General features: G+C 58.8%; 47 protein-coding genes and 1 pseudogene (2 of these 48 only partly in view). 16 read left to right on the top strand and 32 right to left on the bottom strand.

The features are described from left to right. A protein-coding gene (locus tag ACM6IN_RS08535; protein ID WP_414915786.1) for a phosphoethanolamine transferase crosses the window boundary here: on the top strand, positions 1-5 show its end. 1654 nt of this gene lie to the left of the window's left edge; only the last 5 of its 1659 coding nucleotides appear in the window; its start codon lies beyond the left edge, outside the window; its stop codon occupies positions 3-5. Between the two features lie 123 nt (positions 6-128). Here the strand turns inward: ACM6IN_RS08535 and ACM6IN_RS08530 are convergent, their stop codons facing one another. From ACM6IN_RS08530 to ACM6IN_RS08480, 11 genes are all read right to left on the bottom strand, one after another. Continuing rightward, the gene (locus tag ACM6IN_RS08530; protein WP_414915785.1) at positions 129-407 is read right to left on the bottom strand and encodes a DUF971 domain-containing protein; all 279 of its coding nucleotides are present in this window, start codon (positions 405-407) and stop codon (positions 129-131) included. Continuing rightward, positions 404-1366 (bottom strand): HEAT repeat domain-containing protein, encoded by a 963-nt coding sequence (locus ACM6IN_RS08525; protein WP_414915784.1) that lies wholly within the window; start codon positions 1364-1366, stop codon positions 404-406. The genes ACM6IN_RS08530 and ACM6IN_RS08525 overlap by 4 nt, the downstream gene beginning before the upstream one ends. Beyond that, positions 1363-2211, bottom strand: a complete 849-nt coding sequence (locus ACM6IN_RS08520) for an ABC transporter ATP-binding protein (protein ID WP_007912497.1) — start codon at positions 2209-2211, stop codon at positions 1363-1365. The genes ACM6IN_RS08525 and ACM6IN_RS08520 overlap by 4 nt, the downstream gene beginning before the upstream one ends. After that, positions 2211-2990, bottom strand: coding sequence for an ABC transporter permease (locus ACM6IN_RS08515; RefSeq protein ID WP_095113405.1), 780 nt, complete (start codon positions 2988-2990; stop codon positions 2211-2213). Before ACM6IN_RS08515 ends, ACM6IN_RS08520 begins: the two co-directional genes overlap by 1 nt. A gap of 222 nt (positions 2991-3212) precedes the next feature. Continuing rightward, a complete protein-coding gene (locus ACM6IN_RS08510) occupies positions 3213-4637 on the bottom strand; it encodes an ABC transporter substrate-binding protein (protein ID WP_414915783.1) in 1425 nt (474 codons plus the stop codon). A 217-nt stretch (positions 4638-4854) separates the two neighbouring features. Continuing rightward, positions 4855-5100, bottom strand: coding sequence for a ferredoxin family protein (locus tag ACM6IN_RS08505; RefSeq protein ID WP_003225615.1), 246 nt, complete (start codon positions 5098-5100; stop codon positions 4855-4857). A gap of 27 nt (positions 5101-5127) precedes the next feature. Further along, entirely contained in the window at positions 5128-6858 is a 1731-nt protein-coding gene (locus ACM6IN_RS08500) for a fumarate reductase/succinate dehydrogenase flavoprotein subunit (RefSeq protein ID WP_414915782.1), read from the bottom strand. Next, positions 6855-7622, bottom strand: a complete 768-nt coding sequence (locus tag ACM6IN_RS08495) for a GntR family transcriptional regulator (RefSeq protein WP_007918183.1) — start codon at positions 7620-7622, stop codon at positions 6855-6857. Before ACM6IN_RS08495 ends, ACM6IN_RS08500 begins: the two co-directional genes overlap by 4 nt. A gap of 183 nt (positions 7623-7805) precedes the next feature. Then, positions 7806-8771, bottom strand: a complete 966-nt coding sequence (locus ACM6IN_RS08490) for a Gfo/Idh/MocA family protein (protein ID WP_414915781.1) — start codon at positions 8769-8771, stop codon at positions 7806-7808. Between the two features lie 10 nt (positions 8772-8781). Further along, on the bottom strand, positions 8782-9669 hold the full coding sequence (locus ACM6IN_RS08485; RefSeq protein ID WP_095113410.1) for a Dyp-type peroxidase: 888 nt from the start codon (positions 9667-9669) through the stop codon (positions 8782-8784). A gap of 580 nt (positions 9670-10249) precedes the next feature. Further along, entirely contained in the window at positions 10250-11347 is a 1098-nt protein-coding gene (locus ACM6IN_RS08480) for an AraC family transcriptional regulator (protein WP_414915780.1), read from the bottom strand. Between the two features lie 211 nt (positions 11348-11558). Here ACM6IN_RS08480 and ACM6IN_RS08475 point away from each other — a divergent pair, with 211 nt between their 5' ends. The 3 genes and pseudogenes from ACM6IN_RS08475 to ACM6IN_RS08465 all read left to right on the top strand — a co-directional run bounded on the left by ACM6IN_RS08475 (position 11559) and on the right by ACM6IN_RS08465 (position 13219). Beyond that, positions 11559-12506, top strand: coding sequence for a transporter (locus ACM6IN_RS08475; protein ID WP_414915779.1), 948 nt, complete (start codon positions 11559-11561; stop codon positions 12504-12506). 255 nt (positions 12507-12761) lie between these two features. Further along, on the top strand, positions 12762-12944 hold the full coding sequence (locus ACM6IN_RS08470) for a stability determinant (RefSeq protein ID WP_414915778.1): 183 nt from the start codon (positions 12762-12764) through the stop codon (positions 12942-12944). Then, positions 12889-13219: pseudogene (locus ACM6IN_RS08465) on the top strand (type II toxin-antitoxin system RelE/ParE family toxin). The gene ACM6IN_RS08470 and the pseudogene ACM6IN_RS08465 overlap by 56 nt, the downstream one beginning before the upstream one ends. Before the next feature lie 47 nt (positions 13220-13266). Here ACM6IN_RS08465 and ACM6IN_RS08460 read toward each other — a convergent pair. From ACM6IN_RS08460 to gspG, 9 genes are all read right to left on the bottom strand, one after another. Next, positions 13267-25779, bottom strand: a complete 12513-nt coding sequence (locus ACM6IN_RS08460; RefSeq protein ID WP_414915777.1) for a filamentous haemagglutinin family protein — start codon at positions 25777-25779, stop codon at positions 13267-13269. Positions 25780-25968: 189 nt separating this feature from the next. After that, positions 25969-27078, bottom strand: a complete 1110-nt coding sequence (locus ACM6IN_RS08455) for a substrate-binding domain-containing protein (RefSeq protein WP_007918196.1) — start codon at positions 27076-27078, stop codon at positions 25969-25971. Between the two features lie 611 nt (positions 27079-27689). Continuing rightward, positions 27690-28901 (bottom strand): type II secretion system inner membrane protein GspF, encoded by a 1212-nt coding sequence (gspF, locus tag ACM6IN_RS08450; protein WP_007918198.1) that lies wholly within the window; start codon positions 28899-28901, stop codon positions 27690-27692. Next, positions 28901-30307 carry a type II secretion system ATPase GspE gene (gspE, locus tag ACM6IN_RS08445; RefSeq protein WP_414915776.1) on the bottom strand — a complete coding sequence of 469 codons (1407 nt, stop codon included), beginning with the start codon at positions 30305-30307 and terminating at the stop codon, positions 28901-28903. Before gspE ends, gspF begins: the two co-directional genes overlap by 1 nt. 151 nt (positions 30308-30458) lie before the next feature. Beyond that, a complete protein-coding gene (gspD, locus tag ACM6IN_RS08440; RefSeq protein ID WP_414915775.1) occupies positions 30459-32825 on the bottom strand; it encodes a type II secretion system secretin GspD in 2367 nt (788 codons plus the stop codon). Next, positions 32822-33367 carry a type II secretion system protein GspM gene (gspM, locus tag ACM6IN_RS08435; RefSeq protein ID WP_414915774.1) on the bottom strand — a complete coding sequence of 182 codons (546 nt, stop codon included), beginning with the start codon at positions 33365-33367 and terminating at the stop codon, positions 32822-32824. Before gspM ends, gspD begins: the two co-directional genes overlap by 4 nt. Further along, the gene (gene gspL / locus ACM6IN_RS08430; protein ID WP_414915773.1) at positions 33360-34538 is read right to left on the bottom strand and encodes a type II secretion system protein GspL; all 1179 of its coding nucleotides are present in this window, start codon (positions 34536-34538) and stop codon (positions 33360-33362) included. The genes gspM and gspL overlap by 8 nt, the downstream gene beginning before the upstream one ends. Beyond that, on the bottom strand, positions 34535-35503 hold the full coding sequence (gene gspK, locus ACM6IN_RS08425; protein WP_414915772.1) for a type II secretion system minor pseudopilin GspK: 969 nt from the start codon (positions 35501-35503) through the stop codon (positions 34535-34537). The genes gspL and gspK overlap by 4 nt, the downstream gene beginning before the upstream one ends. Positions 35504-35511: 8 nt before the next feature. After that, positions 35512-35970 (bottom strand): type II secretion system major pseudopilin GspG, encoded by a 459-nt coding sequence (gene gspG / locus ACM6IN_RS08420; protein WP_038368790.1) that lies wholly within the window; start codon positions 35968-35970, stop codon positions 35512-35514. Positions 35971-36117: 147 nt separating this feature from the next. Between gspG and gspI the strand changes: the two genes are divergently transcribed. Continuing rightward, a complete protein-coding gene (gene gspI / locus ACM6IN_RS08415; RefSeq protein WP_414915771.1) occupies positions 36118-36504 on the top strand; it encodes a type II secretion system minor pseudopilin GspI in 387 nt (128 codons plus the stop codon). 506 nt (positions 36505-37010) lie between these two features. Here gspI and ACM6IN_RS08410 read toward each other — a convergent pair. From ACM6IN_RS08410 to ACM6IN_RS08400, 3 genes are read right to left on the bottom strand one after another with little or no spacing between them, the layout of a single operon-like run. Continuing rightward, positions 37011-38225 carry an MFS transporter gene (locus tag ACM6IN_RS08410; protein WP_007919039.1) on the bottom strand — a complete coding sequence of 405 codons (1215 nt, stop codon included), beginning with the start codon at positions 38223-38225 and terminating at the stop codon, positions 37011-37013. A 19-nt stretch (positions 38226-38244) separates the two neighbouring features. Next, entirely contained in the window at positions 38245-39204 is a 960-nt protein-coding gene (locus ACM6IN_RS08405) for a diiron oxygenase (protein ID WP_414915770.1), read from the bottom strand. Continuing rightward, positions 39197-40294: a SagB/ThcOx family dehydrogenase gene (locus ACM6IN_RS08400; RefSeq protein WP_414915769.1), complete on the bottom strand. Its 1098-nt coding sequence runs from the start codon at positions 40292-40294 to the stop codon at positions 39197-39199. The genes ACM6IN_RS08405 and ACM6IN_RS08400 overlap by 8 nt, the downstream gene beginning before the upstream one ends. A gap of 758 nt (positions 40295-41052) precedes the next feature. Here ACM6IN_RS08400 and ACM6IN_RS08395 point away from each other — a divergent pair. Then, complete coding sequence (locus ACM6IN_RS08395; protein ID WP_095111423.1) at positions 41053-42162, top strand: hypothetical protein; 1110 nt, start codon at positions 41053-41055, stop codon at positions 42160-42162. Positions 42163-42165: 3 nt separating this feature from the next. Further along, a complete protein-coding gene (locus tag ACM6IN_RS08390; RefSeq protein ID WP_414915768.1) occupies positions 42166-42735 on the top strand; it encodes a LemA family protein in 570 nt (189 codons plus the stop codon). A gap of 112 nt (positions 42736-42847) precedes the next feature. Here ACM6IN_RS08390 and ACM6IN_RS08385 read toward each other — a convergent pair whose 3' ends face one another. Continuing rightward, complete coding sequence (locus ACM6IN_RS08385; protein ID WP_414915767.1) at positions 42848-43306, bottom strand: winged helix-turn-helix transcriptional regulator; 459 nt, start codon at positions 43304-43306, stop codon at positions 42848-42850. 96 nt (positions 43307-43402) lie between these two features. Between ACM6IN_RS08385 and ACM6IN_RS08380 the strand changes: the two genes are divergently transcribed. Then, positions 43403-44344: an aromatic alcohol reductase gene (locus ACM6IN_RS08380; protein WP_414915766.1), complete on the top strand. Its 942-nt coding sequence runs from the start codon at positions 43403-43405 to the stop codon at positions 44342-44344. Between the two features lie 177 nt (positions 44345-44521). Here the strand turns inward: ACM6IN_RS08380 and ACM6IN_RS08375 are convergent, their stop codons facing one another. Next, the gene (locus ACM6IN_RS08375) at positions 44522-44881 is read right to left on the bottom strand and encodes a DUF6124 family protein (RefSeq protein WP_141128567.1); all 360 of its coding nucleotides are present in this window, start codon (positions 44879-44881) and stop codon (positions 44522-44524) included. Positions 44882-45535: 654 nt separating this feature from the next. Between ACM6IN_RS08375 and ACM6IN_RS08370 the strand changes: the two genes are divergently transcribed. Together ACM6IN_RS08370 and ACM6IN_RS08365 are read left to right on the top strand one after the other, a co-directional pair. Continuing rightward, positions 45536-46009, top strand: coding sequence for a hypothetical protein (locus ACM6IN_RS08370; RefSeq protein WP_414915765.1), 474 nt, complete (start codon positions 45536-45538; stop codon positions 46007-46009). A gap of 170 nt (positions 46010-46179) precedes the next feature. Beyond that, the gene (locus ACM6IN_RS08365; protein ID WP_414915764.1) at positions 46180-46569 is read left to right on the top strand and encodes a hypothetical protein; all 390 of its coding nucleotides are present in this window, start codon (positions 46180-46182) and stop codon (positions 46567-46569) included. A gap of 154 nt (positions 46570-46723) precedes the next feature. Here the strand turns inward: ACM6IN_RS08365 and ACM6IN_RS08360 are convergent, their stop codons facing one another. Next, a complete protein-coding gene (locus tag ACM6IN_RS08360; RefSeq protein ID WP_414915763.1) occupies positions 46724-47083 on the bottom strand; it encodes a DUF6124 family protein in 360 nt (119 codons plus the stop codon). Between the two features lie 474 nt (positions 47084-47557). Continuing rightward, positions 47558-47845, bottom strand: a complete 288-nt coding sequence (locus tag ACM6IN_RS08355; protein WP_137218214.1) for a hypothetical protein — start codon at positions 47843-47845, stop codon at positions 47558-47560. Between the two features lie 475 nt (positions 47846-48320). On the opposite strand from ACM6IN_RS08355, the gene ACM6IN_RS08350 reads away from it, so the two are divergent. From ACM6IN_RS08350 to ACM6IN_RS08340, 3 genes are all read left to right on the top strand, one after another. Then, entirely contained in the window at positions 48321-48911 is a 591-nt protein-coding gene (locus tag ACM6IN_RS08350; protein WP_414915762.1) for a hypothetical protein, read from the top strand. 258 nt (positions 48912-49169) lie between these two features. Further along, positions 49170-49910, top strand: a complete 741-nt coding sequence (locus tag ACM6IN_RS08345) for a hypothetical protein (protein ID WP_414915761.1) — start codon at positions 49170-49172, stop codon at positions 49908-49910. A gap of 111 nt (positions 49911-50021) precedes the next feature. Next, positions 50022-50696, top strand: a complete 675-nt coding sequence (locus tag ACM6IN_RS08340; protein ID WP_414915760.1) for a hypothetical protein — start codon at positions 50022-50024, stop codon at positions 50694-50696. 145 nt (positions 50697-50841) lie between these two features. On the opposite strand, the gene ACM6IN_RS08335 is transcribed toward ACM6IN_RS08340, so the two are convergent. Together ACM6IN_RS08335 and ACM6IN_RS08330 are read right to left on the bottom strand one after the other, a co-directional pair. Continuing rightward, positions 50842-52638: a reverse transcriptase domain-containing protein gene (locus ACM6IN_RS08335; RefSeq protein WP_414915759.1), complete on the bottom strand. Its 1797-nt coding sequence runs from the start codon at positions 52636-52638 to the stop codon at positions 50842-50844. 220 nt (positions 52639-52858) lie between these two features. Further along, entirely contained in the window at positions 52859-53290 is a 432-nt protein-coding gene (locus ACM6IN_RS08330) for a type II secretion system protein N (protein ID WP_414915758.1), read from the bottom strand. Between the two features lie 120 nt (positions 53291-53410). Here ACM6IN_RS08330 and gspH point away from each other — a divergent pair, with 120 nt between their 5' ends. Both gspH and ACM6IN_RS08320 read left to right on the top strand, forming a co-directional pair. Further along, entirely contained in the window at positions 53411-53857 is a 447-nt protein-coding gene (gspH, locus tag ACM6IN_RS08325) for a type II secretion system minor pseudopilin GspH (RefSeq protein ID WP_414915757.1), read from the top strand. Next, positions 53854-54462, top strand: coding sequence for a prepilin-type N-terminal cleavage/methylation domain-containing protein (locus ACM6IN_RS08320; protein WP_414915756.1), 609 nt, complete (start codon positions 53854-53856; stop codon positions 54460-54462). Before gspH ends, ACM6IN_RS08320 begins: the two co-directional genes overlap by 4 nt. 9 nt (positions 54463-54471) lie before the next feature. Here ACM6IN_RS08320 and ACM6IN_RS08315 read toward each other — a convergent pair whose 3' ends face one another. Beyond that, positions 54472-55143, bottom strand: coding sequence for a Crp/Fnr family transcriptional regulator (locus tag ACM6IN_RS08315; protein WP_414915755.1), 672 nt, complete (start codon positions 55141-55143; stop codon positions 54472-54474). Between the two features lie 93 nt (positions 55144-55236). On the opposite strand from ACM6IN_RS08315, the gene ACM6IN_RS08310 reads away from it, so the two are divergent. Then, positions 55237-55920 (top strand): hypothetical protein, encoded by a 684-nt coding sequence (locus ACM6IN_RS08310; protein WP_414915754.1) that lies wholly within the window; start codon positions 55237-55239, stop codon positions 55918-55920. Between the two features lie 746 nt (positions 55921-56666). Here ACM6IN_RS08310 and ACM6IN_RS08305 read toward each other — a convergent pair. Then, a complete protein-coding gene (locus ACM6IN_RS08305; RefSeq protein ID WP_414915753.1) occupies positions 56667-57605 on the bottom strand; it encodes a FecR family protein in 939 nt (312 codons plus the stop codon). Positions 57606-57636: 31 nt separating this feature from the next. Beyond that, a protein-coding gene (locus ACM6IN_RS08300) for an RNA polymerase sigma factor (protein ID WP_007913935.1) crosses the window boundary here: on the bottom strand, positions 57637-57671 show its end. It continues 517 nt past the right edge of the window; 35 of the gene's 552 nt are visible here — the last part of the coding sequence; its start codon lies beyond the right edge, outside the window — the gene reads right to left on this strand; it ends in the stop codon at positions 57637-57639.

Here is a 57671-nt window from a genome sequence, read left to right as displayed (position 1 = left end):
ATTAACCAAACACTGAAGATCCCTGTGGGAGCTGGCTTGCCAGCGATAAGGCCGGCACATCCGGCATCTGTGTTGACTGACAAGCCGCCATCACTGGCAAGCCAGCTCCCACAGGGTAAATGGTGCTCTCAGGAGGTGAGGTTTGCCAGATAGGCCCACGGGTAGATGCCGCGTTGGTGGCCGTCGCTGAAGATCAGTTGCACGCCGTAGCCCTGGGGGTTGAGTTCGATCAGGCGCACGCGATCATCGACCTTGGGCGTCAGGCCTTTCAGGCGAAACGCGCGGCATTGCGAGCATGGGCACTGGCGGCGCAGTTCGGCGTGGTTGAGCTGTTGTTCGCGGCCGTCCGGCCAGCTCAAGCGCAAGGTGCCTTCGCTTTGCGAATTACCGACTGACAGCGGGTTCATTGCAACTGACTCAAGGCAATGCGCACGGCTTTGCGCACTTCCGGGTCACCGTCGTCCTGCGCGGCCTGCAAGGCGGCCACGGCGCCGCGATCATTGAGTTCGCCCAAGGCCAGCGCGGCCTCTTTGCGCAGGTTGCTGATGCGATGAGCAAGGGTGTCGATCAGCGCATCCAGCGCCGGTGCGAAACGCAGACGACCGAGGCTGCGAGTAGCGCGCAGGCGCACTTGCCAGTAGTCATCGCTCAAGGCTTCGACCAGTGCAGAGCCAGCGTCAATGTGGCCGACCTTGCCCAAGGTCGTCGCGGCTTCTTCGCGCACTTGCCAGGCGTCGTCCTGCAAAGCCTGGCACAGGGCTGGCAACACTTCGGCGCTGGAGGCCAGTCCCAAAGCGCCAGTCGCAGCACGGCGCACTTCGGTGTCCGGGTCAGCGCTGGCCAATCGTGCCAGGGCGGGCAAAGCGTCGAGGTGCTTGAGCCAGCCAAGCACGCCCACGGCTTCACGACGAACGCTGGCGTCGGCATCGTTCAGCGCCGAAACCGCAGCCGGCGCGGCGTCGGCGAAACGCAACTCACGCAAGGCACGGAACGCAGCGATACGCACACTGACGTCGGCATGATCAGTCCACGGCAAAATCACCTGCCCCGCCGCTTCCGTTTTGAGCAAGCTCAGGCTCTGCGCGGCGGCCGATTGCACGGCGGGCGACGGGTCGGTCAAGGCTTCACACAAGGCTTGCACGACGGCCTCATCTTCCCAGGCTTCCAGCAAACGTGCGGCTTCGGCGCGGACTTCTTCAGCGGGATCTTGCCTCAGGCGATCAACCAGCCAAAGCAAGCCATCCGGCTCTTCCAGATCCGCCAGATCAATCAGCGCAATACGCCGCACACCAGCATCTTCAGCAGTCAGGCGCGGTCGCAGATCGAGAATGTCTTGGTTATCGGTCACAGCAAAAATAGAGGTCATAGGGCAAATCGCGGCAAAGGGTTTTCGGGAGGCAGGCCGAGCGGATTGAGGCGCGGCAGCGGTCGGTCGTTGTCGTGGCGCAGCAGGTCGAGGCAGTGGCGTTTGAGCCGGGAGAACTCGGGGCTGGTGACCAGTTCGCTGGTACGTGGTCGGGCGAAGTCCAGACGCAGGTCTTCAATGATTCGCCCCGGCCGCGCACTCATCACCAGCAAGCGGTCAGCGAGGAACAGCGCCTCGTCGATGTCGTGAGTGACGAACACCACCGTGGTGCGGATGCGCGTCCAGATGTCCAGCAGCAGTTCTTGCATGTTCAGGCGGGTCAAGGCATCCAGCGCGCCGAACGGCTCATCCATCAGCAACAGACGCGGGCGATTGACCAGCACCCGGGCGATCTCGACGCGTTGCTGCATGCCACCGGAGAGCTGATCGGGCCAGCGTTCGGCGAAACCTTCGAGGCCGACCAGTTTGAGGATTTCGTCAGCGGCGCGATGGCGCTCAGCCTTGCCGATGCCACGCATTTTCAGGCCGAAAGCCACGTTGTCACGCACCGTGCGCCACGGAAACAGCGTGTGGTGCTGAAACACCATGCCGCGCTGCGGTGACGGGCCGGACACCGCCGCGCCATCGACTTTCAGGCTCCCGGCGTGAGCGCTCAAATGCCCGGCCAGAGCGCCGAGCAAGGTCGATTTGCCGCAACCGGACGGGCCGAGAATACACACGAACTGGCCGGGTTCGATCTGGCAATCGAGTTCGCGCACCGCTTCGAACGCCTCACGCCCTGCGCCGAGAACGATGGACAACTGGCGGATGTCGATCCGCCCTTCCGGGGTTTGCATCACGCTCATCAGGCTTTTCCTCGCGGTCGATGCCAAGGCGTGAACAGCCCGCCCAGGCGTTTGATCAGCAGACTGCTGCCCATGCCCAATACGCCGATCAGCAGCATGCCGACAACGATGTCGGCGTAGTTCTGAATGGTGTAGGACTCCCAGGTGTAGTAACCGATGCCGAACTGGCCGGAGATCATTTCCGCCGTCACCAGACAGAACCACGAAGTGCCCATGCCGATCGCCAGCCCCGTGATGATGCTGGGTGCCGCGCCTGGGAGAATCACCTCCAGCAGGATCGCCCGGCGCCCTGCCCCGAGGCTTTTCGCCGAGGCGATCAGGCGTGGGTCGACGCCCTCGACGCCGTGCACGGTGTTGAGCAGGATCGGGAACAGTGCGCCGGTGAAGGTGATGAAGACCATCGACAGTTCAGACGATGGAAACATCAGGATCGCCAATGGAATCCATGCGACTGCAGGGATTGGGCGCAGGACTTCCAGTGGTGGCAGCAGCAGGTCTTCGGCCCATTTCGAGCGGCCGATGGCCAGACCGAGGGCGATGCCGATCAGCAGTGCGGCGAGGTAACCGGCGAACACGCGGCTGAGGCTGGCGATCAGGTGTTGCAGGAGCTTGCCGGAGTCGCCGAGACCCAGTGCAGCTTCGATGACGGCCAAGGGTGTTGGCACGTTGGCGAAGGTGACGAGGCCGAGGTTCCAGTGGTGGCTGGCGGCGAGTTGCCAGAACAGCAGACAGAGCAGCAAGGATGCGGCTCTTGATGTCCAGCGGATGGGTGTTTTCATGGAGCGGGTTTCCAGTTCTGGATCTGTGTTGTGGCTGAGATTTACCCCCCTCACCCCAGCCCTCTCCCCCCAAGGGGGGCGAGGGGGAAAGGGAGCCGATCTTCATGCCTTTCAAGCCTGAGTTCGGCTCGGTATTTCCGGTCGGCGTACCTCGCCCAAACACCGCGGTCAGTCCCCTCTCCCTCCGGGAGAGGGCCAGGGTGAGGGGCTCTTGATCTTGAGTCAGCGGGCAGCAACCGCCTGGGCAGTGGCATCGCTGAAATCGAGGACCTTGCCACCCTGCGCCGAGGCATATTGCTGGGCCTGACCCTTAAGCAGGAACGCGCTCAGGCGCCCCTTGGCATCACTGGCAAACCACGCCTGGTCCGCGAGCAGCTTGATCCCGCTGTCACTGGCCTGCGCATACACCGCCCGAATGTTTTTGCCTTCCTGCTTCAAAGCCGCCAGTGCAGTGAAGGCAGACTCGGCCGAGGCATAGCGGCGGACTTTGTCCTCACCGCGCACCCAGATTTCCGCAACATGGCTGAAGTCGGTGATTGCGTTACCGGTTGCGGCATCCGTAGCCTTCAGCGGCGTCTGCGCGTAGTTGGCCAACTGCGCCGTGTAATCCAGACCCGACGCCTTGAACGCCGCACGAATGTATTGATCGTCAATGAAGGTATTCAGATCGAGCCCGCGATCAGCCTTCTTCAGCAGCTTCAACGTATCGATAGCCGTGCCGACTGCCTGGCGATATTCAAGCTTCCAGCTCAGGTCGCGGGTCTGCACGCCGAGCGGACCGTGAAACAGGTAATTCACTTCGGCATCGACCCCGGTGACTTTGGCGATCAACTCGCTGTACTTCTCAGGCTCGGCGGCGAGCAATTGATTGGCCTCGATGCTCGCACGCAGATACGCGACGACAATCTCTGGATATTTTTTGGCGTAAGCCTGATCCACCAGCGCGCCATGGAATGTCGGCGCATTGGCCTGTGCGCCGTCGTAGATCTTGCGGGCGAAACCACGGCTCGGGAACAGCTCGGCGAACGGCACGAAATCGGCGTGAGCGTCGATCTTGCCGGCCTGCAACGCCGAGCCGGCGACTTCCGGCGGCTGGGCGATGATGTTCACATCCTTGAGCGGATCCCAGCCCTGCGCCGCCACCGCACGCAGCAACATGCCGTGGGCGGTGGAGGCGAACGGCACGGAAATCGTCTTGCCCTTGAGTTCGCTCAGCGCCTGCACGCCCGACGCGCTCGGCACGACGATGCCGTTGCCGCTGCCCTTGATACTGCCCGAGAGCACGCTGATGAACAGGCTGTGTTTGCCGGCGGTTTCGAACGCAACACCGTTGAACGCACCGGGGAAATCAGCCATGGCACCGAAGTCGAGTTTGCCGGCAACCATTTCGTTGGTCAGTGGCGCGCCGCTGGTGAAGTTTTTCCACTGAACGTCGTACTTGGCGTCTTTGTAGGTGCCGTCGTGGGGCAGGTATTTGTCGAGCAGGCCGAGTTCACGAATCAACAGCCCGCCAGCGGCGCAGTTGATGGTGGTGTCCTGGGTGCCGATGGCGATGCGGATGGTTTCGGCCGAGGCCGACACGGTGAACGAAGCCAGTACCAGACCGGCGATTGCTGCACGCAACATGAGTGTTTCCCCTCGAATCATTTATTTGAGTTCGTCTCCGCCACGATCAGGGCGCGGTGGGAAACGAGGGGTTTTCGGTGAATCCAGCGTCCGGGTGTTTCCGGGTAGCTTTTATGTTGTCCAGGCGGGCCTCATCGCTGGCAAGCCAGCTCCCACAGGGATTTTCAGTGGGACACAGATGTCGCTAACAACAGAGGAACCTGTGGGAGCTGGCTTGCCAGCGATGAGGCCCTTTCAATCAACGCAATAAATAGGGGATGTCGACTTTGACGGCACCCGTCGGGCAATCCTTCTCGCACGGCATGCAGTACCAGCATTCATCGAACGCCATGTAGGCCTTTTGCGTCGCCGGATTGATCGCCAGCAAGTCCATCGGGCAGACATCCACGCACACGGTGCAGCCCTTTTCGGCGATGCATTTGTCCTCGTCCACGGTGACGGGGGCGTTGGAGCGGAAGAAGATTTCCTGAGCTTGATAGGCCATGGTTCGGGCTCTCTGGTTATTGATGTATCAAGCGGCGAAAGCGCCGACCCGCAAACGGTCGTAAGCCTGCATTTCCTCGGCATCGAGCGGGATGATGTAAGGCTCGACGGCTTTCTTGAAACTGGTCATCTGGCCGTCCTCGCCCTTCTTCAGGTGGCAATGACAGAACCATTCGCTGTCGTTGCGTTGCGGGTGATCGACGCGATAGTGGTACAGGCCCCAGCGGCTTTCGGCGCGGAACAACGAGGCGCGCGCGGCCATTTCGGCGCAGTCGCGGATCACGCTGGTTTCCATCGCGCGCATCAGTTCGTGGGCGTTGCTGGCCTTCATCTGCTCGAGATCGCGTTCGATGTCGCTGAAGCGCTGCAGGCCGATCTGCATCTTTTTGGTCACTTTCGGCGGTTGCAGGTAGTCGTTGACGAAGCGCCGCAGCTTGTACTCGACCTGCGCTGGCGGCAGACCGTTTTCACGATCCAGCGGTGCGTAGACCCGAGCCTTTTCCTTTTCGATTTGCGCGGCATCCAGCGCGGAAAACTCGCGCCCGGCGACAAAGTCGGCGGCGTTGTGCCCAGCGAACCAGCCATACGTGAACGCGCCGAGCATATAGTTGTGCGGCACAGCGGCCATGTCACCCGCCGAGTACAACCCTTTCACCGAGGTCTCGGCACGCTCGTTGACCCACACCCCAGACGCCGAGTGGCCGCTGCAAAAGCCGATTTCGGAGATGTGCATTTCAACCATTTGCGTGCGGTAATCGGTGCCGCGATTGGCGTGGAACTGGCCACGGCTCGGGCGCTCGTTGCTGTGCAGGATTTCCTCGATGTTCTGGATGGTTTCTTCCGCCAGGTGATCGAGTTTGAGAAACACCGGACCGTTGCCGCTCTCCAGTTCCTGGTGGAACTCCCACATCATCTGCCCGCTCCAGTAGTCGCACTCGATGAAGCGTTCGCCCTTGTTGTTGGCGGTGTAGCCACCCAGCGGACCGGTGACGTAGGCGCAGGCCGGGCCGTTGTAATCCTTGATCAACGGGTTGATCTGGAAGCATTCGAGGTTGGCCAGTTCGGCACCCGCGTGATAGGCCATTGCGTAGCCGTCGCCAGCGTTGGTCGGGTTTTCGTAGGTGCCCATCAAGTAGCCCGACGACGGCAAGCCGAGGCGTCCGGCAGCACCGCAGGCAAGAATCACCGCTTTGGCCTTGATTACGTGGAAATCGGCAGTGCGGCAGTCGAAGCCCATCACACCATTGACGGTGCCCTCCGCGTCGGTCAGCAACCGCGTGCAAACGAGACGATTGGTGATGCTCACCCGCGCACGTTTCAATTGGCGATAGAGGACTTTTTTGATGTCGTGCCCTTCCGGCATCGGCAGCACGTAGGCGCCCATGTGGTGGACTTTTTTCACCGCGTAATCGCCGGTTTCATCCTTCTCGAACTTCACGCCCCAGCGGTCGAGTTGTTCAATGGTTTCGAAGCTGTGCGTTGCATAGGCGTACACCGCCGCCTGATTGACGATGCCGTCGTTGGCGATGGTGATTTCCTTGGTGTACTGCTCCGGTGTCGAGTGGCCGGGAATGATCGCGTTGTTCAGGCCGTCCATGCCCATGCTGATCGCGCCGCTGCGTTTGACGTTGGCCTTGTCGACCAGCAACACGCGCAGGTCGCGGTTCTTTTCCTTGGCTTTGATCGCGGCCATCGGCCCTGCGGTGCCGCCGCCGATGACGACGATGTCGTATTCCTGTTCGAGCACGTTGCGGGTCATGCCTGCTCCCCTTTTTGCCGGTCGATCCGCAGGCGGTACTGAAACGCATCGCCACGGTAATAAAGGTGTTCGAAGTCCAGCGGCTGGCCTTGCGCGTCGTGGGTCAAACGTTCGATGCGCATGATCGGCGAGCCGGCCTCGACGTTCAGCGCCTGGGTCAGGTCGCTGTCGGCCAGCACCGCGTCGATGGCCAGATCGGCGTGGCCGAGGGCAATGCCGCAGTCGTTTTCGAGAATCAGGAAGATGTCGCGGGTGACCAGATCGGCCTTCTCCAGGCGCTCGCCGACGGCTTTGGGCAGGTAGGTGATTTCCAGCGAGATCGGCTCGCGGTTGATCAGCCGTACACGTTTGATCTGCGTGACGATCTCGCCCTCGGCGACTTGCAAACGCTCGGCGACGCGCTTGTCGGCCGGGATGAATTTGAAGCTGCGCAGGCGGTTGATCACCTCGTAGCCACGCCCGGTCATCGACTCGGCGAGGCCTTGCAGGCTGCTGACGTTCTGAAAGGTTTTCGGCTTGGCGACGAAGGTGCCTTTGCCGTGGATCTTGAAGATCAGCCCTTCCTTTTGCAGATCGCCGAGCGCCTGGCGCACGGTGATGCGGCTGACTTTGAACAGCGCGCCGAGTTCGCTTTCGGAGGGCATCTGGCTGTCTTGCGGGTATTCGCCGTCGAGAATGCGCGCACGGAGAACGTCGCGCAGCTGGGTGTGCAGCGGGACACTTGATAAGGAGAGCGGGCTAAGAGAGAGAACGTTATCGGTCATCGCGGGATCACTTGTTATAACGAGTTATGACGTGATCTTAGAGTTGTTATGACAAGGTTAGAAATATTGTTTGGGCATAACCTTAGATTCGGTGTTGAAAATCAAAAGATCGCAGCCTTCGGCAGCTCCTACAGGGGATCGCGGTCTCATGTAGGAGCTGCCGAAGGCTGCGATCTTTTGATCTTAACGTTTGAGGATCTGGTCCATGACCCAGTCGGTCTTGAGCGCTTGTTCGGCGACTGCAGGGTGTTGTGAATCACCACGAATATGCGCATTCATGCCCAATACGTGATGCCACTGGATGTTTTCGTGATGAGGGATGTCCAGGCTGACGACTTCATCCGCATGCAACTGCACAGAATGCTCATCAAACACCGAAAAACCGATCCGCCCCAGGCTGCCGATGATCTCGACCCGATCCTCACGTCGATCCGCAACAAAGCTCCAGCAACCCATGCCCAGCGCCCCGGAGGCGAACCGCCAACTGGCGCTGACCGCATCCTCTGCCGCGTACAACCCGGCCTGACGCGCGGTGAATCCGGCGACCTCGACAATGTCGCCAAGCAGATACTGGAACAGGTCAAAGCCATGACTGGCCAGATCGGCAAAGTAACCGCCACCGGCCACCGCCGGATCCGTGCGCCAATTGTCGCGACCGTCCAGATCCACCGGCGAAGGTGCCTTGGTCAGCGTCCAGCTCAAGTGCCGAACCTCACCGATGCGCCCCTCCGCCAACCATTGCCGCACCTGCGCAAAACGCGGCAACGAACGGCGATAGTAGGACACAAACAAGTGCAATCCGGCCTCGGCAAACACCTGCTGCATCTCGCGACTTTGTCCGGCATTCAGCGCCATCGGTTTTTCCACGCAGCAATGTTTGCCGGCGGCGGCGACTTTCAGGCTGTAGGCGTGGTGGCTGTCGGGTGGCGTGGCGATGTACACCGCGTCCACCTCGGGATCGTTGATCAGCGCATCGACGTCGGTGTAGACCCGCGCGATGCCGTGGCGCGCGGCGTAATCGGTCACCGCTTCGAGGCGTCGGCCCATCACCGCCACCAGCGCCGAACCGGGCGCTTTGTAGAAGGCTGGCCCGCTCTTGCGTTCAGCGACGCTGCCACAACCGATCATGCCCCAGCGCACCACGTTCATGTCTATTCCTTTAGCCGATGCGCAAGGCGCGCAGATCGAGGTGACCGTCCTTCAGCGGCGGGCACCAGTAGTAGCCGCCAGTGATCGGCCGGCTGATGCGATACAGACCATCGGTGATGCCGTCTTCCAGACCACTCATACGGCGCAGTTGCGCTTCGAAGGCATCCAGCGAGAAGCCAAAAGCAAGGAACATCAGCCCGGCGCGATCACCTTCGATCCACGGCATCGAACGACGCACGACGAACGCTTCCGGGGCGAAGCTTTCCTGCGCAGTGCGTTTGACGTGGGCGGAGACCGGGGCGTCGTCGATCTCTTCGTTGTCGCTGAGGCGACGGCCCATGATGTTGTCTTTGTCGTCGGCGGACAGCTTGTGGAAACCCTTGAGGTCGTGCTGCCACTGCTGGATCGCGGCGAAGCTGCCACCGACCATACCGTCAGCGCCTGCGCTTTGCAGGGCGGCGGCGATGGCCGCTTCGTCGTGCGGGTTTTCGGTGCCGTCTTCGTAACCGGTGAGGTCGTGGCCGTCCTTGTGGCGGAAGGCTTCCTGCATCTCGACCAGACGCAGGGCCGGGGCCAGTGCGGCTTCGAGGGCGTTGCAGCGGTTGAGCAGTTCACCACGGTCGACGCCGTGCAGCCAGACCCACAGTGCGTGCTGGGTCGACGGGTTTTCGACGCCAACGCCAGTCATGGCCGGGAAGCTGCGCAGGCCGTCGATCTGCACGTTGAGGGCCTTGGCCAGGGATTCGCCGAAACCGACCACCGCCGACTGGCCGTCTACCTGATTGATCAGGTTGTCGATCGCCTGCGGCAGCGCTTCCACCGACTCAAGGGCGAAAAACAGATGACGTGCTTGCGCAGGAACTGGGGTGGCGAGAATGCCCGGCTGGTAGTAACTCATGTGAACTCCTTGGGAAAGTGCGCGGGAGTTTACCTGTGACCGGAAGGTTTGTGGGGGTTTGGACGCAAGTCAAAAGCCCCTCACCCTAGCCCTCTCCCAGAGGGAGAGGGAACTGATTCGGGGATATTAAAGATCTACACCGACTTGAACGTACATCGGTGAATCCATAATCGACACAGATCTTTCAGGTCGATGCATGTCTCAAGACACTACGGTCGGCGCCCTCTCCCTCCGGGAGAGGGCTGGGGTGAGGGAATGATCGAGGTGAGACAGCGAAATGAGCGTGCATCGGTGAATCCATAATCGACGCGATCCTTCAAGTCGATGTAACTCGCAAGACACCTCGGTCGGCTCCCTCTCCCTCCGGGAGAGGGCTGGGGTGAGGGAATGATCGAGGTGAGACACCGAAATGAGCGTGCATCGGTGAATCCATAATCGACGCGATCCTTCAGGTCGATGTAACTCGCAAGACACCTCGGTCGGCCCCCTCTCCCTCTGGGAGAGGGCTGGGGTGAGGGAATGATCGAGGTGAGACACCGAAATGAGCGCGCATCGGTGAATCCATAATCGACGCGATCCTTCAGGTCGATGTAACTCGCAAGACACCTCGGTCGGCCCCCTCTCCCTCCGGGAGAGGGCTGGGGTGAGGGTTGGCGTCATTACGCCAGGCGCTAGGGCTCAGCCCCGTCCAACGCTTGAACGCTCGGCGAAAACTGCGCACATCGCTGTAGCCCACCTCTTCGGTAATCCGCTCGATCGGCATATCAGGATTGGCCAGCAAACTCAGGGTCCGCGCCTGCCGCACCTGCTCCAGCAAAGCCTCGAACGTCAGCGCATGCTCAGTCAACCGCCGGCGCAAGGTGCGGCTGCTCATATTCAAATCACCAGCAATCTTTTCAATGTGACTGCCACTACTCAGATCCCGCGCAATCGCCCGTTCCACAGCCTGAATCAGATCAAGCTTCTGATGCACCTGCGCCGCTTCCAGCTCCAGCAATGCCACCGCCTGACGCAACGCCAGCGAATGATGATTGGGCAGATTCACATCCAGCCATTGCCCATCGATCAGCATGCGATTGTGCAGGCAACCGAAGCGCACCTCCGGCCCCAGCAGGCGGTGGTATTCGCTCAGATAATCCGGCGCGGCGTGCACGAACTCCACGGCAATCGCCTTGAACTCAGCCCCTGCCAGCGCGCGGCCGTACACCAGCAGACTGGCGAAAAACTCCTCGACTGCGAACACCTGCACATCAGCGAACGGCAAGCGGCATTCAGCATCGAGATGCACCTGGCCACCGACCACATCGACGCTCGACACCACGATGCCGCCCGAGGTGTGCTGATGCCGAATGCCCAACGCAAAAGCATCACGCAAGGTCTTGCACAGCGACAGCACATGCCCGAGCAGGCCCAACGTGCCGAGCACGTTCTGCGCCCCGACCCACAGGCCCAAGCCCTGATTAGGCAGCACTTTAAGTGCGCGCTGAATCATCGCCACGGCTTGGCGATAGGAAATCCGCTGCGCCGGATCCTGCAGGTCTTCAAGGGTAAAACCCAGCCCACGGCACAGGCTCTGGGAATCGATGCCCCTGTTCTGCACGACTTCGGCGAGGGTGTGCAGGAGGAACGGCGAGACCAGCGCCAGTTCGAAGGTCGGGTCTTGGACTTTTACGTTCATGGGGGCTGACATTCCGGATCACGCTTGATTGTTATTTTTGTAACCGGTTGTGTCGATGGAAGTTAGCACAAGGTTTACGGACTGTCCGCAGATGCCCCCCTCATTGTCCGCCAATACCCTGCCCCAACGTACGCCAAACGCTTATTTCTAGCGTACCGGCGCTGCGAGCGACCGGTACCAGGTCCCAATCACAATAATAATGAGGACAGTCATGAGCCAGAACCGTGCAACATCCTTCTTGCCGCTCGCCCTTTTCATCGCGGGTTGCACCCTGACGTTGCCCGCCCTTGCCACCGAAACCGGGGTCGACAACATCGGCACTGGCACCGACGGCTTTTTTATGCTGCCGCTGGAAGTGGATAGCCTTCCGGAGAACATGGTCGCGTTCAACCTCTACTACAACCATTACAAATCGCGAAAGCTCAACATCAGCTCGTTCGGCGGCAAGGTGCCGAATGTCGAAATCGAATCCACCGCGGTGATTCCGCGCCTCGATTATCTAAGCCCGGTGCGGATATTCGGCGGGCGCCTGGCCGGTTACATCGCCCAGCCCTGGTTGAAGCAGGAAGTCTCGGTGTTCGGTTTGAGCGACACCCGCGAAGGCATGGGCGATACCACCTTCGCACCGATCATTCTGTGGGACATGGGCAAAAACCTGACCCTCGGCGCCGCCGTGGAGATCACCGTGCCCACCGGCGAATACAGCGTCGATCGACTGGCCAACACCAGCAACAATTTCTACACCTACAAGCCGCTGTTCTCGTTCACCTGGCTGCCGACTGAACGCACCGAGGTCTCGATGAAGACCACCTACAGCTTCAACGAGAAGAACAAAGACACTGACTACAAGTCCGGGCAGATCTTCCACTTCGATTACTCGGCCAGCTACAAGATCACCGACGACCTGATGCTCGGCGTCAACGGCTACTTCCTCAAGCAAACCACCGACGACAAACAGTTCGGCCACACCGTGCAGTTTGCCGGGCAGGACGTTGATGATGGCGTACGTGGCAAGGTGTTCGCGATTGGCCCGGCGCTGCACTTCACCTTTCTCAAGTACGCCAGCGCGGAGATTCGATGGGCCAAGGAATTTGATGTGGAGAACCGGCCCGAAGGTGAAATGCTTTGGGCGAAAGTCAGCATCCCCTATGCGTTCTGAGTGCATTTGTAGGAAAACGCACCTGGATTTGTAGCCTGAGAACCTGAAAAACGCATGGGTGGAATACGCCTACAGCGGCGGTCGAGATTACAAGACAACAGGGGGAAACGTCTGGCAGATTTAAAGGGTGCGCTTGCAGATACTGGGCTCCGTTATCCCATGGTTGCTCAAGGGCTCATGGGGTGCATCGTCAGCCAGTGACGACAATGGGCCATGTCCCCCCTTAAACTGCCGAGATTGATCACGGAGATCACTATGAGCATATTACTTTCCCCGTTTTACTCTGACTTCGAATCCGAAGAAGAGGCCGAGAGCTACGATCGCTGGTTTCGTGCAGAGGTACAGCATGCACTCGATGATCCTAGTCCTGGTATTCCCCATGATGAGGCTATGGCGATGCTGGAAGAGATGCGCAGGAAGCGCCGCTCTGCTGCTTGAATGGAGCAGCAAGTCCTCGCGTCAACTGGCTGACATCTTCAAATACATCGAGCAACACAACACCAACGCTTCAATTTCGCTAAGACACAAGGTTGGTGCGGCAGCACAACAGCTTTCATCAATACCTTACGGTTACCGACCTGGCCGAGTGCCTGGTACTCGCGAGATGGTGATTCATCCGAATTATCTGCTGGTCTATCGAGTGAATGGGCGCATCAGAATACTGGGGGGTGCTTCACGCCCGGCAAAAATACCCTTCAACTTCATCGACATAAAAAAAGGGCGGCCCACCGGCCGCCCAAACGTACTACACGAGAGTCTTTTACAGCGTCAGTTGCCCACGCTCCTCTTCGGTCAACTGCTGTTTCGCCTGTTCATCCAGCGCCCCGGCGCCCAACACCTGCACCGGGCTGTTCGGGTTGTAACCCGGGGCCGGTGCACGGCTTGCGCCATCGCGAGACGGCGCGAGCTGTTCGCTGCCGAAGCTCAACACTTGCACGGTAAACACCGACGCCTGATTCTGCCGCGCCGCCGCTTGCTGCTGACGAGCGACGTCCTCCGCCGCTTGCGTCGCCGACGATGCCGCCGAACTGGCCGAAGTAATCGCCCCGGTATTCACCGCCGACACCACCGGCACACCCGTCGCCTTGCCCTGCACCGAAATGTTCGCGGCGTTGACCACCGTCAGCGCGGCGATGTTGACGTTGCCCGACACGCGGATCCCCGCTTCGCCGGCATCGATGGTGCCCAGCGGCGCGATCAGGTCGATGTCGCCCGGCGCCACTTCGGCGATCGGGTTGAGCGTGGCGATACCCGCGCCGGTGCTCGGCACCGACGGCGACAGTGTGACGTTGCCCCAAGTGTCGTAAACGCGTTTCGGCGGGGTGTAGACCACGGTGGTTTTCGAACCGCGACCGGCGTTGATGTCGCCCTCGGCCGACCAGCCGAGAATCGAGCCGCCGAACGTGGTCATGATCCGGCTCTGGCCGAGCAAAATGCTGCCCTGCGAATAGAGCTGAATGTTGCCCGAACCCTGAGTGATGATCCCTGCGGTGGACGGTGGCGCCGCGCCTTCGATACCGAACACCTGACCGCCGCCCGGGGTGAGCATCTGGATGTCGCCGCCGAACAGGGTCTTGACCCCTGCTCCGCCGTACAGCGTGATGTCGCCGTCGTAACGGATCGGATTGCCCGCCACATCAGTGGTCGGGAACAGCGCGGCAATGGCGTTGCGACCGCGTAGATAACTGCCTTTACGCGGGCCATCGACATCGTTGTACTCCAGGCCGCCGGCGCGCAGCTCGGCGAAGTACACCTGCCGCGCGAAGATCGCCTGCTCGGTGGCCGGCAACGCCGCGTAGAAGGCCTGTGCCTGTTCGTCACTGCCGTTAAATCCATAGCCGAGGGTCAGCCAGCTCTGCAGTTCGTCGAGGTAGGTCCTGGCCACTTTGCCCGGTTGCGCACTCAACGACTGGTCAGGGTTGGCGAGGTTCTGGCGATTCAGATAATGCGCGATAAAGCGTGAGTAATCAGGCCCTTGCGCGCCCACACCCGCCTGCATGACCACGCTGGCACCAGGGCGGTTGTCACCCGCCACTACCGGCCCGATGCTGGTAATACTGGCGCGGTCCTCCATCAGGATATTGCGCCCGGCATTGATGTCGAGAACGCCGGGACCGGCGATGTCGAAGCTGCTGTAGAGAATGTCGCGGCCCGCGGATACCCGCGAAATATCTCGCGGATCGTTATGCACGAACAGGTTGCCAGTCGACGCAATGCTTTCGCTACTCGGCGAGCCCATTTCGGCGTTGGGCACGATCGTTGGCTGGCCGAGGAATGTACCGGACGCAACGATGTCGCGCCCGGCCAGCATCGACACCGGGGCCGCCGCTTCGTACCAGGTGCGTCTGGACAGGTTGAACGTCAGCGTTTCACCGCTGCGCACGCCCACCAGATCACCGGTCAGGGCATAGAAACGTGCCGGTGCCTGCACATCACTCAACCCCGAGTAACTGTTGGGCCCAAAGGCAAACAGCGGATAGCGCACATTCTTGTCCGCTGAAACACCGTCACTGTTCAGATTCGTCATGATTGGCGTCGCCGACGTACTGCTGCCGTAGCCATTGAATGCGGGAGCGAACGGCGTGGCGATGGCCAGTGGACTGGCGCCCGACTGGTTGATCGCATAGCCGCCGGCATAGATCGAATCCTGCGCCAGCAACTCCAGTTGCCCTGCATTCGACGGCGCCAGCAGCAATGAATAACTCGTTGCCGGCACTACGCCGCTGCCTTGGCTGTACACCGCTGACGGCCCGGCATAGATCGAGCCTTGCGCAGCCACTGCGCGCAAGATCGACGGATAGACAAAGCGCCCGTCGGTCGGCGAGGTATTACGCGCAGTCACGGGACCTTGCCCGGTGGTTTCGCCCAGTTGGGTGCTCGGCGTCAGATTGCCGCCCGCTGAAAACAGGTCGATCGCGGTGTGATCGGTCCACAACGAGAAGCCGCTCAAGCCGCCGCCGTCGTGTACGACGCCGTCATCGGTGGTAAACGGCGTAGAGTTCTGCAAGCGTACCCGGCCCGGGTCCGCCGCCCCACCCAGCACCAGATCGCCACGGGTATTCAAGCTCATGGCCGAGTCGCCCGGGATCAACACCAGGCCGCCGGAAGCGCTGCCCAGCGTGGCCGTAAACGGATCGTACGGGCGGACTTCACGAACATCCTGAACGGGAGCGGCAGCGCCATACTGAAGATTGATACCACCCAGCGCCCCCCCGGTCAGTTGTGCGGCACCGCGCAGGTTGATCAACGCACCTTGCAGATCATGTTGCGCAACACCGACGCCATTTTGTCCCGCCCGGGCCTGCAGCGATGGGTTGACCGAGCCACCGACACGGATGTCCATGTCACCGCCGCCGGTCAATTGCAGAGTACCGTCGCTGCCCACACGTCCGGTGCTGCCGACTGCCACGATCAAGCCCTGCCCACGAGGATAAAGGTTGCTGTTGCCACTGCCGCCCATGGCCTTGAGCATGCCGGCGTCAGCACCGGCGCGCAGGCTGATGTTGCCGCCACCCAACGTCCCGAAACCGGTGAACCCCACCAGGAAGGGGCCAGTGTCGACGCTTTGATCCGGCAACGGCTGAGTCGCGTAGCTGCCGAAGTTGATCCACCACGCCGTCGGCACATCGCTGCTGCCGGTGCCCTGACGCCAGAGCCAATTGCCCACGGCCACACTCGGCACCTGTTCCGGGGTATCCATGTTTTGCGAGTACCCGCGGCGACCCAGCACATCGCCGGAAATCGAACCGCCGGCATTGATCGTCAGGTTGCCACCCATTTGCGGGTACCAGGCCTGATACAGGCTGTCATTGCCACTGACCCATTTTTCGTAATCGCTGCCGCCACTGCCCAGCACCGAGCCGTTATCCGACAGGCGTCCGCGCGGCTGGTTGTACAGCGGATCGACGTCCTGCGACTGCGTGCCGGCGGTGTACACGCCGAACGGTGAATCCATGCTCAGATCGCCCGCGGCGAGCACGTCCAGATCGCCGGTGCCGGTGCGCAACACGCTGAACATTTGCGTGCGGGTTTTGACGGTGATGCCCGGTTTGTTTTCCACGCACAGTTCCGGGAACGCACCGCACCAGGCCGCCACGTCATCGTCGCTCATCGGGGAGCCGGCAGGCATGCCCAGCCAGTTGTCCGGCGCCCACGCCCAACGCGGCGCCGGCACGCAAGAGTTCGGCGCCCAGTCACACCAGTCTTTCAGGTCGTCAGGCACTGGCTCACCGGGAGTAAAACCACCCAGGTTGCCGTCGCCCCAGACCAGCGTCGGCGGTTTTTCCGTCACCTTCAAGCCGTAGTGGGTGTCGGCCAGACGCAAGTGCCCATCGCTGGAAAGCGGCTTGATCGCGCGGCTGTCCGCCGCACTCAGATCCGCACCCGCCACCACGCGCATCGACCACGACGCACTGCCGGCCGGCAACATGCTTGCGACTGCCCAGTTGCGCCCCTGTTGCGTGCCGCTCAACGGTCGCAACTCAATGAACGCGGTGCCGTCGGCCAACACGACATCAGTCATCGACTGGATCAGCGAGCCACGCAACAGAGCAAGCGAACCGCTCAGGCGCACGCCCTTGATCGCGTTGGTGCCGGCCTCGACGTTGCCTGGCAACGGCACGCCTTTGGGCCAGCGCACGGCGCCGATCGCCGTCACGTTGTTCAAGCGGATGCCCGCGCCAAGGCGACTGCCCACCGGCAAGGTCACGCTGTCGGCAAGCAACGTACCGGCGGCGTACAACAACTGGCCCGTCGCATCGTGTACCGCAGCGGCCAGCACTGTGCCTGCGCCCAAGGTATACGGTCCGGCCAGGGTCGCCTCGGTGGGCAACAGGGTCCCGGCGGGCAGCGTCGCGGCTTGCAGCGGCACGTCGTAGTTCAACGTGACACCGGCCGGGAACAGCGTGCCTTCGGCCAGGGTCACGCCCGCCGTCGGCACGATCAGGTCGCCACCAAACGGCTGGATGCCCGGCAAGAGTTTCCAGCCGGCATCGTCGACGGTTTCCGGCGGCGGCGCGAAGCCGTCGTTGAGGCTGCCATGAATATCGAGGTTGCCGCCGGCTCGCATCACCAGACTGCCCGCCTCGCCCGAACCGTACACAGCGGTTTTCTGCGTATGCGGATTGAGGCTGGCATAGCGGTAGCCGGACAAGTCCACATCGCCCTGCACCACCAGATCGCCGTCGGCGGTTTTGCTGGCGATTTCCACGCCCGGCCGTAAATGGAACGCATCGGCGTAGGTGGCATTGTTCAGCCCCGCCAGCTTGTTCTGCAGCAGGTTGCGGTTGTCCAGCGCCGCGTCGATGAACGCACTGCTGTCAGCATGGATGCGGTCGAAGTAGGCCTGATCGATCACCTGATACGGCCGTCCGCTGGCCGCCGGGTCGACGCCGTCGGTGGCATCGGTATAACGCCGCGTGGCATTAAGGCCAATCGACCGTGCGCCCTGAATGCTCAGCGCACCGCTGGCATCTATGGCGATGTCATCGGCACCGAGGCGCGGCGCGTTCAACTCCAGCGTGCCGCGCAACAGCCCGTCGGACTGCCCGGGCAAGGTGCCGCGCACGGCGTCGGTGCCATGACGCAGATCGATCCGCGCACCGGCGCCAAGGGTCAACAGACCCGCAGCGGAATTGAGCTCAACCGTCGCCCGGTTCGGCGCGTCGATAATCTTGCCGTAGCTATCGACCCGCAGCACACGACCATGGGCGTCGAGCACGGCGTTGCCGGCCAGGGTCAGGCCGTTTTGCGCCGACAGGCGAATGTTGCCGACCCGCTCGCCGCTGGCATCGATCAAACCCGCGACGGTCAGGCTGCCGTTGTCCACTGATACGTTCACTTCGCCAGCCTTGAGTCCGTCGCCAATCAGCAGATCACCCTGCTTGAGTTGCAAGCTGCGACTGCCGAAGACCTGACCGGCATTCAAGCGCTGGTTGAGGGCGGCAAACTGCTGACTGGCATCACCGTTCAGGTGCTGGGCGCGGATGTCCACGCCGGCGGATTTGTACGGCACCCACGTGCCGCCGGCATCGTAATGGCCGCTGCTGGTTCCGAGGATCTGGCCTTGCAGATCAACCATGCCCGCATCGCTGGCCAGCGCGACGGCACTGAGGGTGCCGGCCTGATTGTTCTGCGCCGAGAGGTCGATGCGCGAACCGGCGGCCTGACGAATATTGCCGTGGCTGCTGTACAGCGCCACATCGCCGCCCCAGCTGTACTTGCTGACATCATTGAACGGCAAAGTGCGGCCGGCCATGTCCACAGACGCGCCATCGGCGAGGGTCAGATCGCCCTCGGATTTCACCAGCAGTTTGCCGCTGGCCAGGGTGATGCGGCTGTCCAGCGCGATGCTGCGGGCATCGAGCGTCAGTTCCGCGCCCAAGGCATTGGCGGCCGCTGGCGTGCCGGCGCCGGTGAGCGTCAGGTTGTTGCCGGCCTTGAGCAGGTTTATCGAAGCGGCCTCGCCCGTCAGCAGCGGCGTGCGCAGGTTGAGATTGCCGCCGCTGTAGACATAGCCCTTGAGTGGATCGTAAGCGCCCTGTTCCTGGTACACCGCCAGGCTGCCCTTGTGATTGGCGGTGATGCGCTCACTGGCGCTGAGGTTGACGTTGGCAAAACCCAGCGCCAGCCGATTGTTCTGCTCCAGACCGCTGGCCTGCGGATTGGGGCCGTAACCGAACTCGATGCGCTGCGCCTGAATATCGAGGGTGCCGCGGCCCGTGCCGGCGCCGCCAGTGATGACGGCGCCGGGATCCTGGCTGGCGCCGTTCCAGATCAGATTGGCGGTGCGAATGGACGCCACGTCAGCGCTTTCACCTAAGCCGTAAATGGCTGGCGTGGTGAATATCAGGTTCTGCAATTTACTCACGCCCGTCTGCGCGTCCAGCGTATCGAGGCTGACGTTGCCGTAAAAGTTGAACGCATCGCGGCTGGTCAGGCTCAAGGTTTCCAGCGCGGGCGCACCTAACTGCGTATCGCCGCGCAACAGGCGATCGAGCACACTCTGGTTCAGCGTCAGACCGGTCGGCACGCGGTTGCCGGCAGCGCTCAAGGCTTCGGCGCTGCCAGCGTTGACGGCGCCGACAGCCAGGGCCAGATGGCGGGTGCCGAAGCGTACCGACTCATCGAGTTCAAACTGCTTGTCGGTGGCGGCGGTAATGCTGCCGTTGGAATAGAGCAGCGTCGGGTTGGTGCAGACGGTCGTCGGGCACTTGCCAATGCGAATGTCGCCCGCACCGGAAGTACCGTCCGCTACCGCTGGCGCCAGGACGTTGGTCCAACCGTTCGACACCATCAGCAGCGCGGCCGCCCCCGGCTGGTAGATGAAACCACTGCTGGAGTCGTACGGCGCGTTGCCACGGCCCAGGGTGTTGATCCCCGAACCGGCTTCGAGGGTAATGCCACCATCGCTGCGGGCGGTGCGCAACAGCACCTCGGGCGCCGACAACATCGCCCCCTCGCGCAGGGTGATCGACGTCGTGTAGCCAGTGAACGAAATGATATTGCCCGCGCCGCTGTAATCGATCAGCGGTTGCGCGCCGAGGGTCAGGCGCCCGGCATTCAGACCGTTGAGGCTGTCGGCATACAGCGACACGCCAGTGAAACCGTCGGTGCGCGAATGCCCGGCACCGAGAATTTCAAAGTCCATTGCCCCGCGTACCGTGGCCGTTCCGACCACCCCGCCGGCGGCCGGGGCGAATAACGCGCGGCCGTTGAAATCCAGGGCAACGTCCTGCTCGGCGCCTGGCATCAAATACAGATTCAGCGATTTGCCATCCATCGGGGCCAAGGCCCGGGGCACGCCACGCCGTGTCGCGTCACTCTGGATGAACTGGCTGAAACCGGTCTCGTTGTACTGCGAATAACGGCGCAGAACATCCGCAGACGTCAGAATGACCTGGCTGGGCAGGCTGTTACGCAGCCCGGTGTTGGCAATCGACATCTGCCCCGAACGGGTCCACGAACCATTGCGCATCTGCAACGCGTCGTTGCTGACGCCTGCTGTGGCCTGACCATTGACTTCGACCCGGAACGCCCCGGGCAGCAAGGCAAAGGTCGAGGGCAGTAACGTGTAGGTGCCCGCCGCCAGACCCGGCACGCCGGCACCGAGGGTAATCTGCTGGCCGATGCGCGGATCGACCGCCCCGGCCTCGGCGAGCATCGGCGCGTAGGCACTCTGATTGCCCGGCACGATGGCGTACACCGGATTGCTGGCAAGGCCCGGCAGGCTGAAGGTGCCGTCATTGGCGTTGCGCACCAGCGGGTTGTAGCGGGCATCGGTGGAACCGCCGCGCCCGGAGACAAACCCGGCGCCGCGCAGATCACCGCCACCGGACAGATCGATCAGCGCGCCGCCCTGCACATCGACGTAGCGCGAGGTCAGCGTCACGCCGGCGGTATCCGCACTGATGCCCTTGAGCTGAACGGATTTGCCAGCGTAGCGATAGTCGATGCCGTCGGTGGTTCCGCCATACGGCATGACCAACCCCGCGGCGCTGACCGAAGTCACGCTGCCTGGCAGCAAATGCAGCTCGCGGGTATTGACCACCGTCTCACCGCCAAGGCTGATCATGCCCAGCGGTGCGCGGATCACCCCGCCTTGTTCAATGCGCCCGGCCGCCAGTGTCAGGTTGCCAAACACCGAATACGGCAACGCGGCCGGTGCGGCCCCGCTGCTGCTGATGCGCAAGGTGCGAGCCGGATCGGCACCGGGGATCACACTTTGGTAGCCCACCCGCACCTCGGCGGTGACATCGCTGGCAGGATAGATCTGCGCGGCACGCAGGTTGAGGTCGCCCGGTGTCCACAGTTCGGTTTTCTCGACATAACCGGTCGGCGCCAGAAAGCGCAGGTCACCACGACTGTGCAGGGAGACCTGATCAAAGCCACGACGCGTCACCTGCAAATCCGCACCCGTGAGCTGGACAATATTGCCCGCGGTACCGAACGACAGGCTGTTGCTCAGGTCCAGTTGATCCGCACTGGCGTTGAATTGCCCCGTCGACACACGCGTAGTCGGCGTGTTCATCACCCGTGGCCGAAGGTTGCCCGGCGCCTCAAAATACTTGCCCGTCCCCGACAGGCGCAGGTAGGGCGCAGACAGGTCGATACGCGCATTGTCTTGCGCGCCTTCGGCCAGCGAAATCGCGCCGGCATACAGGCTCAGGCTTTGCTGCATGTGCAGATTGACGTCACCGTCGAACGACAGCAGGCCGTTGCTCAGCACACTCAGATTATCGAACCCGCCAGCCATCAACTGGTCGGCACTCAGGCGGGCACGCCCGTATTGCAACGCGGGCGCCGCTTCACCCGGTTGCACATCGGCCGGCAACAGGGCGTCAGCGGTTTGCTGGCTGATGATGATTTCGCGCGGCACGCGCACCTCATTGCTGGCATCACTGCGCAGATAACTCGGCGTCTCCAGAGCGATCTCCAGGCGCCCACCCGCCGCGCCGACGCCACCGGCCGCCGCGCGCAGGTCGCCGTCGATGAACAGGCCGTTATAGGAACTCAAGGAAATTCGCCCGCCGTCCGTAGCGACCGCCGTCGGCCCCTGCCCGGCGATATCCAGCAGCGCCTGCGCACCGGAAGCGTCAAACCGCGCGCCATTGCGCACGACGACATAGGCATCGGCCGCCGTCGCGGTGGCCTTCTTCGCGTCGGTTTCACCGCCAATGATGATGCTGCCGCCCTTGCCCACCAGCCCATATACCCGGCCCAGCGCATCCACGCCCGTGGCAGCGCGCCCGGCGACATCGAGCACGGCGTGGTCGCCGATCCAGATCGAGCGGTTGTGGGCATTTTTGTCGGCGACTTGCGAGGCCTCGGCGACATTCATCGAGCCGAACTGCTGCTGGCGAATGTCGATGATGCCGCCCCAGGCGTGCAACTCACCGTCGACGGTAATCTGTCCGGCGCCGCGCACGTTGATGCTTTGCCCCGGGTCGACACTGATGCGCGAGCCCTGGCCAAGGGTCAACGCATTACGCGCAGGATCGCTCAACGCCACCTCGCTGGAACCGGCCTGCAAGCTCAGGCTGGCACCCGCGCGTTGCGTCAGTTGCGCCTTGGCCGGATTGTCCTGATAGAGCGTCGGCGTCCACAGTTCCAACGCCTGTTGCGGGGCGACACCGCTGGCCTGACTGGCTGCCGCGTCAGCAAACCGGTAAACCGGCATCAGCACGTCGATCAGCGTGTTGTCCGCAACGTCGAGGCGGTTGAGCCCGATCAGGTTGTAGGCCGAAAAGCCTTTGTCGAACAGATCCGCTTGCAGCTGCAAGGTATTGTCGGTGAGGGCTTTGTCGGTCTGGCCGATCAGCAAGTTGCCGGCCTGAATCAACAGGCTGCCGCCGCCCGTCACACCATAGCCACGCAACTGGCCAGCGAGGCGCAGATGACTGTCACCCGGCGCTGACAACGCACTGGACTCCAGCGTCATGTCGCCGCCCTTGCCCCCCCGAGTCTTGCCGTTGGCCAGGAGCGCGCCGCCGGAGGACACGTCGAGCAGGCTGCCGGTGCCGATTTCGATGTCGCCGCTGCTGCGGATCGAAATGACGCCACCGTCCAGATACGCAAGACTGCTCGCGTCATCCGGGTCAGTGCGCAAGTTGCTCCACAGCCCCCGGGTGTCCAGTTGCACCTTTTCCGCCACGCGAACACCCGTGGTCGTGCCCGCAGGCGCAACGATGCGGGTATCGGTGACACGGTCGGTATTGAGCTGGTTGAGCACGTTGCCCACATGCAGGCTGCCGCCCCGTGCAATCAGGTCGGCGTTGACCTGCACCTGCGGCGCGTAGAGGGTGATATCGCCACCGTTGCCGACCGTCACGGCGCCGTCCACGTCGATGCGCTCTTTGGCGGCGACTTTCAGTGCGCCCAGTTGCCAGTCACTCAGTTGTGCAGCATCGAGAAACAGCTTGCCATTGCGCGCCTCGGACACCGCGCCGGTCAGGCCCGCGTCATTGTCGCCGTGCGGACGCTCAATGCCGATCTGCACCTGATCGAGCAACGGATTGAGGCCATAGAGCACGCCACCCGCCGCCGCGACGTAGGCGGCATCGTAACCACCGACGATCAACTGCCCGCGCCGCGCGAGTGCGGTCTGACGCTGCGCGTAGCCATCGAGCACGGCACGCGGCGCCTGAGTCTGGCGCTCGCCCTGATAAACCTCCCCCAGCAGTTGCCCGTCGAGCCGCGCGTTACGGGTCCCGATCACCAATTGCCCGGCATCGCGACCCACGGTGTAGCCAGCCTCCAGGCGCTTGGTCGGTGCGATCAGCGGGTTGTAGTAATAGCTCGTCTGACCCCAGCGTTCGCTGCTGTCTTCATAACCGTTGTATAGACCGCTGTAGAGCAGATCGCCCGGCGCCTTGGACAATTCGTAGAGATGCCCGTCAGCCCCGCGCAACCAACTCTGGCGAATCTCGCCACTTTGCACATCGAGCGTGCCGCCAGACAGGTTGATCAACGAGCCCTTCTCGGTCACCACGTCATTGCCGGCGAAATTTACCGTCCCGCCCTGGGCCATCCATTCACCGATGCTGTGCCCTTGGGTGCCAAGGTAACCACCGACTTCGAGCAACCCCCCTGCCGTGTACCAGCGATCCGTGGCGTAACCGTTGGTGCCGGCGGGCACGTAGACCAGCTCACGCACGTCAACCCAGACGTCGTTGCTGTTCAGCGCACCTTTGTCGCGGTTGCCCGAAGCGTCGCGCTGTTCGTTGCCCTGCACATTGATCTTGATGCTGTTGGATTCCATCGCGACTTTCACGCCGATGGCGCCGGAAACGTCGATCAGCGCACCGTCGCGCACCAGGCTGCGACGCTGCGCGGCCACCGCGATTTGTCCGCCCGTGGCCAGGGTAATCGAACCGTTCTGGAACTCGACGCTGCCCCCACTCTGGATGTCGATGCGCGACTGGTCACTGCGAATCGAATTGGTCGGGGTAACGGCGGTCAATGCGGACTGATGCTGGCTGTCGAGGGCCGTGAGGTCACTGCTGTCGAGCATGATCGCCGTGGCGCTGCCCTGCCCCAGCGTCACGCTGCCTTGGGTGTCCGTCGCCGGGTTGAGCAGATGAATCGTGCCGCGCGTGGCGACCGATGTGCTGGCGAGTAATACGCCGTTTTGCACGACCTCATGGCCGGTCAGGGTGATGTCGCCGGTCGCGGCCTGAATCAGACCGTTGTTGCTGACCTTGCCGGCAACGCTGGCGGCTTCGAAGCCCGGCGTGACTTCGTTGCCGAACGTCGTGGAGAAGCCGTTGCCTTCGGTGCCCGCACCCTTGCGAATGTAAAAGCGATCCCCCGCCCCCAGCACGGTCTGGCCCTTGGCGGTGTTGATGCTGCCGTCGTTCTGCACTTCGCTGCCCAACAGCAAGGCATAACCGCCGGCGTCGGTGGACTTCGCCGGTCGTGCGGTTTCGATGGACGCCCCGCGCTCCACCAGCACTTTGCCCGCCGCGTCGGTGAACGTCGGCTGGCTGGCGCTGCTGTCGAAATACAGGCCGCGATCACGGAACTGGATATCGGTGATGTTGGCGGCGGCTGCCACCAGGTTGCGCACGTTGACCTGACTGGTGCCGCTGAAGACGATGCCGTTGCGGTTGATCAGCATCACCGTGCCGTCGCCCTTGATCTGCCCCTGAATCTGACTGGCCCGTGCACTCGGATCGTTGACCCGGTTGAGCACCGCCCAATTCGCTTGCTGGGCAAATTCAACGCTGGTGTTACGCCCGACGTTGAAGGTTTCCCAGTTGAGAATGGCTTTGTCGGCGGTCTGCTCGATCTTCACCGTGGTCTTGCCGTCGGCCTGAGTCTGTTGCGGGCCTTTGGCGTTCTGCCAGCCTTGGGTAAGGCTGTTGTCGACCTTCAGCCCCCCCTCGGCCAAACCGTCCGGAACAAACTGCACCGAACCCAATGCTGTCGCGCGTCCGGCCGCTTGCGCCGCTTGCTGTGCAGCAATCGCGGCGACGGTGTTGTTCAAGGTCTGAATCGACCGCTGCAGCTGTTGGTTGGCCTTCTGCTGTTGCGCCAGCGGCGGCGTCATCCCCGGCAAACCGCCGGTGCCGGGCCGTGCAGCGCTCGCCTGCTGCGCCGCGCCCTTGGCGGCAAACCATCCCGAACTGAAAGCAGTGGCCGCCTCGGCGCTGCCCGCCACCAGACACAAGGCAATCGCCTGCGCCAACGGCTTGAGCAGCCACAGCGCCGGATCGACGACAAGACGCTGTTGAGGCTGAACACGGGTACTGCGACGGGATGGGCGAGCGAGCATCACTACGAGATCCTTTTGAGTTGCCACACGAGGCCGCAGGTCGGGTGGACCCTGCTGTTATGACGTAGGCGGTTGGCGAAGGCCGCGACCGAACGGATGTCACACAAACTTCATGATTGAGGAGTAGATCGTCCAAAAAAAAGCAGCAGCCCGAAGGCTGCTGCGATTGCATTGCGACTGAAGCGAAGCTTACAAAGGACGACCGATAGCGTTGCAGACGCTGGCGTTGTTGATGTCCAGGTTGTTGCCCGAAGAGTTGGTGACGAAGTTGGCGGTCACAGCGGCTTTCCAGTTGGTTGGAACCGGAGTGAAGCTGTGCGCGATGGTGGCAGCGTTGTTGCCCGGGTTGCTGTAGTGAGTGGTCAGGAAGCTGCGTACATCATTGGCCACGGTTGCATCCTTGTAGCACTGACCGAAGATGAAGTTGGTGTAAGCGACGATCGGGTAGCCGCTTGCCGGGTTAGGCACAACCGGTACCCACTGCGCCGGGTTGGCAGGCGCGGCTGGCAGAGCGGCCGAACCCAATGCCAGGGAAACGTTGGCAGTGGTTGGCTGCACGCCGTTGACGCGGGCAACAACAGCGTTGCTCGCAGCGTTCACACCGTCCGGACCGACATAACCGATCGAACCGTCAACGGCGTTGACCTGGGTGGCGACGTCAGACGTACCGGCAACACCCACCCAGTTCGCTGGCAGTGCGGAGCCGGCTGGCAGGCGAGCGTTGGTGAAGGTGGAGTTGGTGGCGAACTTGGTCGGGCAGATCGAGTTCAGGTGGCGAGTGAGGATTTCCGAAGTGCCGCTGGAAACGTTGCGATAAACAACGCGAATCGGCGTGGTGTCGGCAGTACCCAACAGCGCACCCCAAGTGGTTTTGGCGCCCGAGAAGGCATCACACAGCTGAGTGCTGGTCAGGTTCAGCGCGGTCTGGCCAGACTTTTTGTACGGAATGGCAACCGAAGTGGCCACCGAAGGCAGTTGGATCAGCGGGCCGTACGAAGCGCCGTAGGTGCTGTTGTAGGTGCTGATTTCCGTAGCGCTGAGGATCGAGTCGCTACCGGCGAAGTGCACCGAACCGGTGGTGCTGAACAGCGCGGAGTTGTTGGTCAGGAAAGCCGTTTTGCCAGTGCCGCTACCGGTGCCCAGGTAGCTGAAGTTGGCTGGCAGAATGCTGTTGGCAGAACCTTTGTACAGAGCGGCAGGCAGAGTCGCGCCACCACCGGTAACGTTGGCGGCCATGGCCTGGGCGGAAGCCAGAGCGGCGACGGTCAGTGAGGCGGCGATCAGAGTGCGCTTGAACATGAAGAATCTCCTTTTCAACTGGGTTGTGAACACAGGTTTCGGGGTTGCTTGCATGACACTGGGAGGACTCACCGGGGCCCTCGCTAGCGCTGGCCTTGGTTAAGTCGCACTGAGAAATTCGCAGTTTCCGGTGACAGATAAAGGAAAAAACCTCGGGAGCTGTGAGGTGTTTCCGAAGGGATTTTCTCGGGTGTTTGTCGGGTGCTGCGCAGCGTCTGGGGCGGGGGTTTGGCTGAATCGGGCTGGAGGCGTTGGCGGGTGGTTGCAGATGACAGAAAGGAGAACCCGAGGATGGACCTTTTGAGGGTCGGGTGATGCTGAAGTCCTGGAAAAAAGATTGGATTATTTGTTGCCCTGACTGGCCCCATCGCTGGCAAGCCAGCTCCCACAAGGAGCCATGTTGTCAATGCGATCTGCGACACAACACAAGAACCTGTGGGAGCTGGCTTGCCAGCGATAAGGCCAGGTCAGACACCCTAAAAACATCTGACACACCACTACTGGATCAACTCAGTGCTCTCAATGATCGAATGCAATTGACTTCACAACACAGAACACTGTGGGAGCGAGCCTGCTCGCGAAGGGGCCCGATCAGACACCATAAAAACCGGCTACTGGACCAGTTGATTGATCTCAATGATCGGCAACAACACCGCCATCACAATCACCAGCACCACCCCGCCCATCACCACAATCATCAGCGGCTCCAGCAACGCGGTCATGCCCATTGCCCGCCGTTCGATATCACGCGACAGGGTTTGCGCCGCACGCTCAAGCATCGGTGGCAGTGAACCGGTTTTCTCGCCGCTGGCAATCAAATGAATCAGCACCGGTGGAAACACATTCTCCACGCGCAACGCTGCCGCCAGGTTCACGCCCTCACGCACCTTGGCCGTGGCCTCAGTGACGCTCAAACTCAAGCGATCATTGGACAAGGTCTGCCGCGCCGCCTCCAGTGCACGCAACAACGGCACCCCGGCGCCGCCGAGAATCGCCAGGGTCGAGGCGAAGCGCGCCGTGTTCAGGCCCAGAATAAAACGCCCGAACAGCGGCAACTTCAGCACCCGGTGATGCCAACTCAAACGTGCCGCCGGATTGCGCAGGTACAGACGCCAGCTCCAGAACGCCCCTGCGATGATCGCCGCACACAACCAGCCCCACGCCCTTATGAAATCACTGGCGTTTAGCATCGCCAACGTCAACCCAGGCAAATCCTGCCGCGCCTGGGAAAACGCACTGACCACCTGCGGCACCACATAGCTGAGCAGGAAAATCACAATGCCGATCGACACCAGTCCAACCACGCCCGGATAGATAAACGCGGTGAGAATCTTGCCGCGCAGGTTGTTGCGCTCCTCGATGTAATCGGCCAGCCGTTCCATGACCTGCGCCAGATCGCCGGACTCCTCGCCAGCCGCAATCAACGCGCGATAGATCTCAGGAAAATCCCGTGGCCGCGCCGCCAGCGACTCAGCCAGACGCATGCCACTGCGCACATCCGCACGCACAGCGCTGAGGGTGTGGGCGATGTGCTTTTTTTCGGCCTGTTCGACCGTGGCACTCAGCGCTGCTTCCAACGGCAGACTCGCGCCCAACAAGCTCGCCAATTGCCGCGTGGCCCACGCGAGGTCGTTGTCGGAAAGTTTGGCGCTGAACAGTCCACCGCCACCGTGCTGGGCGACGTTGCTTTCCTTGTGCACCGACAGCGCGGTCAAACCGCGCCCGCGTAATGTTGTGAAAGCGGCGCTTTGACTGTCCGCCTCAAGGTGCCCGGATTCGATCTTGCCAGTGGCATCAGCAGCTTCAAAACGATAGCGATTCATCAGGCGTCCCGTGTCACACGCAAGATTTCTTCAGGCGCGGTGGCGCCGCTACAGATCCAGCGCTCACCGTCCTCGCGCAGGCTGAACATCCCGGCCTTGGCGGCTGATGCGCGCAAGGCCTGCTCCCCTGCCCCTTGATGAATCAGGGTGCGGATATCGTCGTCGATGCAGAACAATTCGTGAATGCCGGTGCGGCCGCTGTAACCGGTTTGATTGCACGCCGGGCAACCGACCGGGCGCCACGTCCCCGGTGTCGCCGGGTGTTCCTGTTTGCAGTGATTGCACAGGCGCCGCACCAAGCGTTGCGCAAGCACGCCGAGCATCGACGACGCTAGCAGAAACGGCTCGACGCCCATGTCGATCAAGCGGTTGACCGCCGACACCGCGTCGTTGGTGTGCAAGGTTGCCAGCACCAAGTGACCGGTCAGCGAGGCTTGCACGGCGATTTGTGCGGTCTCCAGATCACGGATTTCACCGATCATGATGATGTCCGGGTCTTGCCGCAAAATCGCTCGCAGCGCCAGGGCGAAGGTCATGTCGATCTTGGCGTTGACCTGAATCTGGCTGATGCCCGGCAGGTCGTATTCCACTGGATCTTCGACGGTGAGGATGTTGCTGGTACTTGCATCGAGCCGCGCCAGTGCGGCGTAGAGGCTGGTGGTCTTGCCGCTGCCGGTCGGCCCGGTGACCAAAACGATGCCGTGAGGCTGACGGATCAGGTGATCGAGTTTGGCCAATACCTGCGCGTCCATGCCCAAGGTTTCCAGATGCAGACGCCCGGCCTGTTTGTCGAGCAGACGCATCACCACCCTTTCGCCATGCCCGGTCGGCACCGTTGAAACACGAATATCGATCGGCCGCCCGGCCACGCGCAAGGCGATGCGACCATCCTGCGGCAGGCGTTTTTCGGCGATGTCGAGTTGCGCCATGATCTTGATCCGCGAAACCAATGCACCGTGCAAGGCCTTGCGCGGCGAGACCACGTCGCGCAACGTGCCGTCGACGCGATAGCGCACCACGGAATGGGTTTCGAACGGTTCGATGTGAATGTCACTGGCCTCGTCGCGCGCGGCTTGGGTCAACAGTGCGTTGATCATGCGGATCACCGGCGCGCCGTCCTGGGTGTCGAGCAGGTCGGTGATTTCCGGCATGTCTTGCATCAAGCGGTCGAGATCGACTTCGTTTTCTGCTGCGCCGACCACTGCCGCCGCACTGCCGGTGTCGGCATAGGCAGCGGCGAGCAAACCGTCGAGTTCGTCATCGCGTACGCGTTGAATCGTGGTCGCACCGAACTGCCGCCGCGCCTCGCTGATCGACCAGCCCGGCGTTGACGGGCAAACGGTCAGCACGCCATCACACAACAAAATCCGCTGCGCCTTGGCCCAGGCGTAAGGCAGCGCACTCATCTCATGCCCTCCCCAATCCCTGTAGGAGCTGCCGAAGGCTGCGATCTTTTGATCTTTGGTCGTTTGGGTCCGTCGAAGAGCAGGATCAAAAGATCGCAGCCTTCGGCAGCTCCTACAAATCGGTTTTCCAGATCAAGAGGCGATGGCGGAATCATTGGATGGGCACCGCTTTGATAGTGGCGCGCGGACCCGACCCCGGTAAAACCGCCGGTACGCCCTGCGCCGCTGTCGGCAATTGCGGCGCCTGCATGTCCGGCATCGCCCAGCTGCGTTCCGGTTGCAAACCGCCCTGCGCACGGCGCATAAAGTCGTAGCGGTTGAGGGTGATGCTGCGCCCCGCTTCGCTGTCGCGAATGATGTACGGGCGCAGGAACACCATCAGGTTGGTCTTGGTAATCGCCCGGCGCTCGTTGCGAAACAGTGCGCCAATGCCCGGCAAGCTGCCCAGCCACGGCACCGCGTCGTTACTTTGGCTGTAGCCGTCCTGCAGCAACCCACCGAGGACCATGATCTGCCCGTCATCAAGCAGAATGCTGGTGTCGATCGCGCGTTTGTTGGTGACGATCCCCGCCGACGTCGAACTGGCCGAAGCCCGCTCATCAATGCTGCTGACTTCCTGATAGATATCGAGCTTCACCGTACCGCCCTCGGAAATCTGCGGGCGCACGTTGAGCTTCAAACCGACCTCTTCACGGGTCACGGTCTGGAACGGGTTATTGCTGGTGCCGCCACCGCCAGTGACGTAACTGCCGCTGACAAACGGAATGGTCTGGCCGACAAAAATACTCGCCGCTTCGTTGTCCAGGGTCAGCAGGTTCGGCGTCGACAACACGTTGGTGCCGCCCTTGCTTTTCAAGGCCCGGGCCAGCACCTTCAGGTCAAGAATCTTGCCGATGCCGGGAATGTCGACGGTGCCGTTGACGTAGCCCAGGTTCAACCCCTGCGGCAGCACATCAATGCTGGTCTTGCCGTTGGTGTTGATCCCCGAACCACCCAGATTCGCCCCGCCGATCACGCCTTTGCCGCCGAGGTTGCCGGTCTGCCATTGCACGCCGAACTCACTGGCATCGTCCTCGCCGACTTCGACGATAAGGCTTTCGATCACCACTTGCGCGCGGCGCTGGTCGAGCAGATCGATCACCTCGCGCAGGTTGCGATACAACGGCTCCGGCGCGGAAATCAGCAAGGTGTTGGTGGTGGCGTCGGCCTGAATCGTTACGCCGCCGGCACTGAAGGCGACGTTTTGTTCGCTCGCCTGATTACCGCTGCTACTGGTGCCGCCACTGCCTTGTGCGTAACTGCCACCGGCACTGCCGCTGCTATTGCTGGTCGATGTCGTGCCGCTGCTTTGCGTGCCGCTCTGGCCGTTCTGCCCAGCGCTGCCGCCAGTACTTGCACCCATCGCACTAAGCACCGAACGCGCGCTGTCACTGGTGCCGCTGTCGCTTTCGCCGGTGAGCAAACCGCGCAAGGCCTGCGCCAGTTTCGCCGCCTGCGCGTTGCGCAAATAAACCACATGCAAATTGCTCGGATTGCTCTGCGCGTTATCCAGTTTGTAGATCAGATTACGCGCCAGCTCCGTGCGCTCCGGGCTGCCGGCGCGAATGATGATGGTGTTGGAGCGCGGATCACCGATCACGGCAATTTTCTGCGTCGGATCATTGCCCGGCGCATCAAGCAAATCCGCGACCATCGGCGCGATGTCAGCGGCGATGCCGTTCTGAATCTGCACCACATCGGTGTCAATCGCGCTCGGCGAATCAATGCTCGCGATCAACTGCGCAACGCGGGTCAGGTTCTCGGCGTAATCGGTGATGACGATGGTGTTATTGCCCGGATAGGCGTTGATCGGGTTGTTCGGCGACACGATCGGCCGCAGCACCGGAATCAGGTTCACCGCGTTTTCATATTGCAGGCGAAACGTGCGCGTGAGCATGCCGTTACCGGCCGGTTTGTCAGCGCTGTAAATCGGCCCACCCAGCAGCTTGGCATCAGCCTCCGGCACCACCTGCGCGACACCGCCGACATCCACCACACTGAAACCCTGCATACGCAACGCCGCCAGCAACATGTCGTAAGCCTGCCGCGCCGGCACCTGACCTTCCGAGACCAGGGTCAACGTGCCCTTGACCCGAGGGTCGACCAAAAACTGCTGCCCGGTCGACCGCGACAACGCGCGCACCACCGCTTGAATATCAGCGTCGACAAAATTCAGCGTCACCGGTTGATCGCCCAACGGATTGCTCGGCAACGCGATACCCGACGACGCCGCACCGCTGCGCGTACTCTTGCTGATGTTGTGCAATTGCTTGGGCGCCGGTCGCGCCTGCGCCTGTGCGCGTTCGCGGTCGAGCACCGCGTCGCCGCTGCGCTGAGTATTGGCCAGCGGCCGCCCGAGTTCACTGTCGACCAGCAATGGCGGCTGGTTTTGCGGTGTGCTGGTGTTGCTGCACGCGCTCAACGCCATCAGCAACATCGGCAACGCCAGACGTGCCGGTTTGGATCCTGACCCCTTCATGAAGCTTCCTTAGCGCCCAGCGCCTGATCCATGCGAACGGTGCCTGACAAAGTGCCGGCGGTGACTTCGGTCGAGGGGTTGTCTGCGCGTTGCAAACGGGCCTCGACCACTTGCAGAGAAAGTTGTGCCGGGTTGCTCAACAGCCAGTCGAGCACGGCATCGGCCGGCGCCGCGTCGAAGGTCAACTGCCAGGCACCCTGTGCCTCCTGTAATTGGTAATGCCCCGCCAGGCCACTGGCCTGAAGGGTCTGCTCCAGAGACTGCGCCACGCTTTGCCCGTCCGGGCGCACGCTGACTTCGCGCAGCAGCACTTCCAGCGCCTCGGTCTGCGCGCGCAGCTTTGGCGTCTCGGTTTGCCAATAGGTGATTTTCCTCAGCGGCGGCTGGATCAGCGCGACCCACAGCAGCAGGCCGATCAGCGCTATGGCCATGCCGGCAACCATGCGTTTTTCACGCAACGCCAACGGCTGCCATCGGGCTTGCACCTGAGCGTTAAAGCGTTGCCATTTGGCGCGGTAGAGCGCGAGCGAGGCTTTATTCATCTTCTTCTGCTCCGCCGCTGTCATCGCTTTCACTTGGGCTGGCTTCAGTGGCCGGACGCAAGGTCCAACCCTCGTCATCGGCAGTGACGCTGATGCCGGCCTGGGCCAAGGTGCTTTGCCACTCCTGATCATTGCCGCCACGACGGGCTTCACTCAGCAGGCTCAGTTGCAAGGCACCGTCGACAAACACCAGCCGCTCGACACTGCCGGCCATCGACGGCATACCGCTACCGGCCTGCAACACCAGACGATTGAACGTCTGCGCCGGATCATCCGCCGCGCCCTTTTGCCGCGCCGCCAATTGCTGACGGGCCTGTTGCAACGGGTTGAGGATCACCGGCAACTCGGGAAAGGCCTGCTTTACCCGCAGGTTCATCTGGGCTTTCAGCTGCTGGCCCTGACTCGCCTCACGGGCGGCATACAGATTCAAACCGATCACCCAAACAGCCACGGCCAACGCTGACAGGGCGATTGCCCTGCCCCAGCCGCGATGCCCGGTTTTTTGTTGCTGGACCGCGCCATGCAGCCCCCAACCGGGCAACGGCCCAGTCCAACGCTGCGCCTCCGCCATCGGCAGTTCAGCGCCCGGCGGCGGTTGATCACCGATCCAGTGCAAAGTGATGCCCGGTTCCCACACAACACCGTCGAGTCCGTCATCGAACAACGGCTGCACCCGCGCCACTTGCACGCTATCGCGCAGCAATAAATGCCCGTCCTGCACGCACGCGACGGTGCCGGGCAGCACCGGCAAACGGTACGGCGCCGGATAGAGACCGCGCAGGTTCAGCCCAGCGCTTTTCAGCAATTGCCCAAAACTCAATAACTGCTGCCGAGGCGCCCAGGCGATCTGCACCTGCCCGGCCTCGTCCCGCGAACTGTGCGCGATGTGCATCTCACTGCTGTCGCCCAGCATCAAGGCCTGCGCCGCACACTGCACCGCCGCGACAATCTTGTTCGCCGGCAGCGGTGGCAAATCGAGACTCGCCAACAGGCTGTCAGCCGGGTGCAGAAAACACACCAGCGGCGGCAGTTTCGATTGCTGGCTCAACTGGCTCAGACTGAGGTGTTCTTCCCGCGTGACCTGGCCCTGACGATCCAGCCAGGCGCAATGCAATTGACTGTGCAGATCCAGCTCCGCCAAGGGCGGCAACGCCACTTTCAACTGGCTCATACGCCCACCCGCGACCAGATCACCTGCGGTAAGCGGTCCTGGCTGCGATGCAGCAACGCCTCAAGACTGACCCGCCGCTGATCGCGCCGCGCCTCGCCGCGCAGGCGAAACCAGTCACTGGTGATGCCGACCTTGACGCTGGTCAGCTCCAGTTGCGGCAGGCGCAAGCGGTTAACGAAATCGCCACGGTTGATAAACCAGCGCCCGGCATCACGCTCGGCAATCAGTGCATTCGCGCGCTCCAGCGACAGCCCCGGCACATACGCGGCCAACACCGGCGCGGTGGCGGTGTTGCCGTTGAGCCAAGTCGTCGCGGGGATCACCGTCAGGTACGGCGCCAGTTTGCCCATCACCGCCTCATTCACGCCGTCGACACTGCGCAGATCATCGATGCTGCGCAGCATCGGCAGCATCGGCAACGTCGGATTCTGCGGTTTGCGTGAAGCGTTTGGCGAAGTGGCGCGACCACTGTCGAAACCGTTTTTCGGCGCCTCGGCAACCTGCGCATTCAGCAGTCGCGGGTACGAAGCAATCACCCGCTGACTGATGCGTTGACTCAACCCGGCACTGACCCCGATCAACTCACACAAGCGCTGAAACGCCGCCACCTGCGCCTCATCAACCCGCTCGTTGGCCACCAGATTGCGCAGGTTGAACTTGCCCTGCTCATCCTCCAGCCGCCCTTCAAAACCTTGCGCGGAGAGCCGCTGCGCCCACGGTTGATCGAGCCGGGTCAACGGATCGCGCTGACGTGCGTCCCACAACAATTGACGGCTGATCTCCAACCCGCCCTGCACCAGCCAACGCCCCTGCACGCGCTGCTGATCCGCCTCCAGCGCCCGGGTCGACACGCTCTGGCGCGTCAACATGCCCGCCGCAATCACCGCCACCACGGCCGCAATCAACAACGCGCTGATAATCGCCATGCCCTGTTGCTTCGCCCCCTCAGGCGAGCGGCTGTTCATGGCCGGCCTTACAACTGCCAGGAACCGATATCGGCATTCACGCCGTCGCCGTCCGGCTGACCGTCGGCACCGAGGGAAAAGATGTCGATCTCGCCATTCGCGCCAGGGTTGAGGTACTGATAAGGACGCCCCCACGGATCGTTCGGCAAGCGCTCCAGGTACGAGCGCCAATTGCTGTTCTTCGCATCCGCCGGCCGCTCCACCAACACCTTCAGCCCCTGATTCATGCTCGGGTAAGTACCGTGATCGAGGCGATACAACTTCAACGCCTGCATCAACCCACCAATATCCTGCTTCGCCGCCGTCGCCCGCGCCTGATCCGGCCGATCGAGCACCTTGGGCACCACCATCGCCGCCAGAATCCCCAGAATCACCACGACCACCATGATCTCGATCAGGGTAAAACCCTGCTGCCCACGCGGCGTGCGCATCGGTTGCTGAAGCGATTTGAAAGGTGCGATATCCATCTCGACATACCCTGGCTTGATTCGATTCGACGCGCAGTGTTGCAAGAAGATATGTCAGTGATGTTGAAAATCCTCGGGTGTTTTCGTCGTCAAGCCGTCAAGCACGCGGGTTAGCGTCGAGGGCTGGGTTTTGGCTTTGGGCGGTTTATGTGTGCGCGTTCGCGGGAAGCGGGTTTCACGTTGATTGAGGTGCTGGTGGCGCTGGCGATTATTGCCGTGGCGATGTCGGCGGCTGTGCGGGTGGCGGGGTTGATGACGCAGAGTAGTGGGATTTTAAGGGATCGGTCGGTGGCGATGATTGCGGCGCAGAGTCGGATGGCGGAGTTGCGGTTGGAAGGGAAGTTGCCGATGGGGATGAAGGCGCAGGAATGTGATCAGGGGCGGTTGTTGTTGCGGTGTGAGCAGGTGATTAGCGCAGCCGAAAACGGCCGCTTACTCAAGATTGGCATCCAGGTATTCGACCGCAACCAAGATGCGCCGCCGTTGGTCAGGCTTGAGACGTTGATGTCCCGAACGGAAAGCCCCTCACCCTAGCCCTCTCCCAAGGGAGAGGGAACCGATTCGGGGATATTCGAAAGCTGCACCGACTTGAACGTCTTTCATTGAATCCAAAATGGCCAAGCTCACAAAGCCAAATCGAAGGCCCTTCACCAAACCATAATCGCCAAGGCCTTTCATCAAAGCCATAATCGCCAAGGTCTTCCAGGTCGACGTACCCCGCAAGACACCTCGGTCGGCCCCCTCTCCCTCCGGGAGAGGGCTGGGGTGAGGGCCGCTTCTACTCGCAAAATCCCAGAATCACCAAAGCCATAATCACCACGGTCTTCCAGGTCGATGCACCCCGCAACACACCTCGGTCGGCCCCCTCTCCCTCCGGGAGAGGGCTGGGGTGAGGGCCGCTTCTACTCGCAAAATCCCAGAATCACCAAAGCCATAATCACCAAGATCTTCCAGGTCGATGCACCCCGCAACACACCTCGGTCGGCCCCCTCTCCCTCCGGGAGAGGGCTGGGGTGAGGGCCAAGGTTGCCAGCTAGCGGTCACTTGGCAGCAACGCTCTCAAGCGCCGGGTCCTCAGCGACGCCCCATTTGTTGAAACCATAGCCAAGCACCGTTGCGATCAAAATGAACACGGACAGGCTCGCCAGCGGAGGAAAGGGGGCGACGGCGAGCAGCACGCTAACGACGCCAGCCGTCACGAACATGAGGGTGCCGCCCGCCGCCGACGAGGCCCCCGCTTTCTCGCTGAACATCTCCATGGCCCTGGAGGCGGCGGCGGGCCTGACCAGTGTCGTTCCTAGCGTACAGATGATCATTGGGATGGCCACTGTAGCGATAGAGAGCTGGAACTGAATCAACCCCACCATGATCAGGCCGGACAGCCCGGAGATAGCCAATCCCACCTTGATTTGAGTGTCGATCGTCAGTGTTCTGGATAACCGGGTGGCCAATAACCCGCCCACCACATAGGCGCCTCCGTAGGCCAGTAGCACAAATGAGTAACTCAACGAGGACACCCGGAGCGTTTCGAGAAAGATGATGGGAGAAATAGCAATGAATCCAAAATGACAGGAAAAGGCCATAGCCGATGTCATCCACGAATACACGAAAGGTTTATAGCTGAAGATATCCGCATAACGCTTGAGAATTTCCAGCTTTTGCGATCGCGACGTTAGCGACTGATCCGGTAATTTGGGAAAAAACCACAGTGTTTGCCCCAGCAAGATCACAGCCAGCACAGCAAACACGTAGAAACTCCCCTGCCAATTCAGGGCGTACTGCAGATACGTCCCAAACAACGGAGAAAAGGAAATACAAATCCCGCTTAACGACAGCATGTAAATGCGAATCCGCTGCCGGTCTTCAGCCGTGAAGACATCCTGAACAATCGCTTGAGCCAACACAAAACATCCGCACCCTGCGCCCTGCACGACTCGCGCCAAGGCAAACTGCAGTTGCGTGCTGGACAGCAGGCAGCCCGCAATACCCAGCAGTGACACTACCAACCCAAGTTTGAGCATGACAGGCCGGCCATACTTGTCGGACAGCGGCCCTACAACGATCTGAGAGATGGAGAACCCCACCGCAAATGTCGCCACAAAGTAGGTGACTTCATTGACCTTCATTCCAAACGCATCCGCCAGAGCCGGATAAGACGGCAGTAATACATCGAGCGGGAATACGCCAAGTGCGACCATGACCGACAGCAGGAAAAGTGCAGAGGCCTTTGAAGGCGATTTGAGTTTAACGTTCACCGTAGTCTCCCTTTGTCTGTCATTCGATAAGCCCTGCCTCGGCAAAGCGCTTCACGTTCATCGGTTCTTTGAAAAAACCACTGCGTTTCATCGCCGTTATCGTTGCGGTACATCCAGCTCTGGCCCTGGCACGATGAGGCGCGCTGCCTTGCTGCCTTTCATGGATAACCTGCGCGCTGGCGGCATCAACGCCCACCAGCTTCAAGTTCTCGTACAACCATGTTTCATGCAGCCTGAAAAATTCGAAGATGGCTTTAACGATAAAATCCGCCATGAATGTTTTCTGAGCGTCCGAAGCACCCTGCCAAACAATGGTAAAAAGATGCGAAAAATAAAGTGAGTGCTTGAGTTCATCCTCAAGATGGTCACGCAGCATCCGGTAGACGGGCGTATAAACCGTTGACTTGGAGATCTTCAGGAATTCTTTGGTAATCACGGTTTCAGAAACAAATCCAACAACAAACCAAGCCAATTCGGTATGGGCAGGCTCTACCGAGTTAACAAGCGCCCGGATGTTCTGCACGCGTTCCGAGGTAATTTCCCGATTGGCAATTCCATAAATAGCGCTGACTTGATTGGCGACATCTGCCGACATCACTGCATGGTAGGCCTCATCGGCATATAACTTGAGTCCTGTGAGTTTCAACTCTGGAGACAAACCCAAACCGATTCGATCATGAGCAATGGTTGTGATCGAGCGATTGACAATGCGGGTCTCTAACTCAGTTGTGTAGTCGAGGAACATCACCAGATATCTTGCCAATATCGCCTGCCTGACGGCGTCGCCATGGCAATGAACAGCCTCATCAGCCAACCAGGGAGTTGCCGTCGGCACAAACCAGTCTTTGTGCTGTTCGCCGCCCTGCGCCCAACCCGACAGGTCATAGGCGTTAGGCCGCGAACGCACGGTGGCGGCCTCGTTCCAGTCCAAGAAGACCATCAACGCATCGCTGTCGATTGAGCACTCTTGCTTAATCATTTTCTCGTGCGCCTCCGCTGGCATGCAGCGCTTCCAAAGCCACCGGCATGTCCCTGCCGGTGCTAACCCCGGCACCGACAAACAACAAAGGAGCTGACTGATGGGAATCGCCCAGAATCGGCTCCAGACATGCCTCATCAATAGCGGCAGAGACCCAAGTCCCAAGGCCCAAGGCAGTTGAAACAAGCTGCACGGTCTGGGAAATGTGACCGGCGTCCAGCAGCGCGACGCGGTAGGCCCTTGAGTGCGGATACTTCCACCATAGCCGGTCAAACTGGCACGTCAGAAAAATACCGAACGGAATATCTTCCGCGAAAAATTGGCCGTTGAGTGCATGACCCAAGCTGAAATCGTCATCGGTTTTTATGGTTTCCAACTGGTGTTCGACAGGATTGTAGTAATAGAACCCAGGCGGGATCTGCGCGACATTGTTGATGTAAACATATCCCTCAATGGCATTGAGTCCGCCACCTGATGGGCTACTTCTGCGATGCCGAAGTTCATCAGGGCACAGCTGGCTAGTCGCAAGACTGCGGAAAGGAAGATACGCCAGCGAATAATAAAGAATCAATTCTATCTGCTGCTTCGTGAGCGCCACAGGAAGGAACTCCCTGACGCTGCGGCGCTTTGACAAGGTACTTTGCAAGTCATAATTCTGAGTAGTGACCGGTCGTGTTAGAGCAATACAGTGCCCTGTATCTTTACCCTTACTCTCATGCCTTAACCTCGGCACTGGAACAGTAAAGGCTTCGTCACATGCCGATTGGTAGGCTATCGCCCATTCATCGACACTTTCCGGTCGCGCCGCATAGTCGATCTTGCTGGTGCCAACGTGAAAGATGCGGGAAAGATCATCCCAGCCCCATTCCATTGCGGGAAATCCGCTCTCTGACACTACCCCGGCGGCCAGCAATTCCTGGTCGATCGAATCTTGTGTATCCGGCTCTACGTCTGGGTTTTGGCTGAGATGCAGTAAACGACAAAGATACTGAGGAGAGATGGAATATTGCTTGTGTGCCTGGTAGTCCCATAGCACCAATTGCTTATTCTTGATCAGAAAAAAAATATTATCACTAATATAGGATGGCACTTCTCTCGTCCTTGAGACTGGTAAAAACAAAAAGCCCGGAAGAACTTCTTCCGGGCCCTGACATCACTTGACGGTGGTTTTAACCGGACCTGCTGCTTGAGTCCAGTTAGCCAGGGTTTTCGATTCGAGATTAATAACAGTCATGACACTCTCCTTATCTTCAATAAAGCCGAACCATTCGGCGAAGTGAGATTTAAACAAATAAAAACAGCTGTCAAGAATGAAAATCAAAAAAACTTTTTGCGCTTAACTTGGTGCGTAACTGTTATACAACCGCACCGGGATAGTGCTACGAAAGTCTCCGAATCCGGCCAGCTCGATCATTGTCCGACAATTTAAGTGCGCCATTGCAGCGCACACTTTCAAAGCATATGAATCGCCCTGAATTTCATAAACGCCGCTTTGCCTGAACTGACATCGACCAAATGACAGAATGGCGTGCGGCTGGATTGCGTCTTTATCAATCGGTCGCCGAGGTAACTGTCATGACAACGCCCGACGCACGGACAGGGGCCACAGACTACTGCCTGCCGAATGTTCGACCATTTCCAGAGACACGTATCCGCCACAAGCGGTCAGCGCATGACAATGGTATCGTCCACTCCTTTTCAATGTTTCTGACAGATTATGAATAGAGCCAAATCCTCAAACCGGACCATTGCTCCCGCACCAGGCATCCCTGAATCCGAAGTGAGGCCAGGACACCATCGCTATGCTTTTGTGAGTTTTCGACCTTGCTCTCGCTGAAGGATGTGTACATGCCCAACGCATCGCAGAACGCGCGACTCACTGAGTTGCTGACAGTGAGCGAAGCCAGTATTGACAGGGCTGAATCCAATGCCGACCTCCTGAACGTGATCCATGAGTTCGCCTTGTACAACGGCCCGCTCGAATTCGATCGCACACGCGCATGGTGGTGTTTCGGCACCGGCCTGTTATTGCTTGCGAGCGCTGTGGCCCTTTATTGGATTGGGAACATCCATAGCGTCGCTCTGTTCTTTTACCGGTTGGAAATTGATCCCGACTCGTTCGGCATGGGTACTGGTTTTCTCGGCATCGTGATTGCCGTTTGGAGTCTGGCATGGATGAAATCCAAATCTGATCGGTTGCCGTCGCTCAGTAAAAGAATTGCTCGACTGTCATCCTACTTCCACAACGGACTGACTTTCCTGAGAGAAGACTCAGCCGCAACCCTCAAAGAGCTAGACACGGAATTTGGTGATTACCGTCGCGGCGACTACAGCCGCAAGTTGGTCGAGTCGATACAGGGTGAATTTACCGGCACGTTGCGCAACCTCCCTTTCACGTACCGCCAGCTGCACTATGTCAACCGACGCGAGGTGCATACCACGGTTACCGACGAAAAGGGCAATACCAAAACCGAGACTCGAGTGGTTTATGACCACTACGATCGCTACAGTTTGGTCATCGACTTTCCATGGGTCACCGGAATATCGGTCAGATCTGATTACCAGTCCCAGAACGACTATTCGCATCCCATGGACACGGCTTCTACGGATTTCAATAAAGCGTTCCGTTTGACCGGTCGCAGCGAGATGCTTTGTGCGAAATTCATCAAGCCTTCGACGGTGCTCCACTTGCTGAAGCTGTTCGACATCCTCCATCGTCCGAACCTGGAGTTCTCCGACAGTGGAGAGCTCTGCCTAAGTTTTGAGAGCAACGACCTGTTCGCGTTCGGTGCCCAGTATTCGCTGGCTTCGCCCAACAATTTTTACGAAGAAATTTCTGCCGGTATCGAACTGCCGCGTCTGATGTCTGCGCTCCAATGGAGCCATGCACTCAGTGAGCTGCACGATGACAACTTTACCTTTACCGCCACTCCCCCAAAACAACGCCAAGAGAAGTAAGCCATGGACATTGCACTCATCCTCTCCGCAGTTATCGCTGTCGTCATAATCGTAGCGGGCTTCAGCATTTATAACGGCATCATCGGGGGACACAACCGAGTACAACGTGCATGGTCGGACGTCCTCGTTTACGAACGCCAGAAGACCAAAGTTCTCGACCAGCTTCAAAAAGTGCTCACAGATTTCATGGTCTATGAGGCCAGCCTCCTGGAAAAGATCACCGGCCTTCGCAGCGCGGTCAACGCCCTGCCTGCGGGCGCCAATGGCAATGCCCTCACGACCGTTGAAACCGCCACCCGGGAGCTGATAGGTGGCCTACGCATCGCTTTCGAGGCCTACCCTGACCTGAAAGCATCAGAAGCGGCGAACAACATGATGCGTGAAATTGCCGAACAGCAAGAGAACGTCGGCGCAGCCATCACCATCTACAACCGCAACGTCGAACTGTTCAACAACGCCATCGAGATGTTCCCCGGCTCGGTCGTCAATGGCTTGTTCAACAAGAAAACTCGCGTCACGCCATTCACCGATACCGAAGCTTCACAGAGTTTCTCTTACACCCCGAATATCTAATCTGCGTTAAGCAATCGACCATCACCCGTGAGGGTGGTGGTTCGATCACCTGCCTTCTTGAATAGATTCGCCGCTGATTTCTCGGGCGCGAACCATTCAATGACACGAGCGTTCAATCGGCCCCTTCTGAATCAACCAGCCCCACCACCGGAACCTGCCAAGCAGGCTTTTTCCCACTCTGGCCATCAAACACCCGGCGCGCCTCGCGAAAATCATCGACGTGCTCCACAACCCAAGTCCAAATCGGCGACATGCGAACCAACAGCTCCATACCCAACGCCGTCAACTCGTACTCGACATGGGGCGGCACTTGATCCAACTCCCGCCGTATCAGCAAACCATCGCGTTCCAGCGCGCGCAGCGTTTTGGTCAACATGCGCTGAGTCACGCTCGTCATTTGCCGTTTGATCTCGGCATGACGCATCGTGCCGTACACACCCAGGGCATGCAGGATACCCAGTGACCAGCGGCTGCCGGCGTGCGCCAGGACTTCGCGCCGCACGCCATCATCGTCTCGTCTTAGCGTCTGGCAGATCGCTTCTGCCTGGCTAAGGGTTTCCTCATCGGTCATGTGTCCTCCTGGTATCACGCGTGTGCCTTCTTCTGAGCGCTGCGCAATCGTGCCAGCATCGCCAAATCATACAGACGACGGATCTCAGGAGACATCATGACCGAAGCGACCCACCCTTCCCCACAATCCATTCTCGTACTCGGCGCCGGCGAACTCGGCCTGCCGGTGCTGCGTAACCTTGCGCGGATAGCCAAGCGCTCGCCCGGCAGCACCATCAGCGTCCTGCTCAGGGATTCGACCATCAACACACAAGTCCCCGAGAAAAAACTGGAAGTCGATGAACTGCGCAGTCTGGGCATCCAGCTAGTCGCTGCAGACTTGGTTAACGACTCCATCGATCAATTGGCCGAAGTGTTCGCAGCATTCGACACCGTCATAGGCTGCGCAGGCATGGTCGCAGGCCGGGAAACGCCGATGAAACTGGCGACAGCCGCGCTCAAGTCCGGCGTGAAGCGCTATTTCCCCTGGCAGTTTGGCATCGATTTCGAAGTGATTGGCCGGGGCAGCCCGCAGGACTTGTTCGATGCGCAACTCGACGTGCGCGAGCTGCTCCGCGCCCAGGATAAAACCGAGTGGGTGATCATCTCGACCGGCATGTTCACCAGTTTTCTGTTCGAGCCGGTCTTTGAAGTCGTCGACTTTGAGAACGACGCCATCAACGCCTTGGGCAGCCTGGAAACCAGCGTGACGCTCACAACACCCGAGGACATCGGCAAGCTGACAGCGGAAATCGTCTTCTTCGAACCGCGCTTTCGCAACGAGATCGTGTACCTGTCTGGCGACACGGTGACCTATGGACAAGTGGCGAGCCTGCTTGAACGTGTGCTGGGGCGTCCGTTCAAACGTAACGTCTGGACGGCTCCGTACCTGATGCAGGAACTGGAAAAAGACCCCACTCACCACATCAAAAAATACCGCGCCGTATTTGCCCAAGGCAGAGGTGTGTCGTGGCCCAAAGCGGGGACTTTCAACGAGCGGCAGTCGATTCAGGTCACTACGGCTGAACAGTGGGCAAGGAATAACCTGGCAGTCGATTGACGCAAAGAAAGCAACCCACTCGCAGGTACAGATACGCGTACATCGTCTCAACATTTATCGCGGCTGAAGAGCAAGCCCGCTCCCACCTCGGAACACGCTCAAAGGTGGGAGAGAGCCTGCTCGCGAAGGCGCCAGAATGAACACCCGATCAATCATCAGGTGATCCCGACACCCGCATCACTCCGGCAATTGCAAATTATCCAACGCCCGATTCACCGCCAACTCCCCGAGCATGATCAACTGCGCAATCCCCAACAACGCCCGACGCTGCGACGCCGGCAACAGACTGGCGACGTTCTGCGCGATGGTTTTGGCCGAAGCGAGTGTTTCACTGGCATCGGTTAGCAGTTCTTCGTTTTTGTTGTCGGCGGTGACGGCATACATCCCACGGTTTTTACGTGGCGGCGGCGTGGAACCGGGCGGACAGAGGTAATGGTCGAGCGCGCGGTCGGCGGCTTCGTGGAGTTTTTTGGAGTCGATGGATTCGTAGGGAGACGTGCAGTTGGATTCGGGCGGGTTGGGTGTTGGTTTGATCATGGTAAAGCTCCTTGATGACTGGAGCCGCCACCGTTCGCGGTCAAACAAACTGGGTGGCAGCTGTACGCGGGTTGACCGACCGGACATCAAGGAATCCGGCACACCCGAAGGTGTCCCACGCACAGCCACCGCGACATGATTTCAGACAATGCCTGAACACGTGCAGAACGCTGGCGCGCCTTGATATTGGGCGGACGGTCAAATCCGATCGCTGATTCGTCAGCGACCGCACCACAATAGAATCCGCCCCAAAAGCGCACAAGCCGGCGGATTCTGGCGTAGCTGTAGGCAATGGCGCAAGGATGTGTAGCCTGGGAGAGTGTTTGGAGATGTCTTTTTAAACGTTGGTGTTTATCGAGACCAAATTGCGTAACGCCTCTCTGAATACATCCTTCCACTTATCCCTAGCGAAATGCTCAACCTCGCAGCCCATCGAAACCCCGCTCGCCGCAAAACCGTGCTTCTCTGCCGTCTGGCCCTCTCCCCTTCTGACGTCCAGCGACTGAGTTACCGGAAGTGGTCAGGATGACTATGCTGTTGACTTACCTAGCTGAAAAAATGGTCAGGCAATACCAATACCGAGGTTGATGCATAGAACGCAAAACACCGATCTGACACCAAATCGACCGGGCAAATAAAGCAACGGAGTGCGGGATGAAAGTCATCGCTTTTTTAGCCATTTACCTCGCAGGTGGGGTTGCCCTGTTTCCTTTCCTCGACCTCATGCGTCCCGTAGGTGTGTTTCTCGACCATTTCTATTCACAAATTTTCCTCGGTTCCGGCGCTGACATAGCAGAACGCCTAAGCCTGAGCTTTATCTATGCAAGTCTGTTCCATCTGGTGTGGTCGGCTTTATTTTCTGAATCTGCAAAAAACTGGGTATCCACGATTAACTTCAGAGACCTTTGCTATCTCGCTTTACGATGTCTGAGTTTTTTTTGCGTCAGTCTGATAAGTCTCGGGCTGGTTGGAATAACCAGCCAAAAAGTGCCCCGTACGGACTTTCATCAATATTTCACTTTTTTGGTGATCTGCATGCTTCTGGGTCTTTGGGCGTGGTCGCTCAAGGATTTTCTGGTGGCAGCCTTTCATTGCACCGGAAGAAGAATCAGAGGAACGACTAAATAAAAGCAGCCAATAACCCAGGTCATTTTCACTAGGCTCGGCGCTAGGCCGAAAGCAGCAACAAGGGAGGCAGCACGTCCCGAAAGGCTGGCACCAAGTATCACCATCCTCCGCAACCTCATACCGAAGACCCGGAGTTTTTGTCGAGCTAAAATCGGCTATAGGAACTGTAATTGAAGGCCTCGACCCTCGTATTTTTCGCACTTTATTGCACGGGTATCAGCGCAGCGTTTGCCGATGACTTACAGGCGCCAAACGACAATCGCGGGCCAGCAGGCATCGTCGTCGGTGAGCGTTTGGCCGCGGCCAAATCCAAGCTAGTCAAACAAGGCTGGAAGCCGACGCGGATGCATACCAACGACGGCTATGAATACAGTGGCGTGGAGAAGGAGCTGGCTACACGCAAGTTCTTCGAACTGGATACCTGCTCGTCTGATAGCTCGCGCTGCATCTTGTACTACGCGAAGAAAGGAACTTGCCTACGCGTCGATACCATCGGTGAGCAATTCAATGACATGACCGTGACGCGATGGACCCGCGAATGTCCTGAAGCGCCTCAATAACCACACGAAGACAGCACGGCAATAATCAACTGCCCCACAGGTTTCAGCGTCGCACACAACATCTGCCATCAACTTAAAACCCTGTGGGAGCGAGCTTGCTCGTGAAGGCGCCAGAATGAACACCCGATCAATCACCAAGTGTTCCCGGCACCCATCACTCCGGCAATTGCAAATTATCCAGCGCCCGATTCACCGCCAACTCCCCGAGCATGATCAACTGCGCAATCCCCGCCAGCGCATGGCGCTGCGATGCCGGCAACAGGCTGGAGACGTTCTGGGCGATGGTTTTGGCCGAAGCGAGTGTTGCACTGGCATCGACCAGCAGTTCTTCGGTTTTGTTGTCCGCCGTCACGGCGTACATCCCACGCTTTTTACGTGGCGGCGGCGTGGAACCGGGTGGACAGAGGTAATGGTCGAGCGCGCGGTCGGCGGCTTCGTGGAGTTTTTTTGAATCGATGGATTCGTAGGGGGAAACCGAGGCGGTTTCAGGCGGGTTGGGTGTTGGTTTGATCATGGTGAAGCTCCATATTTATACCTGGTGGAACCACCAAAACCTGTCGCTAAACAAAGTAAGGGTGGCAGCTGTACGCGGGTTAGCGAACCGAGAGGTATAAGACCCGGCAGACCCGAAGGTCTCCCACGCACAGCCACCATATCGTCGTCGCAAACATCTGCGACAAACTGGAGCGTCGTTGTACTTATACCTGGTCAGGTCGCTAAACCCGGTCGCTGGGTTGCCAGCGACACGTAGACGATAAAGACCAGGTACAAAGTGCACAAGCCGGCGGATTCTGGCGTAGCTGTAGGCAAAGGCGCAAGGATATGTAGCCTGAGAGAGTGTCTGGAGATGTCTTTTTAAACGTTGGCGTTTATCTAGACCTCATTCCGTCTCGGCCCCCCACGACAGATTCGTCCCCTGCCCCAACAGACGAAAGAAAATGGCCGAGATTGCCAGTCGTAACTGACAACCTCGGCCATATAAACAGTGCTATTTCTTCCAGCACATATCGACGTCATCCTGAGTGCTCAGGTCTGTATCGATGCCCAACCGATACCTGCAGTAATCAATAATCCACCCCCGCTCCTCTGCCGTCAGGCGCTCTACCTTCCTGATCTCTCCATCATTGGCGTGGATGTTGTAGAACTTCATCTGAAACGTGGGGTGCTTCTTGATGAAGACAATGGTCTCGATGTCGCCATCCTCAACGGCGTTGTAGTAGCCGACGTAGAGCATGGTCGCCACAACTAGGATTGCCGCGATTAAAAGCTTTTTCATTGTGGCACCGAAGGGGTGGAGGCAGACGGATTTTGGCTTTCTTGTATCTGACCATCTCAGCCCTTAGGTTCGCAGGAGCTGGCTATACCAACGTAATGAGCTAAGTGAATGGCCATGTGCTACTTTTTCAAAGCTTCTCATCCCCGTTCATTACAGGAGTACGTATGTTTACTGACATCAAGCCAGGTCCAAAGCCAAAGCGTGAAGACGGCAAGGAAGATCGCAGACGGCATGTGAATCCACCCAACGATAAGAAGCACCCGACTTTGCCAATCCACAAGCATAAGCCTGGAGACTAGCTGCAGGTTGCAGCCTCAGTTATTGAAATTGGCCTTGGGACGGATTCCTTCTCAAAAATCGAATCCGTCCGCGTAGAGCCTCGTTTAATTGGTTGGACAGTTGAAGGCATCGAGTCCAAAGACTAAAGGGCTGTACTCAACACGCAAGGCGATGATTGAGTAAAAAGGAAGATCGCATGGACGAAGCGGCAAGATTTGCATTTTACGAAAAGATTTACTTTTACGAGCTGGAACGCAAAGAAAAGCTGATTTCGAGGCTCAACCTCCCCTTGGCCATCCTAGGCGTATTGCTCTCATTTCTATCTTATATGCTGAGTAAAGCGCCCGGCTCAGAGGACGGCTTTGCCGGTGTCTGGTTTTGGATTTTGTATTTGTCCGCTGTCTTCTGTCTGCTTTGCGGAGCTTATTACTTCCGCTCATCTTGGCAACTGCGTGATTTCGACAGGGGCCTCCCAACCCTGACTGAGCTGGAGAAGTATCGTGCCGAAACAACCACTCATTTCGCAGTACATGGCGAAAATGAAGATGACGCAGAAACCTACTTCAAGACAATAATCTTGAGCTACTACATCGAAGGTGCAACCGTTAACACGGTGAATAACGATAAACGTGGTTCAAAACTCGTGTCCTTAGCAAATTCCGTAACGCTCACTATGATTTTTTCGGTGTTGTCCTTCATTCCGTTTTATACCCATCAGCAGGAGCTGAACCAGCATGAGCAATCAAAAGCCTCCGCCACCTCCGCCACCTCCAATGCGCTTCGTTAGGGATCACGGGAAAAATCTTCCGAAATCTCCGCCACCTCCGCCGCCGTCTAAGAAAGAATGACTGCTCTGGCCCTTACCCGAGCTCGTTTCGAGTAGGGGCCTATTCAACAGAAGCTCCATTCAAAGGGGGCGGATTATTTCCAGAAATAAATCAGTCCCATTTTTACGAGCTTCATCACCGCTAACTACCAGCAAGGCATGGCTCGGCAACACTTCTGATGCTAGCCTTATGCTTCCACTCCCGAAGTCCTATCATATATGCCCATCGAACCTGATCGCCTGTATCACGAACTCGGTTACCTCATTGCTGAAATGCCAGATCTTACGACGCCCGAATGGCAGTCCAATGAAACCCAGAGATGGCTCGGCCGTGCTTCGGCGTGGATTGAGCAAAGCGGTAACTTAGTGGACACGGTTGCTTTCAACGCTGCCGTAAACAGTTTATGCACCAACCCACGCTTTCCAAGCCACATCGCCGCGGTGCCGCGTTTAACCACTATCCTTTATCGAGCGCTAGGTCGCGCAGAGCTCGAAGCATCGCCTGCTAGCCGGGGCTCTTTTATACCTGTAGGCGAGATATTTTCTGCCTTTGCCGCTCTGTCAAAGATCCTGAGTGAAGCCACAATCAGTGTGATGTTCGTCGACCCATATGCCGACGCCAATCTCTTGACTGACTTCGCAGTGTTGGTTCCTGACGGCGTCATCACGCGAGTGTTGGCAGATGCAGGCAGCAAGAAAGCAGCTTTGGCACCAGCGTTGAAGCACTGGGTGCAGCAGTACGGCTCCGAACGCCCATTGGAAGGAAGACTTGCGCCAGATCGGTCGCTTCATGATCGACTAATCATCATTGACGAGCGAGAAACTTGGAGCCTCGGACAGTCCTTCAACGCGTTAGCTGCACGTGCCCCTACTAGCCTTATACGAGCAGATCTCGAAACAGCTCAACTTAAGATCCAAGCGCATAACCTGATCTGGCAGACATCGGCACCCATTCAATGAAATTGCGAGACAATGATCAATGTGATGGCATCTAAATTTAGAGATAGCCCCCTTGAGAAATCTAAGACTGGTGGTATTACATACTCCGCAAAGCACATAAGGATCTATGAGATGGCTGCACAGTTAGATGAAGCTGAAAAACAAATCCTTGGAGCGCTGTTAATCGACTTTTCAGAGCGCCAGTTAGATGCACAACAATTGAAGAAAACTTATGAAGGCCCAAAAATATCAGATTTAATCTCGGCGATTTGTTCCGGAGACGATATCACCAGAGTGGATTTCGATATTGCCCTCAATGATCTTGTAAAGCAAAAACTCATCAAAACGGGTCCGTGGCAGCCTTACGAGAACAAACCAGGTGCAGGGTTTATTCTTGTTGGCGGACATAGCCTAAAAGAATATGCCTGCTTAACCGAACTTGGATATAAGTCCGCTAGACAAGCTCCCAACCGTCCTGCGAAAAGCCAGCGAATCGTAAACAACCTTCACATTTCTGGTGGCCAATTCACCAACCTGCAACTTGCCGCCGGTGAGATCATCACCCAAAAAATGCAATCTAACACTGGGGCCGATTCCGACATTTTGGCTAAACTTATCCAAATATTGGAAAAGCAAGGACAAGTCGTTTCACTCGAACAACAAAACGAGCTTTCTGTTGCTATTGCTCATGCAAATGAAGGTAACGGAAAAGCCGCCAAGACCTCCCTCGAGAAAGTCTGCGGGTCCGTCTGGGATTCCGTCCAGCCTGTAATGTGGCCAATCCTTGGTGAGCTATTAAAGAAATAGCTTAGGGCTTTGATGATAAGTATGTGAGTGCACTGGCAACTTAAATTAAAGCGCTCTACATCATGGCTTTACAATTTCCTCGCCCCGCGCAAATTACGCTTGAGGCCTAAGACGATTTCGTGCCACTTTCATACTTTCTGAAGTATCAGGTCTTGGCAGACTTGAGTCTACATTCCCCATATTTCCCGGCCAAATAAACTTCACTGAAAACCCCGTTACCGCTAAGCATGATTAGAGGCCCAAGCAACTTAGAACCTGAAAGCTCATGTATTCTCTTCAAAAAAACAAAATCTTTTCTGGCAATAAATCTGTTTAGGCTCTCCAATGGAATGAAGCCATAAAGTGCTGACTCGATATTGTTACTAGCCCCCCTCGCGGCCACACCAATGACTTCCATAGAGTCATTGAAAAACGGACCACCGCTATTGCCTTCAATCAGAGTGAAATCAACTAGCCATAGATCAAGGTCAACTTGTCTGCGACGCTGAGTTGTATGTCCTCTAGCGATGTAGTGTGCTGAACCGTCTCGATACTTTGGAAACCCAATTGACAAAACTGATTCCATGGGCCGAATAGTTGTTCTGTTAGCTTTCCGTAAGGGAGGAATATTTCGAAACTCTCCATTCGGCTGAAATATGGCCAAATCTGCTTTCTTATCTGAAAGAATGAGCTCTGCAGCATATTCTTTATCCTCACCGACTCGCTGAAAAGAAATCATATGAGGTGCCATGGTTTTTGAAACGCCGCTAACAACGTGTTCATTGGTAACAATCCCAACACCATCCAACAAAAATGCAGTTCCTTGACTGTCATCAGTAATGTTTTTAACTACGAATATCGAGTTACCTAAAATCTCCTCTGGGGATTTTTTAAACTCGGGGTTTTCTCTACCTATAGCCACGGTAAAATCATATGCCAGTCGACGATAGACCCTGTCGCTCCGACCTCGGACCATCTGAATATAATTAAGTCGACCCTTAACCACTTTGATAAAAAAATCGCCTGCATTTTCTTTAACTCTAACGTTCTGCCGCGCTTGCAGAGGCTGGCTATCACCCTTCAATATTTCCAAATACTTCGCTTCTGCCAACTCAGCTCCATATCGCTTGAGAGCATTAATCATCGAACTTGTAAGACGAACAAAATCTCTAGTAACGTTCGGCACTTCATTAACAACGAGACCAGTTACCATTTGGCGTTGCGACCGATGTTGAAGGCGAGTTTTTTCGGAGTTAATTGTAAAACCATTGGCTTTTATTATTTCCTCCAACATGCGCCCAGGGATAGCTCTGCGATCTTCGGAAATCTCAACTATGTCTTTTGGTAGGTGTCTCAGCGTGCTAGTAAAAGAGAAGGAAATATCATCTGCATAACGCGTAAAGTGACATTTGCCTGATTTCGCTAAGGCTTGAAGCTGCGCATCAAGTTTGCGACATATCATATTGGATATTAATGGTGAAGTTGGAGCGCCTTGCGCCAACCGACCCTCACTACAGCAGATCTGCGCCATCACCGTTGCTACATTGTGGGGTGCTTTAAACGGCTCAGCCATGAAGAGATTTCTAACCCGCCCAAAGTGAACGTTTTCAAAAAAATCTTTCAAATCAATATTGAATACGTACCTTTTCCCAGCATGGACTTGAGCGTTCGTTTTGATGCTTCTGCCTTTAACAAAACCATGGCTAGAGGATTTAGGGGAGTAAAACTTTTCAAGATGCACCAACAACTCGCGTTGAAGCCTCTTCATAACTTTCTTGGGAGCCTTAATGGTTCGACGAGCTCCATTCTTTTTTGGAATAAAAAAGCTCACATAGTGGCTAGACTTTTTTCTGTATAAAAATGCTAGAAGCTTATCTTGCTCAACCTTTAGGAGCCGACATAGATTGTCAAGACTACTAAAGCCTGGGATAAATAAATTCTTAAAAATTTCTTCTATATTCATAGATATAACCGAGCTTCGGGGCTATTTTCTCTTCTACACATCGCCAACGTTAACAATATCGTTAAGAGCGATAAGGCAAAGCAACCCTTGCATTGGCCACCGCATATAGTCAGTGGAAAGTTAAATTTTTGCCCCGAGCCCGACAGGCAGATTGATATCACATCGACACTACGCGGTCAACGCCCATTTTGACTTTCTTGACCACTTCTACTCCAGCAAATTAAGGCTGCACCAACCTAGGCAACACCACCCCCTCCGCCAACCTCTCCATCCCCAACCGCACCCTCTCCCCCCCCTGCTCAATCACCACCCCATCCCCCTCCACCGCCACCAACTTCACCCCAGGCCCAACCTTCTCCCCCTGCAAAAAACTCCTCGGCGGCCCATCGTTCAGGCTCAGTATCGCCACCGCCCCCCGACTCCCCGCCATCACCCCGCTCACCTTGATGTCCATCGGCGCCGTTTGATTGGAAAACCACTGCAATGCCGGGCTATCACTGCGCGCCGCCAGCAATTGCGGGGCCGCTGCCGGGGTGTGGGATTCGGCGGAGGTCAGCAGCAGCGACGACCACGTCGCTACGCCGACCAGCGCTGCGAGCAGTGCGAGGGCCTGGACCATTTGGGGTGGGGAAAAGCGTGCGGTGAATCTCATGGGTTGAATCTCCTTTTTATCCCTGCTGTCAGCCTACGCGGCAATTCTCTCCGTTTTATTTCACACGCCTTACATGTTGGCCGTGCACGATGGCGCAGGACGCAAAGGAGCGCGCGCGCGATGAACAGGCAACAGGGTTTTACGCTGATCGAGTTGATGGTGGTGCTGGTGATCATCGGCATCGCCAGTGCGGCGATCAGCTTGAGTATCAAGCCCGATCCGTTGCAGTTGCTGCGCAAGGATGCCGAGCGTGTGGCGCAGTTGCTGCAGGTCGCGCAGGCCGAGGCCCGGGCGGATGGTCGGCCGATTGTGTGGGTGAGTGATGCCAAGGGGTTTCGGTTTAGTCGGCGCAGTGACAGTGGCAAGGGGTTTGATCATTTCGCGCAGGATCCGCAGTTGCGGCCGCGTGCCTGGCAGAGTCCGAAGATGGAGGTGCGGGTGGAGCCGAAACAGAGGGTTGTGCTGAACGCTGAGTGGATTAATCCGCCGCTGCAATTGATCTTGTCGGATGGGTTGAATCGCTTGAGTGTGCTGCGTGATGGCAGCGGCAGGATCAGCCTGCAATGAAGCGCCAGCAAGGGTTTACGTTGATTGAGGTGATGGTCGCGATTTTGTTGATGGCGGTGGTGAGTCTGATTGCCTGGCGGGGGCTGGACAGTGTGACGCGGGCGGACAGTCATTTGCAGGCGAGCAGTGAGCAGAGTGACAGTTTGTTGCGGGCGCTGAATCAGTTGCAGCGGGATGTGGAGATGCGCGCGGGGGTTGAGTTGACCGAGCCGAAGAAGGTTGGCGTGGATGATGAGCCGCCGAGCGCCCCGCCCGCTCTGACTGTGCGCAGTAGCGACAGTAAGGGGTTTCGTCTGGACATCATTCGCACAGCGGCGGATCAGCCGGGGGCGTTGCAGCGGGTGCGCTGGTGGGTCAAGGGCGGCACGTTGTATCGGGCGGTGGCTGAGGCGCGGAGTCGGTATCCGTTGCCGGCGCCTGGGAATGGGGTTGCTGTTTTGGATGATGTCAGTGATGTGCAAGTACGCGTTTGGGAAATCGATAAAGGCTGGCGGCAACTGAGTGGCAATCGTCGTGAAGATCCGGCCGGACTGGAGATCCGCTTGACCCGTCAGACGCCACAAGGCCCGGAAAAATACCGACAAGTGATCGGGCCACTGAACTGAATGGACAGGCTAATGCTCTCGTGCTGCCTCTCTGAGTTTGTGCAGATCGAGAAGGGTAACGGCGCCGTATCGAACAGCTAACAGGCCTTCGGCTTCCCAGATTTTCAGCTGGCGGTTGACGCTCTGACGAGAAACCCCCAGTTGTTGGGCGATATGTTCCTGGTTGACCTTCAGGCATGGCGCTTCTTCGAGACCTGGAGGTTTGATCAAGGAAACGAGTCGGTTGGCCAACCTGACCGGTAGAGGATTGCGGATCGTGTTCCCGGCCCAATCGAGCGCCATTCGATACCTGCCACAGACCAGACGCGTAATGGCGAGCAGAACATCGGGGCGGCGTTCAATGATTTGCCAGAATGCGCTGGCAGGCAGCACTGCAATACGCGCTTGCGAGACGGCTGCGACGTCGTACTTCCTCGGTAAGCCATCCAGAAGTGGTACTTCTCCGAACCAGTCTCCAGCGACCAATTGCGTAAGAAAGAGTTGGTGTCCACTCGCGCCCAGGCTATCGACGCGCAAGGTGCCTTGAATCACACGAAACATGCCCAGTGGTTTAGAGCCTTGAGGGAACAGTTCCTCTGCTTTTACCAATGTCCTTATCCGCGAGGCCTCAAGCAAAATCGCATCCACTTCTGGGGGCAGGGAAAAGGATGGGGCTATAACTTCAGCAGACAATTCGGACATTGCCAAAACCCGACAATCTTGGTTTGAGGGCTCGAATAGTATCAGACGCCTCTGGCCTGTAGAGGACAGGCCTGTCTGGATCAGGAACGCAGAATGTACGTAGGTCACTTCGCCATCGGCCTGGCAATCAAGGCCCGCTATCCCAAGATCCCCGCGATGCCGATCATGATGGGCGTCGGTTTTCTGGATCTGCTCGATGGGATTTTCATCATGCTTGGCTTCAATACCGTCACCGCAAATTTGAACAGCGGGCCGTACTTGTTCTTTGATCTGACCTTTATTGATTGGGATCACTCATTGCTGGCTGCGGTGTTCTGGTCAGCGATTTGGGGACTTTTTTTCATCAAGCATCGACCCGTAGCCATCGTGGCAGCGTTGGCGGCCTTCTCTCACTTCATCGCTGATTGGCCGATGCACAACAGCGATTTGGCCCTGTATCCCCACTCGATCGAACATTACGGTTATGGCCTTTGGGGCAAGCTGGGGACCGTCTCCTGGATGCTCGAAGGTGTTTTCTCAGCGGTGCTGGCAGCCTATGCATGGCGGCTCAGCGCGCGACGCGGTGTGAATTTGATTTGGCCTTGTGTGGTGCTGGTGGTCTTGTTTTTACAGCTATCGCCAGTCGCTTCCCCCATGAAGTTTGTTGCCACCCTTGAGGAGCCGATGGCACATATGCTCCACGGAGTGTTGGTCTCGTTAGGCTTTCTGATTCCAGGGCTGCTGATGTCGTGGCTTTTGAATAGAAGTGAGCGAATGAGCATCAAACAATCACTGTAGAGGTACGCGTACGGCGTCTTGCCTTGCATGAATTGAACGGCTTCGCCGAACTCCGGTTAACAACTAGACGGGCCTTGACCACAGGAATGGATATGTACTCGGTCATCCGCCAAAAAGAGCCAAGATCAAAAGATCGCAGCCTTCGGCAGCTCCTACAGTGGGATTGGGTGAGGTCAGTTGGGGATTGGTCGGCTGGCCGGCCGCCTTCGCGAGCAGGCTCGCTCCTACAGTGAGATTGGGTGGAATCAGCTGGGGATTGGTCGGCTGGCAGGCCGCCTTCGCGAGCAGGCTCGCTCCTACAGTGGGATTGGGTGAGGTCAGTTGGGGATTGGTCGGCTGGCCGGCCGCCTTCGCGAGCAGGCTCGCTCCCACAGTTTTAATGTGCGTACAACCCAAGCGGCAAAGCCGCCCCACTCAACAGGATGAGCGTTAGCTCGGCTGCAGTTCTTGATCTTGATCCACGGGCGACGTCGGAAGGCTGAGTGGAGGGATTCATCCGGGGGTGGGAGCGCAGCGACCGTTTGGCGCAGCCAAATGCATCGAGAGGAGGTGCAGCGAAGCAAACCGTAGGCGATGCGCCCGGATGGATCCCGCAGCGAAGGAACCCCGAGCCCCAGCGAGCGGGCCGCACGCAGGAGCAAGCCTTTTTGGTTACTTTTTCGGCGTCTGGAAAAAGTGACCCGCCGTAAGGGCGGAACCCTAAGCAGCCATAACCGCAGCAACGGATATGTACCCAATCAAACCCACTAGCTCAAAACAACGACGCCACCCGGCAGCTCAGTGCATTTGACGCCATAGGCATCCCGAATCAGCAATGCAACGCCAGCAAGTTGGTCAAGGCTAAAGCGCGCCTGCACCCGCCGCTGCCCAAGCTCACGGTTGAGCAACAACAACATCCCCGGCCGATAGCGATTGATCTCATCAATCATCTGGCTCAGCGTAGCGCCGTTAAACACCAACACTTGCTGACGCCAATTCATCACCGCCGCCGTGTCGACACTCTGCACACTGCCAACCTGCCGCGCGTCGTAGGTCACTTGCTGGCCCGGTTCGAGGCGCAGACTACGACCTTCAACATCCACTTCAACCGCGCCATCAAGGCAGGTCACGCAGACTTGCTGATCAGTGTTGCGCAGGTTGAAACGCGCCTGACTGGCGCGCAACCACCCTCCTCCAGCCTGCATCGCCAGCGGCAACCGCGCGGTTTGCACTTCGACTTCGCCGCTGACCAGTTCAAAGCCCTGCACGCCGTTATCGATGGAGCGCTGATTAATCCGCGTCTGAGTATTCAGCTCCAGGCTCACACCCTGCACAGGTTCAAAACGCCGCTGCTGGCCAACTTCAGTAATGTAGTCAGCGCCCAACCCTTCGAAGCCACCAGGAATCGTCCCGCGCACCAGCAAAAACGCCGCCGACGCAGCAATCGCCCCACCAAGAAAAGCACGTCGACCAAACCCGCGCGGTGCCTGCATTTGCTCCACGGCCGGTTGCAGCTGCTGCCACAACCGCTTGGCCTCTTCGAACGCGCGGGCATGCTCGGCACTCTGCGCGCACCATTCGCGCAGGGCCCGGGCGTCGCCCACGGTGGCGCGGCCGGAAGTCAACAGGACCAGCCAGTCGCGAGCTTCGCTGTGCAGATTGTCGGCCGCCGATGGCTCGGCAGATGTCAGTCGAAAGATGTTCAAACGCGCAGATTCTCAACGAATTGATCGGGCACTATTCAGAAGACGGTTTTCCGGCCCCGCGACCGA

Origin of the sequence: Pseudomonas sp. IT-P395 (genome assembly GCF_949767675.1) — a bacterium.
In the GTDB taxonomy this organism is placed as follows: domain Bacteria; phylum Pseudomonadota; class Gammaproteobacteria; order Pseudomonadales; family Pseudomonadaceae; genus Aquipseudomonas.
The sequence above is the reverse complement of the archived record's forward strand: the minus strand, read 5'-3'. Positions and strand labels throughout refer to the sequence as shown.

What these genes read in the sequence shown, in the direction of transcription:
- ACM6IN_RS08490 (WP_414915781.1), bottom strand. Translation starts at nt 8,771, where the DNA reads ATGAACGTGGTGCGCTGGGGCATGATCGGTTGTGGCAGCGTCGCTGAA.
- ACM6IN_RS08495 (WP_007918183.1), bottom strand. Translation starts at nt 7,622, where the DNA reads ATGACCGATAACGTTCTCTCTCTTAGCCCGCTCTCCTTATCAAGTGTC.
- ACM6IN_RS08520 (WP_007912497.1), bottom strand. Translation starts at nt 2,211, where the DNA reads ATGAGCGTGATGCAAACCCCGGAAGGGCGGATCGACATCCGCCAGTTG.
- ACM6IN_RS08405 (WP_414915770.1), bottom strand. Translation starts at nt 39,204, where the DNA reads ATGATTAAGCAAGAGTGCTCAATCGACAGCGATGCGTTGATGGTCTTC.
- ACM6IN_RS08345 (WP_414915761.1), top strand. Translation starts at nt 49,170, where the DNA reads ATGCCCATCGAACCTGATCGCCTGTATCACGAACTCGGTTACCTCATT.
- gspL (WP_414915773.1), bottom strand. Translation starts at nt 34,538, where the DNA reads ATGAGCCAGTTGAAAGTGGCGTTGCCGCCCTTGGCGGAGCTGGATCTG.
- ACM6IN_RS08320 (WP_414915756.1), top strand. Translation starts at nt 53,854, where the DNA reads ATGAAGCGCCAGCAAGGGTTTACGTTGATTGAGGTGATGGTCGCGATT.
- gspD (WP_414915775.1), bottom strand. Translation starts at nt 32,825, where the DNA reads ATGAAGGGGTCAGGATCCAAACCGGCACGTCTGGCGTTGCCGATGTTG.
- gspI (WP_414915771.1), top strand. Translation starts at nt 36,118, where the DNA reads ATGTGTGCGCGTTCGCGGGAAGCGGGTTTCACGTTGATTGAGGTGCTG.
- ACM6IN_RS08390 (WP_414915768.1), top strand. Translation starts at nt 42,166, where the DNA reads ATGGACATTGCACTCATCCTCTCCGCAGTTATCGCTGTCGTCATAATC.
- gspG (WP_038368790.1), bottom strand. Translation starts at nt 35,970, where the DNA reads ATGGATATCGCACCTTTCAAATCGCTTCAGCAACCGATGCGCACGCCG.
- gspE (WP_414915776.1), bottom strand. Translation starts at nt 30,307, where the DNA reads ATGAGTGCGCTGCCTTACGCCTGGGCCAAGGCGCAGCGGATTTTGTTG.
- ACM6IN_RS08460 (WP_414915777.1), bottom strand. Translation starts at nt 25,779, where the DNA reads ATGCTCGCTCGCCCATCCCGTCGCAGTACCCGTGTTCAGCCTCAACAG.
- ACM6IN_RS08515 (WP_095113405.1), bottom strand. Translation starts at nt 2,990, where the DNA reads ATGAAAACACCCATCCGCTGGACATCAAGAGCCGCATCCTTGCTGCTC.
- ACM6IN_RS08350 (WP_414915762.1), top strand. Translation starts at nt 48,321, where the DNA reads ATGGACGAAGCGGCAAGATTTGCATTTTACGAAAAGATTTACTTTTAC.
- ACM6IN_RS08525 (WP_414915784.1), bottom strand. Translation starts at nt 1,366, where the DNA reads ATGACCTCTATTTTTGCTGTGACCGATAACCAAGACATTCTCGATCTG.
- gspF (WP_007918198.1), bottom strand. Translation starts at nt 28,901, where the DNA reads ATGAATCGCTATCGTTTTGAAGCTGCTGATGCCACTGGCAAGATCGAA.
- ACM6IN_RS08380 (WP_414915766.1), top strand. Translation starts at nt 43,403, where the DNA reads ATGACCGAAGCGACCCACCCTTCCCCACAATCCATTCTCGTACTCGGC.
- ACM6IN_RS08385 (WP_414915767.1), bottom strand. Translation starts at nt 43,306, where the DNA reads ATGACCGATGAGGAAACCCTTAGCCAGGCAGAAGCGATCTGCCAGACG.
- ACM6IN_RS08530 (WP_414915785.1), bottom strand. Translation starts at nt 407, where the DNA reads ATGAACCCGCTGTCAGTCGGTAATTCGCAAAGCGAAGGCACCTTGCGC.
- ACM6IN_RS08355 (WP_137218214.1), bottom strand. Translation starts at nt 47,845, where the DNA reads ATGAAAAAGCTTTTAATCGCGGCAATCCTAGTTGTGGCGACCATGCTC.
- ACM6IN_RS08310 (WP_414915754.1), top strand. Translation starts at nt 55,237, where the DNA reads ATGTACGTAGGTCACTTCGCCATCGGCCTGGCAATCAAGGCCCGCTAT.
- ACM6IN_RS08455 (WP_007918196.1), bottom strand. Translation starts at nt 27,078, where the DNA reads ATGTTCAAGCGCACTCTGATCGCCGCCTCACTGACCGTCGCCGCTCTG.
- gspK (WP_414915772.1), bottom strand. Translation starts at nt 35,503, where the DNA reads ATGAACAGCCGCTCGCCTGAGGGGGCGAAGCAACAGGGCATGGCGATT.
- ACM6IN_RS08470 (WP_414915778.1), top strand. Translation starts at nt 12,762, where the DNA reads ATGAGCATATTACTTTCCCCGTTTTACTCTGACTTCGAATCCGAAGAA.
- ACM6IN_RS08500 (WP_414915782.1), bottom strand. Translation starts at nt 6,858, where the DNA reads ATGACCCGCAACGTGCTCGAACAGGAATACGACATCGTCGTCATCGGC.
- ACM6IN_RS08480 (WP_414915780.1), bottom strand. Translation starts at nt 11,347, where the DNA reads ATGAACGTAAAAGTCCAAGACCCGACCTTCGAACTGGCGCTGGTCTCG.
- ACM6IN_RS08370 (WP_414915765.1), top strand. Translation starts at nt 45,536, where the DNA reads ATGAAAGTCATCGCTTTTTTAGCCATTTACCTCGCAGGTGGGGTTGCC.
- ACM6IN_RS08475 (WP_414915779.1), top strand. Translation starts at nt 11,559, where the DNA reads ATGAGCCAGAACCGTGCAACATCCTTCTTGCCGCTCGCCCTTTTCATC.
- ACM6IN_RS08510 (WP_414915783.1), bottom strand. Translation starts at nt 4,637, where the DNA reads ATGATTCGAGGGGAAACACTCATGTTGCGTGCAGCAATCGCCGGTCTG.
- ACM6IN_RS08335 (WP_414915759.1), bottom strand. Translation starts at nt 52,638, where the DNA reads ATGAATATAGAAGAAATTTTTAAGAATTTATTTATCCCAGGCTTTAGT.
- ACM6IN_RS08395 (WP_095111423.1), top strand. Translation starts at nt 41,053, where the DNA reads ATGCCCAACGCATCGCAGAACGCGCGACTCACTGAGTTGCTGACAGTG.
- ACM6IN_RS08375 (WP_141128567.1), bottom strand. Translation starts at nt 44,881, where the DNA reads ATGATCAAACCAACACCCAACCCGCCCGAATCCAACTGCACGTCTCCC.
- ACM6IN_RS08315 (WP_414915755.1), bottom strand. Translation starts at nt 55,143, where the DNA reads ATGTCCGAATTGTCTGCTGAAGTTATAGCCCCATCCTTTTCCCTGCCC.
- ACM6IN_RS08330 (WP_414915758.1), bottom strand. Translation starts at nt 53,290, where the DNA reads ATGAGATTCACCGCACGCTTTTCCCCACCCCAAATGGTCCAGGCCCTC.
- ACM6IN_RS08505 (WP_003225615.1), bottom strand. Translation starts at nt 5,100, where the DNA reads ATGGCCTATCAAGCTCAGGAAATCTTCTTCCGCTCCAACGCCCCCGTC.
- ACM6IN_RS08485 (WP_095113410.1), bottom strand. Translation starts at nt 9,669, where the DNA reads ATGAGTTACTACCAGCCGGGCATTCTCGCCACCCCAGTTCCTGCGCAA.
- gspH (WP_414915757.1), top strand. Translation starts at nt 53,411, where the DNA reads ATGAACAGGCAACAGGGTTTTACGCTGATCGAGTTGATGGTGGTGCTG.
- gspM (WP_414915774.1), bottom strand. Translation starts at nt 33,367, where the DNA reads ATGAATAAAGCCTCGCTCGCGCTCTACCGCGCCAAATGGCAACGCTTT.
- ACM6IN_RS08340 (WP_414915760.1), top strand. Translation starts at nt 50,022, where the DNA reads ATGGCTGCACAGTTAGATGAAGCTGAAAAACAAATCCTTGGAGCGCTG.
- ACM6IN_RS08360 (WP_414915763.1), bottom strand. Translation starts at nt 47,083, where the DNA reads ATGATCAAACCAACACCCAACCCGCCTGAAACCGCCTCGGTTTCCCCC.